The following is a 56,588-nucleotide window of genomic DNA, read 5'->3' as shown; positions in this document are numbered from 1 at the left end:
TCTTAAAATACTCCATTTCTATACGCAGTTTAGCCAAGTCGCGCAGGCTCCAGAGCCGCTCACACAGCTCAAAGCGCTGAGTCAGGGCTATGGAATTTGTTCGAAAGTTTTTAGCTTTTAATGAAGCAGAGTTTCGTTCAAGATCGCTTCATTTCTCTACATTAAGATCCACTTTCCTTTAAAAATCGGAGTACTTTTCCGAGAAGAGACTATTGGGGGATTTATTCGGACACTGGTTGTGCTGATCTTAATTCTGACCTTTCAAGCGGCTTCTGCAAAAGAGGTCGTGCGGCTCTCTACGGGAGAGTGGCGGCCCTATGTCTCAGAAACGGAACCCGACAACGGCATTATGGTACAAATCACCAAAGAGGCCTTCGCTCTGAAAGGGGTCGAAGTTGACCTCGGCTTTTTCCCGTGGGGTCGCGCCACGCAGTCTTCGAAAAACGGTGACTGGGATGGAACGATTGCTCTGGTGCGCCTGACAGAACGAGAACCTTTTTATCTTTTTAGTGAGCCACTTTATGTTGGCCGCTATGCTTTTTTCCACCTGAAAAATGTCGATTTCAAATGGAAAGACTATACGGATCTTAAAAACATGACCATTGCTTCAACCATTGGGTTTGGCGGCATGGGTGAAGACTTCATACAAGCGGAGAAAAAGGGCACCATCAAGGTTCTGCGCCTGGGCTCGGATACTCAGAGCTTCAACATGCTGATGGCTAAACGGGCGGATGCAGTTCCGAGCGACGTTGAGGTCGGCTATGTGCTTTTACGCAAGCTCTATGGTGATAAGGCCAATCAGATCACCCACGATTCTGAACACTATATTGTGAGGTCGGACTACCGGCTGGCAATTTCCAAAAAGATTAAAAACGGCCCCGCCCTGATTGCGAAGTTCAATGAGGGCCTGGCTCAGCTCCGCAAATCCGGTCGCTACGATGAGATTTTGAAAACTTGGTACGAGCGCCCGGTTTACAAAGACGCGGTTCCTATGGACTTCCTCATTCGTCCCCCGGCTCGCGGGGGCCTTAAAAATGCCAACAGATAGGGCATCGGCCCATTAGGCACCTGTTTTCGCTCATTTATGCGTCGTATATAAAAACTTCAAGTCTCGTTAACCCCTTAAAAGAGCTTGATTTTCAACACGCCACAGCCTAAAACAATCAGCTCATTATCACTGATAAAGGCACCAACAAGAGCTTAGACACCCGTTTAAGACGCCCCTATCGGAGGAAAGATAACTATGAAAATGCGTACGCATTCAGGCGCTAAAAAGCGTATGAAATTGGTAGCCGGCGGCACCAAGATCAAAAAGAAAAGCACACGTCTTCGCCACTTGAACTCTCACATGAGCTCAAAAACAAAAAGACAATTGGGTAAAACTTCTTACGTAGAAAAAGCAAACTTGCTCCAAGCAAAACGTTGCTTGGTATTCTAACGTTAACTTCTCACTGAATAGATAATCGGAGTAAAAAATGGCTCGTGTAAAAAGCGGTAAAACAAATCGTGCTCGTCATAAAAAGGTTTTAAAAAGAACAAAGGGTTACTACTCAGCTGGTTCCCGTTGCTACATCCACGCGGTTGAGAAAAACGACCATGCATTACAATATGCATACCGTGATCGTAAGGTTAAAAAACGTAACTTCCGCGCTTTGTGGAACCAACGTATCAATGCAGCAGCTCGTTTGAACGGCACTACATACTCTCGCTTGATTGGCGGCTTGATCAAAGCTGGCATCCAAGTGGACCGTAAAGTAATGGCTGATTTGGCGATCACTGACGCAGCAGCATTCGCAGCTCTTTGCAAACACGCTTTGGCGTAGTTTGCAGCAAGCTTCGAGAGTGAGCTTGTAATGTCAGAGTCTTCATCGCAATTCGAAAAAAGAAAACAAGATCATATTCGAATCGCTCTGGACCCTCGCTCCCAAGCAGAGGGTCTTTCCGGACTCGACAACGTACAACTCATTCACGAAGCGCTACCTAATCTCAATTTTAAAGAGGTCGATTCTTCGACCTCTTTTTTTTCGAAAAAGATCTCAGCTCCATTCTTCATTAGCTCCATGACCGCAGGCCACGAAAAGGGCCTCGAGATCAATTCACGTCTTGCAAAGCTCAGCGCCGAAAAACAAATTCTGATGGGAGTCGGTTCCCAGCGCCGCGAACTTGCAGACCCTGAAGCTCGTCAAGAATGGAAAGAAGTCCGCAAGCAAGCTCCGAAGGCTTTGCTTCTCGGAAACTTAGGCATTGCCCAAGTTATCCGTACGCCGGTGGATCAAGTTCAAGCCCTGGTTGAATCGCTTGAGGCAGAAGCTTTGTTCGTTCACCTAAATCCTTTGCAAGAATGCCTGCAGCCCGAAGGCACCACGGAGTTCCGTGGCGGTGAGGCAGCGATCGAGAAACTGGCTAAAACGCTTTCGATCCCGGTGATCGTGAAGGAAGTTGGTTGTGGCTTCTCGAAAGATACGCTGAAGCGCATCTATAACCTCGGTGTTTATGCTGTGGACGTCAGCGGCCTTGGCGGCACTCATTGGGGCCGTGTTGAGGGCTATCGCTCTGAAAAAACAGAGCTTTTATTCCAAGTGGCCCAGACATTTGAAAACTGGGGCCTCTCAACAGTGGAAAGTTTGCTAAGCGCCAAGGAAATCGATGAAAAAATCCCAGTTTGGGCATCTGGAGGCGTGCGCGATGGCCTCCAAGCTGCTAAGCTCCTGGCTCTGGGTGCAGATATGGTGGGCATTGCCCAGCCATGGTTGAAAGCGGCATTGGAAAGTCCAGAGGCTGTGAACGACTTGTACGAAAAATTACTGCTTGAGCTCAAGATCGCGATGTTCTGCACGGGCGTCGCAAATATCGGCGAGTTCAAGACGAAGAGGGTTTGGAAATGGCACGCACGTTAAGTGATATTTTTAAAGGCTTCTCAAAACTCACACGCCGCGAACGTTTGGCGGCTCTTGAAGAAACCGGGACGCTGGAATCCCGTGATATTGAATTCCTCGACAAGGGTGGTTTGAAAGACCACAGCTTGGGCGAAAAGTTTATTGAAAATGTGATTGGCTACTTCCAAGTTCCGTTGGGAGTGGCAACGAATTTTCGTATCGATGGCAAAGACTACGCGATCCCCATGGCGGTTGAAGAGACGTCCATCGTCGCAGCTGCCAGCAAAACGGCAAAATGGATTCGTGAGATCGGCGAAATCACAACGGAGGTTGTGGGCGCTGATATCATCGGTCAAATCCAGTGCGCTCTTGTAAAAGATTATGCTGCTTTTGAGAAGGCTCTTCTTTCTCAGAAAAATTACCTGATTGAAATTTCAAATCGTGAAGTAGCCTTCGGCCTTGTTCGTCGTGGTGGTGGCGTGACAGATATCACTGTTCGCCGCGTGCCTCGTGGTGACGGCCAAGATATGGCAGTTGTGCATGTAATGATGAATCCGTGCGATGCGATGGGTGCGAACATCATCAATCAAGTTTGTGAATTCTTGAAAGAGCCGATTGAGCAGTTCACCGGCGAAAAAGTAACGATGTGTATTCTTTCAAACCTCGTCGACACGAAAGTGACTCGTGCGGTGGTGGTATTGAATGACATCGAAGCGGACCTTGCTCAGAAAATTGAAGAGGCTTCTTTGTTTGCTCAGCAAGATCCTTACCGTGCGGCAACCAACAACAAAGGTGTCTTAAACGGGATTGATCCGATCTTGATTGCGACCGGTAATGACTGGCGCGCGGTGGAGGCGGGGATTCATGCTTATGCGGCTCGTGACGGGCAGTATCGCTCTATTACAAAATGGAAGCGCGATGGAAACAAGCTTGTGGGCGTATTTCAGGCTCCGCTGGTTGTGGGCACTGTGGGGGGCGTAACAACGCTTCATCCAACAGCCGCTTTGTGCATGAAGATGCTCGGAGTAGAGTCTGCAAATGAACTTTCTCGCGTGATGGCGGCTGTGGGGCTTGTTCAGAACTTAGGTGCTTTGAAGGCTCTTACGACGGTGGGGATCATTGAAGGTCACATGAAGTTGCACATTAAGAACCTGACATTGGGGGCTGGCGCTGAAGAGCGCGAGATTCCTATCGTTGTCAAAAAACTCGAAGAGATCCTTGCGATCCGTAAGAGAATTTCTTTGAGCAATGCGATTGAAGTTCTGCGTGAATTGCGTGCTTCCGATAAGCAGATTTCTCAGTAGGAGTCTGCTTTGTCTTCGTCCTTGGTTTTCACGGTTCCGGGAAAAAGTTTTTTAGCAGGTGAGTACCTGGCAATGAAGGGTGGACCTAGTCTGCTTTTCACTTCAAAGCCGCGCTTTGAACTGCATACAAAACCTGGAACTGGCAAAGCCGAAGGAATTCACCCGGAATCTCCGGCCGGAAAACTGATCGCGGATCACCAAGCTTTTTTCTCTAGATATGATTTAAAATTCGTCGATCCTCATGAGGGTCGTGGCGGCTGGGGAGCTTCAACGGCTCAATTCCTGGCGGCGTTTGTTTTTAATGAGTGGCGCGAGTCCTGTGAACTTGAAACGTTAAAGTCTTTGAGTATATCGCGTCTTTTAGAGTCGTACTGGAAATACGCTTGGAGCGGCGAAGGCTATCGCCCGAGTGGCGCGGATCTGGTGGCTCAGTATAAAGGGTCGCTGACGTTTTTTGAACGCAACACCGGACATGTCGGCGTCTATGGCTGGACTTTTTCAGATATTGATTTTGCTTTGATCCCGACGGGTAAGAAATTGCCAACTCATGAACATTTAAAAGCCCTCGCGGATTTTGATGCCTCTGGTATAGAGGCGGCTCTAGCAAAGATTCGAGCTTCGCTGACGAGCGGGGATTCTGGCGAATTCGTCGCGGGGATTCAGGACAATGCGAAGGCTCTTGCGGCGTTGGGCTTTGTGGCGCCTTACACTCAGGAATTCTGTAAAGAGCTTTCGCAAAAACCAGGCGTGCTTGCCGTGAAGGGCTGTGGCGCTTTGGGTGCGGATGTGGTGCTGGTGGTTTTTGATAAGAAACACGCCGATCCGTTTAAAAACTATGTGACTTCAAAAGATCTGAGCCACGGTCTTGAGATTCTGGTGAAGGATTAATTATGCAATCAGTGATGGCTTCTGCTCCTTCAAATATCGCGTTGATTAAATACATGGGGAAGACCCAAACCTCTGGAAATATTCCGACGAACGCGTCTTTGTCTTACACTTTGGATCACTTGCGTACGTCGGTGAGGCTTACTCCGCAAATCGGCAGTCAAGACACTTGGTCTGCACTTGAGGGAGATGAGTTTGAACCGATGCGCTTATCTGAAAAGGGCCAGACTCGTTTTCTTGCGCACCTGCAGTTTTTGAAAAAACAGTGGGGCATTGAGCAGAGTTTTCTCGTGGAATCTGCGAATAATTTTCCTTCAGACTGTGGCCTTGCGAGCTCCGCTTCTAGTTTCGCGGCCCTGACCTTGGCTGCTGCGAAGATGTTTCAGCAAATCAACCCCCAAGGCTTTGGCGAAGATATGCGAACGCTGTCAGGCTTTAGCCGCCAAGGTTCTGGTTCTTCTTGCAGGTCTTTGTACACGCCTTGGGCTTTGTGGGCGGCTGAGTATGCCGAGCCGATTGAATTTCCGTACAAGAAACTATTGCATCAAGTGATCATCGTTGAGGCTGGTAAGAAAGAAGTATCTTCCAGCGAGGCGCATAAGCTCGTGGCGAAAAGCTCGCTTTTCCCAGGACGTATTGAGCGCGTTGAGAAGCGTATGAAAGAACTGAACTTTGCTTTGCGATCTCAAGATTGGAAAACCAGTTTTGATGTGGTGTGGGCGGAGTTCTGGGATATGCACGCACTGTTTGCAACCTGTGCACCACCGTTTATGTATATGACCGCGGGTTCACAGAAGGTTCTTGAAGAGATTCTGCAATTCTGGAAAGAGCAGGGCGATGGCCCGCTTGTAACGATGGATGCAGGCGCGAATGTGCATTTCCTATGGCGCGAGGATCAAAAAGAAATGGCCAAAACTCAAGAAAATCATTGGCAGCAACACTTTAGAGTGATTTGTTCGTAGGCAGTGTGGAGGCCTGGAGGGCCGTAACTGGAGCAGCAATGAAAACATTTTCGACCCAAGTGCCTGGTAAGTGGATTTTAGCTGGTGAACACGCGGTTTTGCGCGGAGTTCCGGCCTTGGTATTCCCATTGCGTTCACGTGTTTTAGATTTGAGCTATGCGTGCCCGGCGGACTCAAAGGCATTGAATTTGTATTTGCATGGTGAGCACGGTGAAGAGTTGCAGCTCCTGGTGTGGGGCGTGTTGGAGCGCGCCTGTGAAATTAAAAAAATCTCGCGCACTTCGCTGGTTGGCGATTTGACGCTGAAAAGCTCGATTCCGGTGGGTGCTGGGATGGGGGCTTCAGCGGCCCTTTGTGTGGCACTTACAAAATGGCTTCATTTTTTGAATGTCGTAAAAGAAGAAGAAATGTTTGAGTTTGCTCGCACGCTGGAAAATCTTTTCCACGGCGAAAGCAGTGGTGTCGATATCGCCGTCTCTTTAAGTGGCCAAGGCTTACACTATCAACGAGGTGGCGAGCGCAAGGTGCTGAATCTGCAATGGACTCCGCACTGGTATATTTCTTATTCTGGTAAAAGAGGCGTGACTCTTGAATGCGTGAATAAAGTAAAAGAACTGATCGCTGGCAATCCAGAGCTTGGTTCGGCAATCGATGGGCAAATGCGCACAGCGGTTGCCATGTGTGAAAAAGCTCTGACAGATCCTGATGAGGCAAAATCTTTAGAGCTTTTAAAAGCAGGCATTGAAAGTGCCGGTGAAGTGTTTGAGCGCTGGGGTCTGACCGAAGGGGCTCCGCAGACCCATATGGAGATGCTGAAGAAGGCAGGTGCTGTCGCCGTGAAGCCAACGGGCTCTGGTGGCGGTGGTTATGTGCTGAGTCTTTGGACGACACAGCCTCCGGAGGAACTGCTGCCGAAACTGATTCCTTGCTAATAACAAGATTCTAAATTTTCCCCGCTATATTTTCTTACTAAAAGCGGCCGGTCAGATAAAGCTGCGGGCCCCAGTATTGATAGGTGAATTTTCCGTCCCAGGAATCTTTCGTGACATCTACATCGAATTTGAAATAGTTGACGGCGAGGCCTACACCGACGTTGTTTGAGAACCAATAGCCGCCGTCAATTGTCGCTGTTGTGACGGTGCCTTGATAATACATACCTGTGGCTTTGAGTTTATAAATGAAGGCTCCGAGGTTGCCACCGACACTCCATTGAGGAGTAAAGAAGTAATTCCCGTCAACGCCCACCACTGGCAGTGGTGCATCGGCATCGGCCTCGGCGTTCTTATTAAAGTCGGAAGGATTGGTTGTGATACTGCCGGCAACATTGAAGTTAATCTTGGACCATTGCAAACCAATGTATCCTGCGAATTCAAACTGCGCATCTTGGGTGAAAGAGTACATGTAGCTGATAGGAATTACGCGGAATTTCAGATCCGTGGTGAGTTCAGCACCAATCGGATAGACTTTATCGCCGATATGGATTTCTTCATTGATGACTCGATCGCCGTGGCGATTGAAGTCAAAGAGCCCCACTTGCACCCGGTGATTCGGAGCAAATCTCCATGTGGCACTTCCCCACAGCAGAGTTTGAGTTTTGTTAAGACCCAGCCGGTCTTCCAGATGCAAATCGGTTCCGCGTTCGATCAATCTGTTGTCGACGCGGGTGTTAGAGTCAAACTCCGGTAAGAAATAACCCATCTGAAGATAGAACTTTTCTTGAAAAGGAGTGATTTCCTGTGCGTGAGCGTGCCACGGCACTAGCCATAACCATGAGAGTATCCAAAATACATGTGATTTCATATCTTAAGTATTTTCACGATGTTGAGAGAGATAAAACGGAAGAAGTTCGCTCGTGTGAAGAAACATTTCCGAGATGAAAGAAAGCGTCTTGTGGCAGATTTAGAGATGGCGTTTCCATGCGGAAATGCAAACATTTTTAACTATAGGTATATGCCTATGATATGGTTATCTTAATTTTATTTTACCTATTTTACCAAGAGAGCTAAAAACGCTGGCAAGGGAGGTTTCATGAAAACCAAAATGCTTCTTGTTTTAGCGACAGTTCTTTTTAGTCACTCTAGCTTTGCTGCAGGTCCAGAGATCTGGTGGGCGATTCGCGTAGACTGTAACGTTTTCCAGCGAGCGATTAATATCCACCTCGATGAGAAAAATGGCAATGCCGTTACAAACTCATACGCAGGCCGTGGTATCTACAACTACGAAACTCTTACCTTTGATCAATGCACGAATGACGATGACTCTATCACTTGCGAGGGTACTAGCAACGGCCTCAGAGCTGATAAAAAGATCCATCTTTCAATCAATAGAAGAACTGATGGCACCTTCTTTGGTCAATTGGACCTCGGCAGAGGCGCTCCGTTCACAATGGGTTGTTTGCTGAGTCGTTAGTGAGCAAGGGCTTTTTACAAAGCCCTGTATTTATAAACCGTGCTGTTTCAGGAAAGGCTCGTAGGTCTTTCTCAGTACGGTTTCTGCTTTTTCAAGCGACACATCGTCGGCGGATTTAATTCCAGTCATGAGCTCCGCAAGAACTTGATCCTGTAAGCGGCCTGCTTGCTGAACTAGGTGGTAAGGAATCAGAGTATAAGTCACCATACCGTAGCGAGACTTAAAGAGTGCCGGGAAGTTCTTCTCGAGTAGGCCTTCGATCTTTTTGCGTAATTGGAATTGCGGATCCGCAACTTTTTCGCTCATCTCATACCAGTTTTCAATCGCCATATCGGCAATCGCATTGGCATTCGGACGTTGCATTTGATCATACTCTGCCAATGCTTTTGACCAGTCGTTATTTGTACGATCTAAGATGGCAAGTAAGTTCGTACAGTCTTCAAAACCGGAGTTCATGCCTTGGCCAAAGAATGGAACAATCGCATGAGCCGCATCGCCCATCAGAGCCACCGAGTTATCAAAGACCCACTTTGTGCAACGGACAGTGCCGAGCGCTCCTTGCGGATTCTTTTCAAAGTCTTCGAGATAGTGAGGCATCATCGGAATAGCATCTGGGAATTCGTTCTTGAATAAATTCTCGACGTCTTTTGTGTTTTTAATATTTTCAAAGCTGACTGGACGCTGACCCTTTGGCAGATACAGAGTCATCGTAAAACTGTCGTCGAGGTTTGCAAGCGCCATCATCATATGCGAGCCGCGTGGCCAAATATGCAGAGCTTTTTTATCAAGGGAGTTCGGAGCCGGCAAGAAGAGCTCTTTGTAATCTGCCGGCAACCACTCCGTCGTTTCACTCGTCAGATTTTGCTGGGCCATCTGTTTTCTAACGGCGCTGCCGGCGCCATCGGTTCCGAAAAGAACATCGTAAGAGTGCTTTTCGCCGCCGCCAAAAGTGACGATCTTGTTTTTGAAATCGATATTTTCTAAAGAATGCTGAAAGTAAACCTTCGCGCCTGCATGCTCGGCCTCTTCGATCAGAAACTGATTCAAGGCACTGCGGGAAATGGAAAGATTGCGTTCGCTTTCTTTGCCATAGGGCTGATAAACGAGGTCGCCGGTTTTTGGGTGAATCATACGGCCATAGACGGGGACCGCAAGCTCGAGGGCCTTTTGCAGAAGACCCGCTTTATCAAGCGCGTTGACGCCTCGGGAAGTGATTACCAAGTTGATCGAGCGGCCAGCCTCGGAGTGGCTTAAGCGAGGGTCTGCGCGCTTTTCAAAGACGGTGACGTCGATGCCTCTTTTGCGCAAAAGCACGGCCCATAAAGAGCCGACAAGTCCTGCGCCAATGATCGTGATTTTATTTGCCATGCATGACCTCTTTAAAGGTCTGAACTAGGCGGTAGATGTCTTCGTGGTTGTTGTACAAAGGAACTGGTGTCGCGCGAATGATATCTGGCTCGCGGAAATCGACGAAGGCACCACGCTCGCGCAATTTACCGGCCCAAGCGCGTGGTGATTCTTTGAAGCGCAAACACAGCATGGATCCACGTTGTGGCAATGGTGGAGTGACGATTTCTACTTGGCCTTCAAGTTCCGTGCGGATTTGGTTTTCGAAATAGCTTGTGAGCTTGTCGCCTTTTTCGCGCAGGCCTTTGATGGTGGCTTTGTCAAAAAGCTCCATGGAAGCGCGAAGGCTTGCGAGCTGGAAGATCGGCGGGTTGCTAAGCTGCCAAGCTTCGACAGTTGGAATCGCGTCGAAGTCCGGGCCCATTTTAAAGCGCGTGCTCTTATTCTGCCCCCACCAGCCTTCAAAGCGTGGCAGAGTTTTTGAGCCAAGATGTTTTTTATGAACGAAGGCTCCGGCAATACCGCCAGGTCCTGCGTTCAGGTACTTGTAAGAACACCAAACAGCAAAGTCGACATTCCAGTCATGAAGTTGCAAGAGTAAGTTCCCTGCGCCGTGAGCGAGATTAAATCCTGCGACAGCACCCACACTGTGGGCTTTCTCGGTAATCTTGCTAAATGGAAAGCATTGGCCTGAAAGATAATTACAGTTGCCAAGCATCACAAGACAAAGCGATTCGCCGAGGTCTTGCATTTTCTGCAGCAGATCTTCTTCGCGCAAATGAGCTTCACCCGCGCGTGGTTTAATCTCAACAACGGCTTCGCGCGGATCAAAACCGTGGAAGCGTGCCTGAGAATCCACAGCGTACTTATCCGACGGGAAAGTATTTGCTTCGATTAAGATTTTGAAACGGGATTTTGTCGGACGGTAGAAGCTCACCATCAAAAGGTGCAAGTTGACCGTCAGAGTATTCATCGCAACAACTTCTTCATTTTCGGCGCCCACAAGGCGGGCAAAGCTTGCTGTGATGTTTTCGTGGTACGGGAGCCAAGGATGATCGCCTTCGAAGTGGCCTTCAACGCCGTATTTACCCCAAGCTTTCAATTCTTGATTGATGTAGGTGTCAGCCTTCTTCGGCATCAAGCCTAAGGAGTGGCCGGCAAAGTACATGGGCGGCTGACCGCTAGGAGTTTCTGGGAAAATAAATTCATCACGGAAATTCTTAAGAGGGTCTTTTTGATCGAGGGCGCGAGCATCAGCTAATGACATTTTTAATTTCCCTTCACAGTCACAGAAACAGGTGGCAATTGATCTACGTTCAATGAAACTTTCATTCCAGGTTTGAGCATCTCAGCAGCTGTGGCTGCTCCGGCAAGAACAATGCTGCCGGCTTTTAGAACTTGATCGCGTTCTGCCAGCAGTGCGCAGAGCTGAATCACAGAAGCTACGGGATCGCCTGAGATGTCTTTGGAAATGCCAGTTTGCACCGGCTTTCCATCAACAAACATTTCCATTTTCAAATGGATGAGGTCGATGTTTTTAAAATCCTTCACCCAAGGACCTACGACGAAATCTGAAGATGACGAGTTGTCGGCGATCACATCTTCCATCGAGAAGTATTTAAATTCTGTGTAGCGTGAATCTAAGATTTCGAGCGCACTGGCAACACCACCACAGGCTGCAAGAACCTGTTCCCGAGTGACGTTTCCGGCGAGGTCTTTTGAGATCAAAAACGCGATTTCAGGCTCGATCTTTGGGTGAATGGAGCCCTCGAGCGGAAACACGCCGCCGTCAGCAACTTGCATCTTGTTCGTCAGAAATCCATAGAGCGGTGAATCGAGGTTCATCTGGCGGCGTTTTGCCTCCGAAGTAAGTCCCATTTTCCAGCCAACTTGAGTTTCTCCGCTTTCTAGGCAGGCCTTCATTTGCAGCTCTTGAATGGTGTAAGCTTCTGCGCGGGAAAAGGACGTGATTTCCTTGCTGATCTGCGGAATTGGTGTGTGATTGAGTCTGGCGACCTGCAGCACATCGGCCCAATAAAGGGTATTTATCTTATTATCTTTCGTCATTTTCTCTTTCACCATAGAAGCCTGCCTTGTAGAATAAGCGGCTCAAGGTTATCTCGATGTGAAGTGAGAGGCAAGATTGGAAATTATCGATATCACTCCGGCTATCAATCCTCGGTTGGCGGTATTCCCGGGGGATACGCCTTTCAGTGAAGAGTTTGTCATGAGCACCGATCAGGGGCAGCATTTGACACTCTCAAAGATCACGACGACGGTGCATTTGGGCGCACACACCGATGCCCCCAATCATTACGCACCTCGTTCTGAAGGCATTGCCACGCGCTCTTTGGATTTTTACCTTGGAAAAGCGCAGGTCATCGAAGTTTCGGTTGCTCGTGGGGCGCGCTTGCAGATTGCTGATCTTAAAGGCAAAGCGATTCAGGCACCGCGTGTTTTGTTTAAAACCAAATCGTTCCCGAACCCTTACACCTGGAATGGTGATTTTAATTCTCTCTCGGCAAGCCTCGTAAATTACTTGCATGAGAAAGGCGTGCGTCTGGTTGGGATTGATACTCCTTCGATTGATCCGGAAACAGATCAGACTTTGGAAAGCCACTTGGCGGTGCATAGCCATGATATGGCAATTTTAGAAGGTATTGTTTTGGATAAAGCGCCTGAGGGCATATACGAACTGATTGCTTTGCCACTCAAGATTGAGGGCGCGGATGCTTCACCGGTGCGAGCGATTTTAAGAACTTATGCGGAGACGCGTTCATGAAAAAGATTTTAAATTATATCAATGGCGAGCTTAAAGAGCCTAAGAATAAAAAATTCCTCGACAACATGAACCCGGCAACGGGCAAAGCTTATTCTCTGGTGCCGGATTCAAACGAAGCCGACGTGCTTGAGGCGATTGCAGCTGCTGAAACGGCATTCCCTGCGTGGTCACAGACGGCAGTGGAAGATCGTGTTCGCTTCATGCGTAAGATCGCAGCTCGTATTCAAGAGCGCAATGCGGAGCTCGTTTTGGCGGAATCCATCGATAGTGGAAAGCCTGTCGGAGTTTCCGGCACAGTGGATATTCCCCGCAGCCAGGCGAACTTTGAGTTCTTCGCCGATGCGATGACTCAGTTCCATGGCGAAACTTTCCAGACGGATACGCGTGCTTTGAATTATGTGACTTATTCTCCGCTGGGAGTTGTCGCGTGTATTTCGCCTTGGAACTTGCCGCTGTATTTATTTACTTGGAAAATTGCACCAGCTTTGGTGGCGGGTAATACGGTGGTTGCAAAACCTTCGGAGCTCACGCCAATGACAGCTTATTTATTGAGTGAAATTGCCATTGAAGTCGGTTTGCCAAAGGGTGTTTTGAATATCCTTCACGGCCGTGGCCCAGAGGTGGGTGCGCCGATGGTGAATCATCCAAGCATTAAAGCCGTGTCTTTCACCGGCAGTACTTTGACTGGCAGAAATATCGCTCAGAGTGTTGCGGGAAGTTTTAAGAAAGTTTCATTAGAAATGGGCGGTAAGAACGGCAATATCGTTTTTGCGGACTGCGATTTCGAGAAAGCGGTTGAGACGACTGTGCGCTCAAGCTTTTCGAATCAAGGACAGATTTGTCTTTGTGGCTCCCGCATCTTTATTGAAAAATCAATTTATGAGAAATTTAAAACAGCCCTTGTTGAAAAAACAAAGCAGCTGAAGCAGGGCGATCCGCTCAAAACGGACACACAGCAGGGTGCGGTGGTTTCTAAAGATCATCAGGCGAAAGTTCTTTCGTACATCGAACATGCTAAGAGTGAAAACGCAAAAATTCTCTGCGGCGGTCAAAAAGCTGAGATGGGCGGCGAGTTTACGGATGGCTACTTCATTCAGCCGACACTGATTGAAGGCTTGTCGTATCAGTCGAAGGTGAATCAAGAAGAAATCTTTGGTCCGGTGGCAACTTTGACGCCGTTTGAGACTGAAGAAGAAGTTTTGAAAATGGTGAACTCGACGAAGTACGGTCTTGCGGCGAGCGTGTGGACTCAGGATTTGAAGCGCGGTCACAGAATTGCGCAAAGAATCGAAAGCGGTATCGTGTGGGTGAATACCTGGATGCTGCGTGATTTGCGCACACCTTTTGGTGGTGTGAAAGAATCCGGCGTTGGCCGTGAGGGCGGAAAGCACGCTCTTGAATTTATGAGCGAAGTTAAAAATATCTGTATTGGGATGGAGTAAGCGATGTCTGAAGCAAAAAACTCAATGAAAGCTCCTGAGCCTGTTGGTCACTATCCACATGCCCGCGTTGTGGGGAATTTATTATTTTTGTCAGGAGTGGGGCCGCGCGAGCGTGGCACGAAAGTGATTCCAGGTGTGGAGCTCGATGCTGCCGGTAACATCGTTTCATATGATATTGAAAAACAATGCCATAGTGTGTTTAAGAACGTCCGGGCGATTCTGGAAGACGCAGGCTCGTCTTGGACAAATCTTGTGGATGTGACTGTGTACCTGACAAATATGAAGGCGGATTTTCCGACCTACAATCGTTTGTGGGCTGAGTACTTTAAAGAAAATCCTCCGTGCCGCACGACTTTAGAGATCAATGCTCTGCCAACGCCGATTGCGATTGAGCTTAAGTGTGTGGCGGTGATGGATCCGAAGAAAGGTCTTTAATCATGCAAAAGCCTTTTAACTTTAAAAAATGGATTGATGAAAATCGTCATCTTCTGAAGCCGCCAGTTGGTAATAAAGTTGTCTGGAAGGACCGCGAGTTTATGGTGATGGTGGTTGGAGGTCCCAACGAGCGTACTGATTTTCACGTCAATCAAGGGGAAGAGTTCTTCTATCAGCTCGAAGGCAACATGGTTTTGAAGGTGATTAACGAGCAGGGTAAGATCGAAGATCTGCCAATCCATGCAGGTGATATTTTCTTGTTACCACCAAATACGCCGCATTCACCGCAGCGGGAAGCAGGTTCTATCGGTCTTGTGATTGAGCGCCGCCGACGCGAAGGCGAAATGGATGGGCTTCAATGGTACTGCGAAAAGTGCGGTCACAAGCTTTACGAAGAGTTTTTTAAGCTCACCAATGTTGAGACCAATTTCCCGCCGGTGTTTGAGCGTTACTACAATAGCGAACACACAAAGTGCACGGAGTGTGGTCATGTGAACGGCCGAAAGTGGGCCCATGCTTAAGATTGATATTCATACGCACATTCTGCCGCCGGAGCTGCCAGACTTTAAAAAAATGTTTGGTTATGGTGGTTTCATTCAGTTGAAGCAATGTCCAGGTTGCACCGATGTCGACATGGTCGATGACTCCGGCAAGTTCTTCCGCCGTATTCAGCAGAACTGTATCAATCCTGAAGTGCGCCTTAAAGAATACGATCATCATCACGTGCATGTGCAAGTGCTGTCGACGATTCCGGTGATGTTCAGCTATGGCATCAAGGCCGAAGATGGTTTAGTCGTTTCAAAACTTCTCAATGATCACATCTCGGATGTGGTGAAAAGCAATCCAAAGCGCTTTGTAGGGCTTGCGACAGTTCCATTGCAAGATCCAAAGATGGCGGCGAAGGAAGCCGAACGTTGCATTCAGAAACTTGGCTTTAAGGGATTCCAAATCGGTTCCCATGTGAATGACTGGAATCTTTCGGATCCAGCACTTTATCCGTTTTATGAGGCTTGCGAAGCTCTCGATGCGCCATTGTTCGTGCATCCTTGGGATATGCGTGGGCAGGATAAGATGCAGAAGTACTGGCTTCCGTGGCTGGTGGGGATGCCGATGGAAACGTCGCTGGCGATCAGTTCGATGATCTTTGGCGGAATCTTTCATAAGTTTCCAAAGCTCCGTGTGGCGTTTGCTCATGGTGGCGGCTCGTTCCCATTCACTGTTGGCCGAATTCAGCATGGTTTTGATTCGCGCCCGGATTTGTGTGCGGTTGACAATAAAGTGCCACCGAAGGATTACCTCGGTCATTTTTACTTCGACAGCCTCGTGCATGATCCAAAGGCTTTGAAATATCTCGTAGACCTCGTCGGTGCTGAGAAAATCTGCCTGGGAACGGACTATCCCTTCCCACTCGGTGAATTGGTTCCAGGGAAGGTGATTGAAGAAGCTTTCCCGAATGATAAAGAAACTCAAGAGTGGCTCTTCTCGAAGTCAGCACTGAACTGGCTCGGTATGAAAAAAGAAGACTTCGGAAAATAAAGGACACACCATGGATTTACAATTAAAAGGAAAAAAAGCCCTTGTGATGGGCGCATCTACTGGAATCGGCCGCTCGATCGCGGAAGTGCTTGTGCAAGAAGGCGCTGAGGTCACGATTTGCTCTCGCAGCCTTGATAAACTGGAAAAGACCGCGAAAGAAATCGGTGCGAAGCATGTTCTGACATGTGACTTGACGAAAGAAGGCGAAGCGAAAGCCGTTGTTGAAAAAGCCATTCAAATCATGGGCGGAGTGGATATTTTGGTGACAAATACCGGTGGCCCGAACAAAGGCAATTTCGCTGATATCTCAGACGGGCAGTGGTATGAAGATTTCCAAAGTTTGTGGATGAGTGTTGTTGAGTCACTGAAAGTAGCTCTTCCGAAAATGAAAGCAAATAATTACGGACGCGTGCTGTTAGTGACTTCGCTGGCGGCGAAGGAGCCGTTGAATGGTTTGACGACTTCAAATGGTTTGCGTGCGGGGCTTGCGGGCTTAAGTAAATCTATCGCAAATGAATATGCCCCCTTCGGAATTACAGTAAACTTACTGCTGCCGGGCTACACAGCGACGGATCGTTTGAAAGAATTAAAACTCACTGATGAGCGCATCAAGCAGATGGTTCCTGCAGGACGTTTGGGCGATCCACACGAGCTCGCGGATCTTGCAGCCTTTCTTGCCTCCCCAAGAGCGGGTTACATCACTGGCCAAAGCATTCTCATCGATGGCGGCGTGACTCGCGGATACTAATTCAGAAAAAAAAGGCTAGCCTCAGGGGCAGGAATCTCTTTTTTCAGGGAGCACGAGACGCTCGTCTCGTTGCTCTTGTTCGATCCATAAGACGAACATCCTACGCACTTTAGAGATCGTAAAATCGTTCACAAAATTTTTATCTTTCCCCCATTGCTGCATAACTGCAGCGCTTTCCACAATCTGTCCCGAAGTTATTCTGGTGTTCTGCGTACAACAGCAGTGAGTATTGTACTCACGATGATTAGAAATCTTTATTTCAGAGTATCGCTTGGTGTAGGTGTCATCTTTGCTGTAGTCGTTGCCAATTCTCAAACAGTGCCGTTCACCTTTTGGAAAAAACCTTCTACTCCCATTGTTACGACGATTGTGAGTTCCAATGCTTCTTGGCCGGTGCCGAGCAATTGGAATAACTCCAACAACAAAGTCGAGTGCATCGGCGGAGGCGCGGGAGGGGCCGCCGGTATGACCGGTGGAACCACCAATGGCGGTGGAGGTGGTGGCGGCGGTGCTTATACTTATGTCGCCAATATGACGTTAACTCCTGGCGGAACTGCCGCGGTCGTGATTGGCGCGGGGGGTGCTTCGGGCACAAACGGCGGCGATACAACATTCAACGGCGGTGCAACCTTAACAGCAAAAGGTGGCAGCACTGGCACAAGCGCTGGAGCTGGCGGTGCTGGTGGAAGTGCGGCTTCATCGATTCCTTCGGCGAATGCATTTAGTGGCGGTAATGGCGGAGCAGGCGGTGGCTCCAGTGGGGGCTCAGGCGCCGGAGGAGGCGGTGGTGCTGCCGGACAAGATGGCGCTGGCGGCAATGGCGGTAGTGGTTCGAATGCAGCTACGAGTGGTGCTGGTGGCGGCGGCGGCGGTGGTAACTGTGCTACGTGCTCGGGTGGAAATGCTGTTGTCGGTGTAGGTGGAACGGCGGGAGCCTCTGCGAACGGTGGCGGTGCCGGTGGTGTCGGTGCTAATCAATGGAGCGGTAGTAGTAATCCCGGTGCTGCGGGATCCAACTTCTCGGCGACAGTCGGAAGCGGCGGTGGTGGTGGCGGCGCCGGCGGTGGGATGAGCGGCTTGCCCGGGGATCCTGGTGGAAACTACGGAGCAGGCGGTGGTGGCGGCTCTGGATACTCAACGCCGGGCTTGGGCGGTGCCGGTAAAAAAGGTGCGTGCCGCGTGACTTACACCCCCTAGGCGCTCCCAAAAAATCATGAAATCCGCTGCATTTTTGCAGCACGAATGTAGACATCTCATCTTACGACAGTGGCCGCAAAGTGCTGCATTCGCGCAGCACTTTTAGAGCGCAGAAATACGCTCATTTTCAGAAGGGAAAAATCCCGAAAAGCTAGACTATCAAAATGAGAAGCCCAGGAATTTTCAACCGATAAAGGAGAGCTAATTACGCTAAGCTAGTTGTTGTATATGAGGTGGGGAATGAGAACCGTCTTCGAAAGACTCGGTGTTTTTTTCGTTGTGGCAGTGCCATTGGTTATCGGCTTCCAAAACTGCGGACGATTCACGCCGTTAAAAGTAGATACAACTCAAGATCAGGCATCGGATGCATCGTCAACGGAACCACTCATGGAAGGCAAGGCTTTGTACACGCAGAACTGCGCGTCTTGCCACGGCCCTGTGGAGTCATCAGCTAAAAAGTCTAGAGACGCTTCACAAATCACTCTTGCTTTAAATTCTATTCCGCAAATGAGTGCCGTTCATTTAACTGATGCTCAGATTGCATTGATTGCACAGGCGTTGTCACCAACAGCCAGTGAACCACCTCCAGTGACGAACAGTCAGAATCGCCAGGAGTTCGCTTGTACTGCGGGTGATGTCCAAAAGACGCCGCTTTTAAAATTAACCAATCGTGAATATCAGATCGCGCTCTTTGCGTTGCTCGATGATTTCTCAACGACGCTTAAAACGGACACCTCTCTTGTGTCGCAGTTAAGCAGTATACCGACTGACATTGCCACCGAAAATCGCGACACCCTCAAAGAACAGTCCTTGTTGATGACTGAGCCGATCTCGGATGCTCTCTTTAATGCGGCCTACAGAGCCGGGGAGCTCGTTTCTGGCGCGACGGCGGGTTTACAGGCCTATCCGAATACTAATAAATGTTTGAGTGCGACAACCATCACTCAGGCTTGTCATCAGTCGTTTGTGAAAGAACTCGGTTCTCGTGCCTTCCGTCGTGCACTCAGTACCACAGAAGCAAATGCTGTCGCTGCAAAACTCTGGGATAGCACCTTGGCCAAAGCCGATCTTCTAAAATTAACTTTTACCGCGATCGCGATCATGCCTGATTTCCTTTATAAAATTTATGACCAAGGAACGCCGATTGCGACCGGTTCGACGGTGCTCAGTTTGACGGCTTACGAACTTGCATCCAAAATGGCCTTCTTCCTGACAGGAGCTCCTCCGGATGCAACCTTGAAAGCGGCGGCAGCTAACGGCACACTTTTGACCGATGCGGTTCTCAGTCAGCAAATAGATCGCTTGCTGACTTTGCCGGGTGCTAAAGACATGGTTCGCCGTTTGTTCCGTGAATCTTATGGTTATGATGTTTTTGACCGCCTTCAATACGATGCTGCTTATATCGGTAACATCAACACAACAGGCCTTGCAGATGTTATGAGCAACGAGCTTGATAACTATTTTGCGACGGTGGTTTTAACCCAGTCAGGAACATTCCTTGACGTGATGACATCAAGATACACAAGTGCCACTGACAGCCGTTTGGCAGCCATTTACGGCGTCAGCAACACGACGACATTGCCAATCGAGCGTTCTGGTTTCTTGAGTCGTGCAGCGATGCTGACGAAGCGCTCAGGCTATACAACAACGCCGATCAAACGCGGTTTGAATATTATTGAACACGTTCTGTGCCAGGATATCGGCTTGCCACCGCCAAGTGCTCCGACGGCATTACCACCAGTCTTGACTGAAGAGGTGATCACGACTCGCATGAGAACTTCGCGTGCGACCGAAGTCAATGGCACGGCTTGCGTTCTTTGCCATGGCAGATTCAATAGCTTTGGTTATGCCATGGAGAACTTCGATAGCTTTGGCCGTTATCGCACCATTGAAACGGTTTACAGCAACTCGACAGCCGTTGGTCAGCTGGCCGTGGATGCAAGTGTTACGACTTCTGAAATTACAGGCAGCCCAGTGAGCTTTAATGGTACGAAACAAATGGGTGAACAGCTCGGTGTTAGCGACCGTGCGATGATGTGCTTTGTGAAAAACTTAAAGCGCTTCGAAGCGCGCGTTCCTGTGGATACCACAGCAAATTGTCAGATGAATCAAAGTTTGAAAACAATGTACGGGGATAATGTCACTCAGGGCTCCATCGTCGCGGCGATTAAGAGCATGGTTATGTCACCAGAGTTTAGACGTTGGAACAACTAAGGGGAATTTATGTCGATCTATTATTGCAATAAATCACGCCGTCAATTTTTAATCGGAGCGGGGAAAACACTCCTCGCACTTCCTCTTTTGCCAAGCCTGATGCCCGCGGAAGCCTACGCACAATCCACAATCGCACCAAAACGTTTGATGATGTTCTGGTTTGACCACGGGAACTTAAACGCTTTGTGGCCTGCTGTTACGAGCGCAACCACGGCGATTGGCACCAGCGGAGCTAAAGAGGTTCTGCTTCGCAACCTGGGCGCGGCAAGCACCATTAGCCCCGTTTTGAACAACACTCGCTATGAGTCTTTAAAAAACGCCGATCAACTGACGATTGTTCGTGGCCTAGATTCCTCGGTGGTGTTTGGTTCTGCCCACGGGAATTTCGTTTTAGCTCAGGCTCAAGATCGAAACTCTGAAGGTAATTACCCAACGATCGACACAGTCTTGGAGGCCTCTAAGACTCTATATCCGGATTCAACTCCTGCGAATGTACGTAAGGCTATTCGCGTGGACTTGCTGGCATCGGGCTCTTTATTCTATCAGAAAGTCGGAAGCACTGTGCAAGCGGTTCCAGGATACAACTCGAACGGATTAAAGAATTTCTATAACGAGGTTTTCAGCGGTTTGACCGCGGGAACAACGACTCCTGCAGATAACACCAATCAGTTGAAGTCTAATATTTTAAATCGCGTTTACGGTGCTTACACTGATTTTAAAAACGGCCGTCGCATTTCTGCGGATGATAAAGCTCGCTTAGATCAACACATGGGTTATATCTCGGACTTGCAAAAATCCCTTTCGGCGGCGGTACCTGCTCCGGCGCTGACATGCACGAAGCCAAACGATCCGGGGGCACCTGTAGATCCAGCCGTGTACAATGCTCTTTACCTGGATTTGCTCGCAGCTGCTTTTAAATGCGGTCTTACGAAAGTCGGCACAATGGCTTTCGAGGGACAAGATCCGCAATGGATTCCGGGCCTCAGCGGCTTGGGTGACAACGTTCACAATACGATGCATGGAACTGTTGGCGCGGCTAAGCAAAGAACGGCTTTCGAAACTTGGTGGAAGTACTTTGCCAACTTGATCGCGGACCGTTTCTTGGCGCCACTAGATGTGCTCGAGGGTAACACGGGCCGTACCTATATTCAAAACATGGTGACGGGTTTGCTCTGTGCCGGTGGTATGCAAGATGTGGGTGATGATAACGCTCACATGGGTATCGATAACCAACAACTCTTGATCGGTGATATGGGCGGAGCTCTCCGCGCTGGCCGTTACGTGGTGATGCCACGTGGAGGTCAAAAGTTCGCTGCCCTTAATATGCCGTACAACTGCTTCTTGCTGACGTTGTTGCAGTTGATGGGAGTTCCTGCCTCTGAGTATGCCTTTGCGACTCCGGACGGGAAGGGTTTTGGTTACTATGGAAACTTCTCGGCGACTCACCCGCAGAAGGCTCGGTTCTATTCACCACTCACTGAGATTTTAACTTAAGTTAGTATTTCGTCTCGTTGGATCCGGGGGGATCATGAAGCGATTCAAAAAAGTAGTTATGGTGCTGGCTCTATCGCCGTTGTTCCTGCTTTATTCAAACTGTGCAGGCAATGGCTCTGGTGGATTTCCTGCGGAGGGCTCGCAGAATTTACCATCAACTGGAGATAATTCGGGCGCGGGAGTTTCTACTCCGACACCAACGCCAGCTCCGGGCTCTTCAGTCACGCCAACACCGACTCCGGTTGTATCACCAACGGTAGCGCCAACGGCGACACCGAAAGTATCACCGACGCCAACTCCGGTGATGTCTCCGACGGCGACTCCAGTGCCGACGATGACGCCAACACCGGCACCGACAATGACACCGACCCCAACTCCAAGCAACCCTGCGAATCCAAATGGTCGTTGGGTTCTTACAGGTTATGGTGGCCGCCATATGACAAGTGCTGACGGTGGTAAGACTTGGACAAACGACGTTTCTGATATTGCCAACGGTGGCGATGATAAATACCTCCAGCGTGCAGCGACCTACTTTAAAAACGCATTTATCACTCTTGGCTGGCGCATTCAAAGATCGACAGACGGGATGACGTTCCAGAGTTCTAATTTCCTATCAAATTGGTACGGCGGAGTTGCTGAGGGTGTGAATCGCATCGTCGCCGTCGGCGCTTGCGGGAATCGCGCTTATTCAAACGACGGCGTTACTTGGACAGACCTTCCAGACAACACATGCAGCACGCACTTCCGCGGCGTTGCGTATGGTAATGGAATTTACTTTGCCTACGGCGATGGCGGTTCTCGATCCACAAGTGCTGATGGTGTGACTTGGACGAAGCTTTCAAATTACACCGTGACGGGTGTCGCTTATGGTATGGGCTACTTCTGGGGTGTGAACTCAGCGACGAAAGTTGTGCGCAGTACGGATGGTGTGACTTGGTCTGATGTCACGGTGTCTGGTGCCACGGGTTTTAGCGGATTTAATTTCGTGAATAACTCTTTGATCCTGACAACGAGTACAAAAAATTATCGTAGCCTGGACGGCGAAACCTGGTCTGCGTTCGGCAGCGGTATGAATGGTAAAATCGCTTATGGCGGTGGCGTTTATATCGGGATCACGTGGCAGACAGTTTATCGCTCGACAGACGGTATGACTTGGAGTCAAGTCAGCAAGGGCGGAAACTCGTTTACGGATATGGCCTGGGCGCCGTAGTTTGGCCTGAGCCCTAGTATGAAGCTTTTATAAAGGCCGGTGCGTAACCGGCCTTTTTATTTACTCGCTGAAAAGCCCTTTGTACTATCCCGGGCATGTGGAGCTTCTTTATTCTTCTGTTCACAGCAGGCCTGGCTCAGGCGTCTTCTCTGAACGATCACTTCAAACTCGAGTACTCAGCCCAAGCCCAGGGCGTTGAGATCCGCATTTTCGCAGGCACAGAGCGCGAGGTCTATTATCAGCCGGCCATAGCGAGTCCAACGTCGCTGATCGAGTTCAGAAAAGAAGTCCGCGCTCGCATCGACACAGACCCTGTGGTTTTATTGAAAAAGCAAAAAGAGGTCTTCGCAAACGCCGGCGCGAAAGATTATCTGCCGCGCTTTGATCGGGTGCTTTCGCAAAAACTCTTCACCGTTTCTTTCTTAGAAGAAATGTTGCTGGATCTGCACTCGGAGATTTTAGGAAAACCCTTGTTTGGTAGCTATTCGGAGTTTGGCGCCAGTGTTCTTATAGGTCCTGATCGTGAGATGGTGGTGATCTTTTTGTCCAATCCTTCAGAAGCCATGGTACCGGCGAATACGGTGCGTGAAGAGTGGCTGAAGAAGTACCTCGCTCGCGGTTATCATTTTAAAATCCATATTCACAACCATCCCTTTAACTTTTCAAACCCTCAAGATATTGGTGGCACGCCGATTCCGTCCGGTTTTGAACTGTGGGGAGATGCGGGAGCCTATCGCAGCGAGAAACAACGTTTTTTGCTTGAGAACGCCTGGATTACCAATGGATTTAACACTCTGCGGATTCCTGCCGTGGACTTTGATAAATACTAAAAATTAGAAAAAGGCCGAGAGCACAGCCAGCAGCTGCGTGTTGTAAGCTGAGTAAACGGCTAAGTGAAAAGTCTGGCCCTTAAAGCCTGCGCCCATCCAGAAGAGATCCGTACCACCTTCGCCCATTTCGTAGGTCATACTGACCTCGAGCGAGCTGACTTTTCGTTTGTAACCAATCGAATTTTTAGTCGTGCTCGTGGTTTGAGTTTTTTGCTGAGTCATTTCAATATTAATTGTGTCATCATTGCCAACGTACGAATAGCCAACACCGGCTTTAAGCACGCTATTATCTTGAACCACGGGGACTTCATCTTCGACGTGAATTCCGAAGCGGTGCTTTCCAGCGGCGTTAAAGAGGACGCCTAAGCCATAGGTGGGTGTTGTATCGATCTTTTGATAACGAAGGCCGATGTTCGCGTATTTAAAAGCGCCGCCCAGAATCAGGGCGGTGGCAGCAACACAATCCGTGCAGGACTTCCAGTTGCCGACGGCCAGGCCGTAATTGGCGCTGGCATAGCTGCCTTCAAAACCCGTGTTAGAGCCGCTGGCGTCTTTCGTTGCTTCGACCGCAACACGAAAGCCTTTGGTATACATAAGACCCGAAGGATTTTCAAAACCCACAAGCCCGCGACCGATATTCACAAGCGACGTTGTGCTTGGGGAGGCAACCCCTTGGCCGACAGCAACGAGATTTTCCGGAAGGCTGGCCTGCGCAGAAATACAAAAGAAACTCAAAGAGACGATGAGAAAGAACGCTATCGATTTTGTCATTGCTAAAATGCTAGCTGTTTACAAAGTCACTGACAAGCGTTCTCGTTGATAGGGCTACTTACATTTAAAAACGACTTCGTTTTGGTAAGCGCGATCATTAGTGCTTGCGTAACCCACGCTGCCAGCGGTGCCAAGCACGGCGCCAACACCGGAGTTACGGGTGCCGTAGCCAACTCCGCCGAGCATCATGCCGACCTTTGAAGCCGTGCGCACGTTCTTGCGAGTTTGCTCGTCCATATCGCCTTTGTACTGAGTCTTTTCTGTGACAAATACCGCTGTCTGACCGCGTTTTTCACAGTATTCGTTCGCGGCTTTCACAGCAGCTTCTTCAGCGCCTTCTTGTTCGATGTCTTTAGAGACAATGCGGTTCGTACCGTCTTCGCCCGGCATTACGCGCACCGAAGCGGTGGAGCAGGCGTTGAGAAATAAAAATCCAGCAATAACACTCACCAATGAGAGGCGATGTAACATAAGAGTTCTCCTTAACGATAACTACTTACGAGTGTAATTGCGGAAACTGTAAAGGGCAATGCTGGCTGCCACAGTGGCGTTCAAAGATTCGACGGAGCCTGTGTTGATTTTTAATTTCATCAGGCCTTTCATGTCTTTGACGCCGGAACCCTCTTCGCCGACGAGGAGGCGCATGTTTTTAGGCCATTTGAAATCTTCTATATCGCTTCCGACCATGTCGAGAGCGTAAATGTCGGCGTAATTTTCACTTTGTAAATTCCCACCGCGCGCAAGAGGCATTTGCAGAACTGCTCCGGCAGACGCTTTCACCACCTTCGGAGTGAACGGGAAGGCCGCTTCTTCCGTCAGAACCACGCGACTGGCGTTGAACGCCAACGCCGAGCGGATCACCGCGCCCAGGTTGCCTGGATCACCCAATGGGCAAACCAATTCGAGACCTTGGGGTTGAGTCGCGGGATCGTAGCTCGGAATCTCGGGCAGTGTCAGCAACAGCAAATTGAAGTGCGTGCCGACGAAGTCGAGTTCTTTAAATAAACCTTTTGCTAATTTAAAAGTTGAACGATCGGAAGCCAGTTTTAGAGGACGGAGATCTTCGTTGAAGAGTTCCGCCTTCACTGGAAACTTTTGTTGCAGCTCTTTGTTTTCTGAAAACTCACGAATGAGTTTTTCGCCCATCAAGAAAAACTCGCCAGCCTTGCGAATGCCTTTTGCCGTGTCGAGGTTTTTCCAGTTTTTAAATAGCTCATTCGAAGCTGATGTAATTTCAGTCATTAGTACTTACTCCAGCGGCGTTTTTCTTCGCCTGACAACTCATCCATCAAGAGCTCTTCGCCTTCATCTTCTTCAGGCAGTGGAGCATGCTGGATCTTTTCAAAAATCACCAAACGGCGCTGGTGAGGCGTGTGTGGCAAATCGTAAGCGATGTCTTTGTGAAGTTGATAGTATTTGCCGTACTCTTTGAGCGCCATCGGGATCTCAGGATCGACGCCTGGGCCCTTCATAAAGTAAACTCTTCCGCCGAGCTGCAGAGAACTCAAAACATTACCAAGCGTGTTGCGGATATCTTCCACCGCGCGAGTGATCGCGCCGTTCACAGGATATACGAAGTGCTTGTTGATATTGCGGCCGACGATGTCGAGTTTTTGCAGATTCATTTCTTGGCGCACGTGCTTTAAGAATTCCACGCGGCGCTGAACGCCTTCACCCAAAAGAATGTGCTTATCTGGATAGCGAATTTTAAGTGGAATACCTGGGAAGCCCGGGCCCGTGCCGACATCGATGAGTGGGAATTTCAAATCTGTAAATTCCGTGATGATCATGCAATCGATGTAGTGCTTGATCGCGATGTCGCGCAATTTGAGCAAGCGGGTGAAGTTTTCTTTTTCTTGGTTTTCCATCAGCAGGCGATAGAAGTGAGCCAATTTCATGCGCTCTTCGTGGCTGACCTGGAAACCGTGATTGCGGAAAATATCAGCAAGACGGTCGTTGGCCTCGTTCAACGAGTAAATACTCTCCGGCTTTTTGTGCTTCCCCATGAGCACTTTCGGGGCGTCGGTCAGGACCTTGGCGCCCGCGTTTTTGTTGCGAGCTTCTTGTCTGGCCTTATAGGGGCTGTAATTGGATTTATTTTTGTGCGCCATGGCTTGGGAAGTTCGCTTTTTTACGGGCGAAGGTCAACTAAAATTACGCATCACATTATCGGCCTAAATCGTTGAAAATACTATAGGGTTCAGAGATAACTGAGGTCTATGTCACAAGCTAAACTCGATGCAATCAAAGAACAGGCGCTGGCTCAATTTAAAGCCGCTGCCAACAGCAAAGCTCTCTATGACCTCAAAGTGACCTTCCTCGGTAAGAACGGAAGCCTCACTGAAATCATGAAGGAGATGGCCAATCTTCCGAAGGAAGAAAAGCCCCTTTTTGGTAAAAAGGTAAATGAAGTTAAGAGCCTGCTAGAACAAGTTTATGTCGAAGCCGAAGAGGCTCTGAAGAAAACCGAGATCGAAGGTAAGATGGCGAGCGAAGAGCTCGACATGACTTTGCCATCTTACACGCGTCCTACGGGCAATCAGCACCCGGTTTACAAGGTGACTGAAGAGATCTTTAACATCATGGCTCGTATCGGTTACAGCATCCGTACCGGTCCACTCATAGAAAAAGATTATTACAACTTTGAGGCGCTGAATATCCCAGCGGACCATCCGGCGCGCGATATGCAGGATACGTTCTTTATTGATCCGACCCATGTGTTGCGTACGCACACAAGCCCGATTCAAATTCACTCGCTTGAAAGCGAGAAGCCACCTTTGCGTATCATTGGTACTGGCCCGGTTTTCCGTTGTGACAGCGATATTTCGCATTTGCCGAATTTCCATCAGATCGAAGGCATGTGTGTGGATCACAAAGTTTCTATGGCGGATTTGAAAGGCACGATCAGTTTCTTCGTGCGTGAGTTCTTCGGTTCGGGCTTGAAAACTCGTTTCCGTCCAAGCTTTTTTCCATTCACAGAACCATCGGCGGAAGTCGATTGCTCTTGCCCGATTTGTAAAGGCAAAGGCTGCAGTCTGTGCAAACAGACGGGCTGGATCGAGATCGGCGGTTGCGGCTTGATCAATCCAAAAGTGTTCCACCACGCGAAAATCAATTATCCTGAGTGGCAAGGTTTTGCCTTCGGTTTTGGTATCGAGCGTATGGGTATTATTAAATACGGCATCGATGATATTCGTTTGTTCCCTGAAAATGATGTTCGTTTCGTAAGGCAGTTTCTCCCATGAAGATTAGCTTAAAATGGTTACAAGATTTCGTAGATATTAAAGACTACTTCGCAAAACCTGCGGAGTTGGATGCTTTGCTCACACGCGCAGGCCTTGAAGTTGAAGAGACCGTGAATCGCGCCAAAGATTTCCAGCACGTTGTTGTTGGTTTGATCTTGGAAAAAGACAAACATCCAAACGCTGACAAATTGTCGGTTTGTAAAGTGACGACAGGCGAAGGCGTTGTTCATCAGATCGTCTGTGGAGCGCAAAATCACAAGGCCAATGACCGCGTGATCGTGGCGTTGCCAGGCGCAGTTCTGCCAGGCAATTTTGCTATCAAAAAAGCCAAAGTTCGTGACGTTGAATCTGGCGGGATGCTTTGCTCACTCAAAGAACTCGGTCTTGCAAAAGAAAGCGATGGCATCGCGATTCTTCCTCAGGACGCACCGATTGGTAAAACATTTGCCGAATACGGTGGCTACGATGACATCGTGTTTGAACTCAAAGTCACTCCGAACCGCGCAGACTGCTTGAGTCACTATGGACTTGCTCGTGAGATCGCGTGCCTTTTGGGTCGTGAATTAAAACCAATGACAAGCAAGCTTGCCTTGTCTGGTGAGTCGACAAAAAAGCAAATCGGCCTTGAAGTTAAAAATTCTGATTTGTGTCCTCGCTATGCGGGCCGTTTCGTTAAAGGTGTCAAAGTTCAAGCAAGTCCTGAGTGGCTTGTAAAACGTCTTGAAGCTGTCGGCATGAATTCAATCAATAACGTAGTTGATGTAACGAACTACGTGATGATGGAGCTCGGTCAACCGCTTCATGCATTTGACGCCAAAGAAATTCAAGGCAGCAAAATCGTTGTGAGCAACGCTCAGGCCGGTGAAAAATTTAAAACTCTTGATGGGACGGAAGTCACATTGAAAGGCACTGAGCTTATGATCCGCGACGCCAATCGCGCGGTCGCAATGGCCGGTGTCGTTGGTGGTCAGAATTCAGGTGTCAGTGAAAAAACAGCCGACATCTTTATTGAAGCGGCTTACTTCTTGCCGATGGCGGTTCGTAAAGCGTCGCGCTCGCACGGGATTGAAACGGATTCTGCGTATCGCTTTAGCCGTGGCGTAGATCCAGATGGCACTGTTCGTGCGATGGACCGTGCTGCGGATTTGATTGTGCAAGTGGCTGGTGGGACTGCGTTTGGCGATCATCATGACTTCTATCCAAACCCAGTGAAAAAATCCGCGGTTGAAATCACGGTGCAAACTGTGACGGACCGTTTGGGTTATCAAGCTGATGAAGCAAAGTTTGCCGATTACATGCGCCGCTTGGGTTGCCAGGTGACGGGTGGTGCGGGCAAGTATTCTATTTTGCCTCCGACCTTCCGTTTCGACCTTGAACAGGACATGGATCTTGTTGAAGAGTACGCGCGTTTGAATGGTTACGAAAATATTCCTGAAACTCTGCCGATGCTTGCTGAAAGCCCGGCAGTTCATGACAAAGGTTTCATGATGAACATGAAGCTTTCGCAAATGATGCGTGGTCAAGGCTTCTCGCAAGCTTTCAACTATGCTTTTGTTGGCGGTCAGGCTCAGAAGAAATTCTTGGGTGGCGTTGAAGTTTTGAAAGCTGCCGGTTTCACGGTTTCAGAGGCTGAAATCAAAGTTTTGAATCCTCTCAATGAAGAGATGGATACAATGAGAAGTTCACTTTCAACGGGTTTGTTCAAAAACCTCGCGAATAACTTTAATCAAGGAAATCACTTCGGCCGTCTCTATGAGATCGGTCAGTGTTTCTATAAAGACGGTGATGCTTACAAAGAGACTTCTCGTTTAGGCCTGGCTGCGTGGGGAGTGCAAACTCAGTTGTGGAATCAAACCGCAACTCATCCACTCGTGTTTGAAGTCAAAGCGGCAGTTGAAACGATTCTTAGAAACCTCAATATCAACTCTTACACGTGGTCTTCACCGCAAGATAAAAGCGAAGTGCCTGCGTTCATGCATCGTGGTCAGTTTGCTCAGTTGGTTGTTGAAGGAAAGAAAGTGGGCTTTATCGGCACACTTCATCCGGTTCTTTTGGATGATCATAAAATCCGTGTGCCTGCTGCGATGGCAGAACTGGATTTGGATCAGCTCTACAAGGGCCAGCCGCGTCCTTCGCGCTTTGAAAGTTTGTCTAAATTCCCGGCAGTGGAACGCGATTTTGCCTTTGTAATGGCCAAAAATGTGAAGGTCGGCGACGTCGTTCGCGAGATTCGCAAACAGGGCGGCGGCATTTTGACCAATGTGGATGTGTTTGACGTCTATGAAGGCGACAAAATGGAGCTCGGAAAGAAATCCGTGGCTCTGAGACTCACTTTCCAAGACAAAAATGCCACGCTGCAAGATAATCAAGTTGTAGAGGCAAGTAATAAGATTGTTGAGGCTTTGAAAAAGCAATTTGCGTTAACAATGAGATAAATTCTTGATTGTTTTCAAAGACTTGTTAGCCTTAGGAAGTATTTTGTTAATTAGTGATGAATCCAAGGAGTGGTTTTTAGTATGGCAGGCCAGAATTTAGGTAAATCGACTGTGACAAAGGCCGATATCGTAGAAAAGGTCTATCAGAAGATCGGCTTTTCGAAGAAGGAAGCTTCTGAGTTGGTAGAGTCGGTTTTCGACACTCTCAAAGATGTTCTGCAAAACGGTGAGAAAGTTAAGATCTCTGGTTTCGGTAATTTCGTCGTGCGTGGCAAGAATGAGCGCATCGGTCGCAATCCGCAAACGGGTGATCAAATCACAATCAGCGCTCGTCACGTATTGACGTTCCGCCCGAGCCAGGTGCTCAAGGCGATGCTCAATGGTGAAGAGTACGCTCATCTCAAGGATGATGACGATGACGATGATGACAACTAGTCAGGATGCTGGCTCAGAGATTGAATTACATTCTGAGTCTGGCGGGAACGATCAATTGGAACTGCAACTTGGTGACGTGGTTGCCAACGAAGAGTTCACTCCGGTTGATACTCCTGAAAATCCTCTGACTGCGAGCGAGCCGATTTCTTTACCGGCCGCTCTTTGCGACGACAAGTTGCTTGAAGAGATCAACTCGATTCCTGATAAAATGGGTTTCAAGATCGGTGACGTCGCCGATATGTTGGGAATTAAACAATACGTTCTCAGATACTGGGAAACCGAGTTTGATCTTTTGAAACCTAAAAAAGCTTCTAACAATCAGCGTATGTACACTCGCAAAGATGTGGAAAATGCATTCCTGATCCGTAAGCTTCTTCACCGTGACCGCTTCTCGATTGAGGGAGCTCGCAATGCTTTGAAAGAGCTCAAAGCGCACGTGAAGAAAGAAAAAGACTACTCACAAGTAGTGAATCGCTTAGATAGCATCCATGACCGCATTGAAGACTTGGTGATGGATATCCGTAAAGCTCGTCAGCTTTTTAAATAGGTGCCAGGTCCTGTTTCTGGTTGCACTGCGAAAATCTATGATGAAATTTTTCTTATTTATCGCGCTCCTTGCTTCGGCAGGGAGTGCGTTTGCTGTTGAAACCGATCGTTGGGAGCCTGATGCGAAAGACGTCCTGAACGTCAAAGGTGGGGTTTTGAACCCGCTCTTCCGTATCAGGACTGAGAGTACGGCCGGTGAAACGAAAAACTCGGAAGTGGATTTTGAACCGACACCTTTTACGAAGTACTTTGTCGGTATCGGTTATCGCAATTTAGGCGCGACCATTTCATGGAGTGGCGCGAACAACCCTGAAGATGCCGATAAATATGGAACGGGCACGTCTCTCGATTTCCAATTTTCTGCTTTCGGGCGAAACATCACGCAGTACTATTTTTATCAAAACTACAACGGTTATTACGTTAATAACACTTCGACGATCGATCCGAGCTTTCCGCAGAACAAATACATTCAGCGTCCGGATATCTCGACTCGTCACTATGGCGCGAACTTCGTTTATAACTTCCAACCGGAGCGCTATTCACGGGCCGTCGCGTTTGATCAAAGCGGCCGTCAGATCCGCAGTGGGGGAGCATGGCTTGCGATGCTGGGGATTCACAATCATGCCTTCTCAGCCAATCCTCAGCTGATTCCAACGCAAGTCTCAGGTAAGTATGGAGAGCTCGCAACCCTTCAGCAGGCGGATCTTCTTCAGGCGAATCTCTCAGGCGGTGGCGGCTTCACGTGGGTGTTTAACGATAAGTTTTCTGTCAGTACTGAAATTTTACTGGGTTATGGTATTGCTTACGAGAAGTATGAATCCGCAGAATATACCTACCGAAAAACGGATGGCAGTCTGAACTCAAATTTGAGTTTTAGTTTTGGATACAACGGGGTGAGCAACTACGGTATTATACAAGTCGGTATGGACGCCTACACCTATCATCTGCCAGATATGGATCTTGCAATGACTTCGCAGAGAGCTTCGTTTCACTACGGTCATCGCTTTGACGGTATCGATGTGCCGTTCTTAAACAAAGTTTCAGGCTGGCTGGACTAGTTTTTTAGATAGAGTTTTTATAAAGTATTCGTGAATACGAAAGGCCCGTCATGAAACTTTATCAGGCTTTGATTTGTCTCTCTTTCATCTTTTCCTCTCAGAGTGAAGCGGGCCCGATCCGCGATATGATTAAAGATCGTTGGCTCAAAAAGCAACAAGAAAAGCCGGCGCCTGAAGCTTCAAGCGATACGAAAGCCAAGATTGAAAAAAGTGGCGACTATACTTTCTCGATCTCCTTCGGCGGACAGCCTCGATATTATAAAATTCACGTACCGAAAATCTATAATCCCAAAAATCCGGCACCGCTGCTTTTTGTTTTACACGGTGGCGGTGGGGATATGGAGATTCAAGCCACTGACAAGTTTTATAAGCAGATTTCAAAATCTGAAGCGATCGGCTTTGTCGCCGTTTTTCCGAATGGGACAAGTGCGATGAAGTCCGGCAAGCTGGCTACTTGGAATGCCGGCAACTGTTGCGGGCAAGCACGCGATAATAATGTCGATGACGTGGGGTTTATCAAAGAGATCTATAAAACAGTATCAGCACAGTTAAACGTCGATACAAAACGAGTTTTCGCGACGGGAATGTCCAATGGTGGGATGATGGCCTATCGCTTGGCCTGCGAAGCACCAGAGATTTTCAGGGCCGTGGCTTCGGTCGCAGGGACCGACAATACTAAAGAGTGCAAACCGAAATCGCCGATTTCTATTTTACACATTCATGCAAAAGACGATGATCACGTTCTGTTTAACGGCGGCGCTGGGGAATTTTCATTCCGTGATAAATCGGCGGTTACTGAATTCGTATCAGTACCAAAAACAATTGAAAAGTGGACCCAGCTTGAGGGCTGCGAAGCCAAGTCACAGCGTGTGATCGAGATGAAAGGCGCTACTTGCGACCGTTATCAGTGCAAAAAGTCTGCGGTTCAGCTTTGCGTGACAGAGACAGGTAAACACTCGTGGCCAGGGGGAGAAAGACCCCGCGGAGGAAGTTTCGTGAGCGGGGATCCGTCGAAGGCCATTTCAGCCAACGACGTGATGTGGGATTTCTTTAATAGCTTATAAAAGGGTTTAGAGAAGTCCTGCTTGAACGACTTCAACCCAGTAGTTATCCGGATCTTTGATAAAGGCGATATTCTTCATGCCGCCTTCGCCGAGACGTTTTTGAAAGTTCACGCCAAGTGTTTCAAAGCGCGCACACGCCGCCTGAATATCAGGAACAGAAATGCAGATATGACCGAAGCCACGAGGCTCGGTATTACCATTGTGATAAGGCATGGCTTCTTGAGACTCCGTACCCCAATTGTGGGTGAGTTCTAAAACAGCCTCACGCCCGAAGGTGTATTTTGCATTGGCCTCGTTGTCGCCGGGAACAGCGGTTCCTTCAGGCACGTAAGCTAAAAAGAACAAAGAAAACTTCCACTCCGCAAAATCCAATTTACGGATGAGTTTCATGCCGAGCACGCGAGTGTAAAAATCCAAAGAATTTTTGGGATCTTTCACTCTCAGCATGGTGTGATTGAAAACATATTTCTGCGTTTCAGCGTCAGGGGCTGCGCAAACTCCGGGTACCGTATGAGACATGGTTTTGTTCTCCTAATATATAGGTGCAATATTGAGTTCAATGTTTGGAAAGTCAAAGAATTTGCCCCGAGGGGCGGCCGTCTCAAAATGAGATCAGTATGGAAGCTCCCTGTCTAAGCCATAAGAGCCTGTTTAACAATTTGCCAGTGGAAGGTTTCCACACCGTGCTGGACACAGTTTCTAAACAAATAAGGTCGATCTGACGTTCCACGGATCTTGCTTTGTAGGGAACTGAGGAGATTTTTATGGAAAAAGCGAGATCTTTCATCCGTATTCTATTGGCCCTTTCTTTAGGCGCTTCTGTGGCCCACGCTGCAAGTAGTGACTTACAGAAAGAAATCGATGCAGAAGCATCAATGGGTATGCGCGCGACGGCACCTAAACCAGTTGTTCGCAGCCTTATTCATATCGAACCTATCGCAGGGATCACCTTCGCTAAATATAAAGGTGAAACCGCTCAAGGCTATAGCTTCACAACTGGAACGGGTTATGAAGGTGGCGTCGGCGTCCTTGTCGGCCGCGGAAATTTCCAATTCGAAACAGGCATCATGTATGCTGAGCGCACTTCACGCGAAGAATATCGCATGGGTATCAGCACTTGGGACCTTTCATACCAAAATAAATATATCGAGCTCCCATTGCTGGCTCGTTATAACGTGATTAACAATAACGACCTCCGTCTTTACGTTAAAGGTGGTGCGGTAGCTTCTTTACTTCAAGACTCTACGGGCACAATGTCTAACGTGCAAAACGCGAATATGTACAACACAGGGATTTATTCTCCGTACGGAATGTATGGTGCGACTTACAATACGGATCTCATCAACAACAACGACACGAAGAGTGCGTTTTCAACAGTTGATTTCCGCTGGGCAGCTGGCATCGGCGGCCAAGTACGCATCACGAAGTCGATTGCTATGTTGCTTGAAGGTGATTACCAGACAAGTGTGAACGCGATCAGTAACTCTCAGCCAAATGGTTACATCGGTTCTACGGCGATGAAGCTTCAAATGGAAACCTACGGCATTAAAGCCGGTGTTTTGATCAGCCTTTAATATTTGATCATCCCGAATTTTTGAATAAGACCCGATTTCCTCATCGGGTCTTATTTTGTTCCCATCGTTTTATTTTCTACTTTTTCAGCATATATAAAAACGAGAGCTACCAATCGCTGAGCTATCGATAGCAGCCATAACCCCAGTTGCAGTTTCCATAGTAATAGTAGTTATAGTAGCCGGAATTGTAGTAGTAATACGGCTGATAGTTTTGTCCGTAGTAGTTGCAGTACGGATTGTAGTAGCCGTAACCACCACTATAATACCCGCCATCGTAATAGCCCCCGCCGTAACCGCCACCATAGCCACCGTTATAGCCGCCACCTCCATAACCGCCCCCGCCGTAGCCGTTGTAGAAGTACCAGCTCGAAGAACCGCCGCTGTTATCCAGCTCGTTTTTCATTTTTCCTGAAGGGACGTTTTTATAGCGGGCGTTTTTGCTAAAGCTTTTTGCTTTGTCTTTGCTGGAGAGATTGTTTTGGGTCGTGACGTACTCAGCTTTATTCGTGCGTTTGTCGATGCGTAGGACCAGAGTGCCACGCATGTTGTCTTTGTTGGTCACACCGTGCTCATTATCGAGTTCTCCGCCAAAGGCCAGGGACCCGGCGCCTAACACAATGAGAAGCGAACTTAAAATATATTTCATAGGAAGCCTCCTAAAGTGATTTTTAGTGAGTTAATGGCTTTCCTATTTTCAGTCTTACATGCAACGCTGGATTGACTTCACTAGGCGTTGCCGTGATTTAGCTTTGACGATTTGAACTTACTTGTCAGCTTGCAGCCACGGAGGAGATTGCCTGTGATGCCGGCTGGCCGATACGGGTCGCAATAGCATTGACATTAAGAATGAAGACAGTTTTTTTCTGTTTACCTTCAATAGTGACTTCAACGGCTTCTTGAACATCCGCAGACATCGCGGCCTTTGCGGATTTAAAAAGGATCTCCGGAATCGCCATTTTGTTTTCATCTGACATAGATAAAATGGCATCCACGGCATCGACGACAAGGCCGTATTTCCCGCCGGCAGATTCAAATATCAAGACCTTTTGTGCCTGACTTTTTTCTGAGTTTGAAGGAATGCCATACATTGATCGCGTGTTGACAATTGTCACGAGGTCCCCGCGCAGATTCATCACCCCTTGAAAATAGTCAGGGAGTCCAGGTGGGTGCAACAGAGTCGTTGGTAAATCAATAATTTCGCGAATCTCGCTGATACTAACCGCATAGAGAGATTCCAAATGGAAGGTAATATAAGTTTTCGCGGCACTTTTTTGAGCTTTCGTTGTACCGGTGCGCTCTTTAGCTTGGTAGATCTTGCTGTGACCGTGAGTGATTTCTTTCATTTCTTCGCCGCTAAAAATCTCGGCATGGTTTAGCAGGACAATATCGGCCTCATTGTCGCGTGATACGCAGCCGGAAAAGAGCTTTCTTTTTTGGTCACCCAGTACCGGAAACGGTAAAAGATCATCGCTAAAATAAGTCACAATGCTTTCGATCGAATCCACCATTAGGCCAAAGAGTTCTTTTTCCAAGCGAAGGACCAGGACGCGGCGGTTTTCATTGGTGAGAGTCAATTTACGGTCTGGCTCGCGATAGCCAAGCAGAGAAGCGAAGTCGATGACGGGAACCAGATTCCCGCGAATTTCAATTGTGCCGAGATAGTGACTTACCGAGAGAATAGAACTCTTCATGTTTTCAAGTTTTAAGATCTCTTGAATATTTTCAATCCCCAGAGCACAGCGAGAAGGGCCTGTAAAAAACGAAATGCATTGTTTGCGCTGGCCACGGCTGCGTTTTAGCAAAGCCTGAGCGTTGGTGCGGCTGCCGTTTTGATGGGGGATGTGCTCCAGGTTAAATAAGGCCTCAGGATCTATAATCTGGATAATGCGGCGGCCTTCATCGAGTTTGAATGCGCCATTGATGACCGAATGTTTGTTTTCGCTATAAGAGAAGTCACTCTTTTCCTCACCATGGGCGCGAAAGACCTCGCCGGTGCTATCAAAAACAAGACCGATCAAAACCTGATTGCACTCTACAATAGCGATTTTCTTAAGATCTTTAGACGAAGACTGACTTTCGATTTTTAGAATGGCGTGGAGATCCACCACAGGCACGATCGTGCCGCGCAGGTTAAACATACCGATGAGGTAGTCGGGTGATAGGGGGACACGGGTATAGGTCTCAGGGGGATTGACAACTTCCTGGACGTTCTTGACGGCGAGGGCGAACTCATTACCACTGAGAAGAAAAGAGCAATAAATATCTTGAGCCGTCTTCATAGGTCACCTTCTTAAATCGCAATAATACGTGGAATGATTTCCACTCTAAATTCGCCAGTGGCGGAGTTGACAATCAGTTTCCGGCCTTCTTCCCCGCCGGTGTCTTCATGAATAATCTTAATGCCAAGCTTGCCGAGCATCTTCTTCGCCAAATTGGCGTTGGCAGTGCCTACTAGCGTATTCCGATTGCAAACGCGCGGATTGGTCATATTACCGCCGCCGGCAACGATGGCTTCGATTTCGTGATATTTGCTTGGAGGAACTTCCATCTGATGCAAAAGACCCGGAATCGCCGTTTCGACAAAGCGTCCGATGGTATGGGGCTGAGACGCAGGGATAATATCGGGTAACAAGCAATGGGCAAGCCCGCTGATTTTTTTGTCTCGCCAAACAAGTGCAATGCCCACGCAGGAGCCTAAAATAGTTTTCAGGACTTCGCCGTCTTTACCAATTTTAACTTCTCCGATGTGAACATTGACTTCTTGAATCATGCGGCCTTCTTTATTTTGGCCCGGTAAATTAACGGCGCGATCGACTCAAACTCGGTTTGAATATGCGTGAGGGATTCGGATTCACCGATAATCAACAAGCCGTCCGATCGAAGGGCTGGGACCAGATTCGACAGAACCTTTTCTTGATCGGGACCTTTAAAGTAAATGAGGACGTTTCTTAATAGAATCAAATCAAATGGTTCCAGAGTCAGCCGCTGAAACAGGTTGTGTGAGCGGAACTCGATGCGGCTTTTGATTTCAGTAATGACGCGAAACTGATCTCCGTCGGCCTTCATGTATTTTTCAAAGCGGGGAGTTGTGCGAAAGCTTTCGATCGAACGACCGGAGTAGCGACCTTCGGTGGCCTTAGCGACCATTCGCGTGGAAATGTCTGTGCCGACAATCTGATAGTTGAACGCGGGGTGAGTTTCTTTGAACTCTTGGCAGATAATTCCTAAGGAATGGGCCTCTTCACCGGATGAGGCCGCTCCTGAAAGGACGCGAAAGGTTTTGCCGGGATGATGGGCGAACCAGTGTGGAATAAAGGTTTTCTCGAGATGGTCCCAAACGCGTGGAGTGCGGAAGAAGTAGGTTTCGTTCGTCGTCACAAGGTCGATAAACGGCTGTTTTTCTTCCGGCTCTTTTTTAACGTAGTCCAAGTAAGCTTCGAAAGTATTCTGACCGACGGCCTTCATTCTTTTCTTAAGACGACCGTAAAGCATCGCTTTTCGGTTTTGCCCTATGGTGATGCCTGTCCACCGGTGGATTATTTCCACCATTTCGGCGAGACAGGCTTCGCTGATTTCTGTTTCCGGTCCTTGATCTTCTTGCATGAGGTTCCTACACCGCAAACTTTTCTACGGCGTCTTTGAGTTGTTCGGCACCAGCTGCGAGATCTTTTGTTGAGATGGCAATAGAGTCAGAAGCGCTTGCTGATTTTTCAGTGGCATCGGATACATGTTGGATAGCGCTGGCAACTTCTTTTGCCGCTGTTTGCTGTTCTTGAGCGGCAACTGAAATTTCTGAGATTGCCTGGGTTGTTCGTAAAACTCCGTCCATGATTTTCTTGAACGTGTCACCGGCAACCTTTGAAACTTCACCGCCTTGATTGACGCGTTTCACAGATTCATTGATGAGTTTCGAAATCTCTTTGGTTGCTTGAGAGGATCTCTCTGCCAATTTGCGGACTTCGTCGGCAACAACCGAGAATCCGAGGCCATGTTCACCGGCGCGGGCTGCTTCGATCGCAGCATTGAACGCGAGCAGGTTCGTTTGGCTCGCAATTTCGCTGATGACTTTCACGATCTCAGAGATTTCTTCTGAAGATTTGTTAATCAACTCCATGGCTTCGATGGATTTATCGATGGCTTTGCTGCCTTCTTCGGCCTGTTGCTGAGCGGATTTGGCGATGCCGTCGGCATTTCTGCAGTTCTGAGCGATAGAATCAATAGAAGCACTGAGCTCTTCGACAGAGGCGTTCATCTCTTCGGCTGTCGCGCCCAAGGACTGAGCGCCTGAAGCCACGTGACTTGCTTGTTCAGCAACTTGCTGAACTTTAGCAACGAACTCGATGGAAGTGCCGCGAACAAGAACATCGAATTCCTGTTTGCGCTTCTTGGCTTCTGTAATATCCGTTGCAAATTTGACAACCTTAAATGGCTTGCCGTTCATGTCGAGGATGGGGTTGTAAGAAGCAGCGATCCAGATTTCTTTGCCGCCTTTACCGTAGCGTTTGTATTCGTTGGCATCGTACTCCCCACGAGCCAGCTTTTGCCAGAAGGCTTGATATGCATGCGATGATGTATAGGTGGCATCACAGAACATTTTGTGGTGCTGGCCTTTAACTTCATCCAGAGAGTAACCAAGGGTTTTTAAGAAATTTTCATTGGCTGTAATGATCGTACCGTCCAAGTTAAATTCAATCACGGCTTGGGCTTTACTGATGGCGTTGATCTTTCCTTCAAACTCGGCGTTACGCAGCTTTGTTGCCGTGACGTCGGTTGCGAACTTGACCACTTTAAATGGTTTGCCATTCATATCAAAGATCGGATTGTAAGAAGCGTTGATCCAGATCTCTTTGCCACCTTTACCAATGCGGCGATACTCACCCGAATCATATTCACCACGAGCAAGCTTCTGCCAGAACGCCTGATACTCAGGAGTTGCGGCGTAAGCAGGGTCGCAGAACATTCTATGATGCTTTCCTTTGATTTCATCTAAAGAGTAACCAAGGCCGTTCAGGAAGTTATCGTTGGCATTTATAATAGTGCCATCTAAGTTAAACTCGATGACTGCCTGAACTCGGTTCAAAGCACTGATGAATCCTTCGATATCTTGTGATTGATTATGCTCGAAATTTTCAAGTTTCTTGGCCGCTTGCATTTGGAACCTTCCCCTGACGAATCTTTCGAAATCACCAATCAGGAAATCTAATCGTGAAAAGACTCGTATAGACTTGCTTTCCATAGTGTCGGAGTCTTTTGAAGAAACATTGAGTGACTTTTTGTTTGATTTTTGTTTAGTCAAAAAAAGATGGAGCCAAACTTTGACAGATTTTCGGGAACACCTGCCCATAGCAGTAGTGGCCACATAAATTAAAAATTGATTACGAACTTCTTTTTATATAATTGCATATTCATTTTATGTACTTACAAACTCTGCGGAGAATGGCAATTTGTGTTCGACAAGGGCATTCGAAATATCATTTCGTAAGAGCATAGTGTTCAACTCAATGAAATTTGTTTGCCTTACGGTGGAAGAACACCGTCTAGAAAACTAGAGAAGTATAACTAAATGAATGATCCATCGTCACATGAGAGCACCTTGGGACTGTTCAATGTTCGCGGCCACTAGTGCGGAGAACAGAGAGACTATCTAGTATTTTAGAATTCCTATGGGATCGTCAGCAAAGTGTCCAGCCACCTCGAGACGAAGAGCGGCTTCTGCTGGAGTTGCAGAATGTTTGATAACGAAATTTTGCACCGACCAGTTCCGGTGGAAGCTGCCACGGGATTTCTTTATAGCATAAATTCCGTCAGATCCCATCCACACGAGGAGGCGAGCTGTAATCTTTCCCTGTCGAAAATCCTGACATCTAGTGCTTTGACTGAAACAGGCGTATTCTCCGAGAGCTTTAATATTAATAACTGGGGAGAATATCATGAAAACAATCTTGGCAGCTTTGACAGTTCTATTGTCAGTAAATGCGTTTGCGAAGGATGCTCACCTTATCTGTATGACGGGCGATATCGCCGATATGGATATCAAAATTGAATCGGGCGCGAACAATAAAGAAAAACTCAGTGTGATTCTCACGGGTATGGACGGTGTGACAGTTCGTACCTATGTGAATTCAAACTTTGAGAACAACTCTGCGTCTGACGGTTTGAAGAGCGGTAAAATTCAAGCCATCGTTTCTAAGAGCGATTTGCAGGCTGAGTTCGGCGGCGCTTTCCTTGATGCCGGCGTGCTTGAGCTGAACTATAATGCTCAAACAAAGAAGAACGACGTGATCTTCGCAGCGGAAGGCAACGTCTATACAGCGGCTTGTTCTGAACAGTAATCGGCTGCCGTAGCAACTCGGGGCTCGGGACAGGTCTTTCCGCGAACTGGACCTTTGGCAAGTTTAAACTTTGCGCATGCTAGTTTAGACTGTGTACAGAGGAGATTCGATGAAGACAGTTCTGAGCCTTGCGAGTGTTTTAGTTTTGTTAGTCTCTTGTGCCCATAAGAGTGCTGTCAGTGAACGAACTCCTGCGCAAACTCAGCAAGTGGCACTTCCTTTAAAACCAGAAGAAATCACAGTTTGGAGTTTGCAAACTCTCGCGCAAAGCGGGCGTTTGGATATTCTCAATGACCTTTTCAATAACTACGGCTTGCCTATCACGCAATTGCCAACCGGCTATGCAGCAGGGACGGGGGCGCGAGTTTTTGATCTGGGGACGCCTTTGTTTGCGAAGCTCTTGGATGATTTAACGGGTGCAAACTGGCGCGGGAAGATCTTTTACCCTTCTGAAAATCCAGTCAAGAGCATGGGACTGAACCGAATTAAGCAGACGCTGGTGTTAAAAACCGCGATTACACCGATGGCGAGCTTCGTGACTGAGATTCACCCGAAGCATCCGCTGGTGCCGGACGCAAAATCTGCGGTTGTCACATTGAACTACGCAAAGCCGGTGACAAAGAATTACTGGCAAGAGCTTGCGCTGACACAAATCGAAGTTTACGACGTGATGGTACCGGTGCAGGGGAAGTACGGTCCGATCTTTATTGGTAAAACGTGGCTTGGCTCGTATGCCAAAGACCGTAGTTTCAGAACGAAAGATCCGAATCAGCTGATCGCGTGGTTCTTTCTCGACTTCAACGCTGAAGCCTTGGCTGTTCAACAGCGAGAGCACTGGGATGGAGCGAAGGAGAACGTGGTTCAAGTCCTCCCGCGGATGACTGAGAAATCAATGCCGGTCATGCCTCCTGTCCAATAAAGTTATCAAAAACTTTACATTGGAGTTTAAAGCCTTTACGCTTGACTCATATGAAAAGAAAACCTTGGCCGATCATTGTTTTGTCTTTGCTGCATATTTTAGCACCTGTAGGCAATATCATCTTCAATTCGTATCGCGCGGGCCGAAGCTTTTCTCAAACTTGGGAATTCTGGCTCTATAGTTTTCCAAAGCCACTTTTCATTGCCTATATTGTGTTGCCGCCGATTGCCGGTATTTTTATTTTCATCTGTAAGCGCTGGAGCTACTGGTGTTATGTCGGATGTTTGTTTCTGATTTTTCTGGCGAACGCCTATGGTTTTTGGACAAGCATGAACTGGATGAACTTCCTCACACTGTTCGCCGTTCTTGTGGTGGATATCCTTGCGGTGGCGTACTTCGTGGTGCCGTCGGTTCGCAAAGTTTATTTCGACCCGCGCCTGCGTTGGTGGGAAACGGCTCCGAGATATTTATTTAATCAGCAGGGCGTGATGTACAGCATGCCTGGATTGATTCGCAACGTCTCTGAGGGCGGCGCGATGTTTGAAACCAGCACGGCCTATGCTGAGGGCCAAGAAGTTGAGCTGAAGTGGAACTACGAAGGCGAAGAGTACTCTGTGCCTGGCAAAGTGGTTTACAAAAAGCCAATGGGCAGCGGTTTCTGTTGTGGCGTCCGCTTCGATCACACACCGATGACTCTGAAGTCGATGAAGAGTCTTGTGGCAAAGTTGCACAAGCAGGGCAAAATGATCCGCGATCGCTTACCAGGGCCCGAAGACAGCTTCGGCGCTTGGCTCAAGAAACTCGTTTCGACTCGCCAAGGACTTTTTCCGAAGTAGCTCTTCTTCTTCGATCTTCTTTATTACTGAGAACAAGGATTTAAAGACAAGAGGGGGAAGTAGGCTTCCCTTATTCGGGGGACGGGCATCCGGCCGCTCACAGAGCTTTCGGCAAATCCCGCGTTCCAAGCAAGAACCTACTTCTGGCAAACGCCTTTATAGTACTTAAGAAGCGTCTGCTCGATGTAGCCGCGCTCTTCCTCGTCGACAACGTACACGCCCAGCGGGTGAGTGTAATCAGTGCCTGAGTAGTCACCAACGAAGCTTCCCATGATTTGGGGAGAGTAGAATTGGCCGTTGTTAGCCGCATAATAGATCAGCTGATCTTTTTCCGGCTGATTAGAATCATAGGCCTTGATCCACACATTGCCTTTATCATCCTTTGTGAAAGTCTTTGGAATCACGATGTGCTGAGTTGTCGTGTTGAGGCGAAGATTGATCAAAGGCAAACGATTCGACGACATATTGAACATCATAAGCTTCAGTGAGTCCGCATTTTCTTTCGCAGAACGTGGGCCAGAGCCAGTGCCCATGCCGATGTTGCGCGGACGGTAGAAGTGAAGCTCTTGGCTTCTTTCGACTTCAGTGCGGAGACCGCGGTAAACCTGTTGGTTGCCGATTTGATAAGTTTTGCCCTTGAGCATTCTATCCAGGAAGCTCAAGCCTGTATTGCGACCCCACTCAGTAACGATGTTATTCTCACGTAATGGAATCACACTGTATTCCTTGAGCTTTGTTTCATTCAGGCGTTGAGTATCGTTGTCATTAGGATACGCAGAATCAGCTCGCATCATCATCATGCCCACAGATGTGCCGCGAACGATGTCGAGAGCGCGAGTCAGATCAAAGTCCGCCGCTTTGCTTTCATTCAAGCGCAAAAGATAAAAGAGCTTTCTCTGAGTACTAGACATGCCCCAGCAGGCTGCAAGGCCAATACCGCCACTGCTGAAAGCCCAGTTTTTGATCGGCATGTGGTTCGCCGAGCTAAAAGCTGTGGGGCGAACCTTTAAGAGAATGCTACTGACGCTGAGGTTGTCGCAGCTAAGGTTTGCAACCAGTGAATCGGTTACGGTCTTTGCAGAAGCAGAATGAGTGGTAAGGCATAGACCGAGGAATGTGCTAACGAAAATCTTTTTCATGAGGCCCCCCTCGAAGTCCCGTTAAGGACTTGTCACACTCTCGCATGGAGGCAAAGTGTAATTCACTTTGTACATGTACCGCTTCAAATCACCAGTCCCACGAGGTACATCAATAACATCCATACTGAAGTTTGTTTGTACCATTTGTAGTTCGGTTTTTACAGCGGTGCAAGTTTTTCCCTCTGCCGCTACGCATGTCTTCACTTCTTCAAAACGCGGAGTTGTAAGACTCTTTTCCTCTGAAGACGAAGCAGTTTCAATTCGCACCGGAGTGATTGTGTGGATATTGTTAAAGCCAACGCACAAGTTCGTCACACTGACCTTTACATCTTGCACTGGCATCTCTGCCATGTTCACATTGTAGAAGCGATTTAATCTTAGCAACTCATTGCGATCGACCACCATCTCGCGACCGCGGAAACCTCCGGTGCCACCAGCGTTGCCTCCGATGCCTCCCGCAAATGCAAAAGAGAAACTAAGAAGGACAAAAAAGAAACTGAAGAGCTTATTCATGAGAAGACCCTTTCAGGGTATCAACAACGTGAAAAGTAAATGCAGGGATTGAACCTTTAGAACCCTCTTGCTTCAAAACAGCAATTTTATCGTTGAAAGCTTTTTCGTCGATGGCGATCCACTGACGGTAAGCTTTCTCGCTCAGGCTTGTTGCAAAGAGGCCCATGTGATTTGCGAAGTTTTCATCACTACGTTCGGGTTTCAAATAATTTTGAGTCAGCTGCAGGCCAACTTTTTTAATCGCCTCCGCCGAAAACGAAGCGCGGCGATCGCCCGACATAAATTTGCCATCGCTTTGCAGACGCAGCACCTGCAGATCCAACATCTTGTCCAAAACCGACAGGCCGTATTCGCCAAAACGGTTTTTTACAAACGCCCGGTCAAAGGGGCTCACGTCGGCTAAGACATAAAGCTCGGCAAAGCAGCGGTCGTTCAGGAGTTCGTCCTCAATATCTCGGGAAAATTGAGCTTGCGGATGGGCTTCCATCTGTACATCACGAGCCCGGAGCTTTTCCTGCACAATAGCCGGTGCCGCTGTGAGAGTTTCGTTGAGGCTTCGGGTGTTCGTCAGGTGCGAGTAAATTTTATATAGAGTTTGGTAACTAGGGTTGTGAGCCTGCTGAAGGAGGCGTCTAAGGGTCTTAATATGGATCTGAGTCTTTTTACTGAGAATCTGGAGCCCTTTTTTAGGGTCGTCAAAACCGGCCTGGAACGCCTCAAGGTCTGCGGCTACTTGCATACGCAAGCACGCTTCGGGAGAGGTTTGCAAAAAGTTGGTTTCGATATTCTCAGACATGTGGCCCTTATACGGACGTTTTGGGGTGTTTTTCAATTCTAAAAAACACTCGCCGGAAAATATTCAAAAGGAACGATCGCGAACATGAAATAAAGAAACAAGCCGGGCCTCAAAAGGAACTGGGGTGAGACCCGACTTGTATTGCGCTCGAAACTAGTAAGGAGCTGGAGCTACTGTGTTGCAAGAAGGCAAAGTGAAAGACTTCTTGAACAAGAATTTTACCAAAGAAGTTTTAGAAGGGTTTACGTACTGATTTACAGTCACGTTCACAGTTGTAGGGTATGAACCAGTGATCACTTCATTGTGGCAAACATCGTGGTCGCCGCGAGCTACGCAAACAGACTCAACGCTTGTGTAGTTGATTGGAGTTGAACGGTATTTTTGACCAACAACTTTCCAGCCAGTTTGTTCTTTGTTGATTTCGTACTGCTCAGTAACATCTACTGGCTTGATAGTGCGGAGGTTGTTACCGTCAACGCAGATCATGTCATAAGATACAGAAGAGCCCATGAAAACTGTTGGCATTTGGATATCAAGGTCATAAGCCTTGTTCAATTGATCCCAAGACATATCAGCAGAGTATTTAGCAGCCATTGCAGAAGAAGCAGCAAGCATAGCGAAAGCAAGAACGATCTTTTTCATTTGAAACCCCTTTGTGTGGTTTAGTTATTAATTTGTGAAAGGGGTTGTCGCTGAAAGTTCTCGTGAACTCAAAAAAATATTCTTTTCTGGGAAAATCAAAGGGACATGTCCCGAAGAATCGGAAAATGGCGGGACAAACAGGGAGTTTGTCCACGTAAAGAGTTCGGCGATGAAAGTGGAACAGGTATTTATTCTACAACTTTGAGGCCGTCGGCCCAGAAATTCGCCGATTCAACCAAGCCCGACAAGACCGAATGGAAGTGCGATTGCGTCTGCAGGCGCTCTTTGCCGAAGCGTTTTTCCAGTTCTTGCTGGATAAAGCCCACTTTTGCTGTACCGCCAGTAAGGCACACCAAATCGACTTGATCACTCGTAAGTCCTGCGCTCGCGAGACAGCGATCAAGGCCTTCAAAGATCTTGCCGCGAGTCTCTTCAGACCACTCGATGAATTGCTTTTGCGAAAAGCCTTCGTAGACTTCAAGAGTTGGGTAGACAAACTTAAAGTTGCTATTTTCTTGCGACGAGAGTTCTCGTTTGGTTTTTTCAATCGTTTCAAAGAAAGGGAAGATCTGCTGGTCTTCAATTAGCACGAATAATCTTTCGACCGCCGCTTTGTCTTTTTCTGTGAGAGAGCACTTCTTTACTTCGCGAATGAATTCGTAAGTGTCTTTTTCTTTGAGATGCACGATATGCGCCGGGTGATTCAAACGCTGAGTCACTCCATGCGGCATCGTCAGCACGTTCTCCGACATCGGCAGGCGATAGCGAGATTTAGCGCCAAAGTATTCATTCAGGCGATGGCTCATGAACACGCTATCAAGCGCGTCCCCGGCAAGGGGACAGCCGTCGATCGCAAGAACGTCTTCGCGGCGGAACTTTTCAGGTCCCATACGAATCAGAGTGAAGTCCGAAGTTCCGCCCCCGAAGTCACCGATCATCACGATCTTTTCTTTTTGCAGGCCTCGGCGGTAATCAAAAGCTGCCGCCAGAGGTTCTGGGACGAACTGCACGTTCTTAAAGCCCGCAAACTGCGCGGCCTTCTGCATGCGGTGAAGGGCAAAGCCATCCGCCACCGGGTCCATCGAATAGCGTGCTGGACGGCCGATCACGGCGTTTTCCACCGGCACGCCGAGTGCTTTCTCCGCACGCTTCTTGAGCTCTAGCAGAAAGATCCCGACGAGGTTTTCTAAAGTTAGAATGCGATTGTCTAACACCGTCCCGAGGTAAGCTTTGTTCGGTAAGTGGGATTTAAACGAACGGAAGAGGCGTCCTTCCATATCTTGCTCAATGTATTGTTCAATGGCCTCCGCTCCGTAGTAACAGAGATCGGCGTGGGGAAAGTAAAGCAGGGTGCGCATCAAGGTCTGATCGGCCGCTTTGGGATCAAGAGGCAGTGCTTCGACGCGTTTTCCGTTATGGAAGGCTCCCACCAGGGAATTGCTGGTACCAAAGTCAATGGCAAGGAAAGTGTCAGACATAGGTTCCTAGTATAGGGAAACCTTTTAAAAAGTGCCAGGTCCTGTTTCTGTAAGCGCCGCGTCCGGAAAGAGGACCTGGCACTTACGTTTAGTCGGCGATCTCGCACTGAACCGTGCAAGTCGAGCTGCAACGGACACTCACGTTTTGATCGCGGGGTGTGATGATATTCGGGAAGCAGCTAGAGTTGCAGCTGGCTGTGTAAGAGCGAGACTGACCATGCTTCATTTGGCAATTCCAGTCGGCTTGGCGTTTGGCTTCCATTTCAGCGCGGGCCTGGATTCCGGAGATGCAGAAGCTACCTTGGCTTCCGCTGCAATAGCCGAACTCTTGGCCGCGGCCTGTTTCATAGGTTGTGCGCGCCCATGAAAGACTTGCGAATCCAGTCATCAAAACTAAAGTCATTAAGATTTTCATGGGGCCTCCTCGTTGTTTAGCTGTGCTTCTTCGTGTGCTCAATCATCATATCCTCAGCGCGCTGAAGATCCGATGGTGTAATTTGCCAGATTTGCTTATCTTTGAATTCCTTCAACAATTGGTTGAAGAGATCAAATTTCAAGAACGGAGTCACTTCGCCGCGCTTGTATTCGTTCTCTTTCTCGCCATAGAGGCCAAGGAACGTTTTATCGCGGAACCAAGATTCACGGTTCATACTCTGAGCGATTTTGACATGCTCTTCACTTGGGTTGCGTTGCAAGAATTCGAAGAACATACCGCTTGGGCGCAAGCCTGGAAGATACCACTCACCAGAGAATACCTGGATGAGGTCTTCTTCTTCGTCTTTCAAGATTGGCGTAATGAACTGAACGCCACGCTCAACCGCGTGTTTGTGGAAGGCAAGAAGGTCTGTTGTACGGAGAGCAACATGTTGCCAGTGTGCGGACTGTTGGTGGCCATCGAGCATCTCGCGAACGTGAGAAGATTGCTCTTTAGGCTCTGTCGGCTGAACGACAGCAACAATCGTATTATTGAGCTCTGGATCAGGGTTTGCGCCACGGCCCAGGCAAACCGCGTAAGTCATGGACTTTTCGCCTTCGCCCTTCACCCATTCTTTGCGTTTATCGTAAAGAAGATCGTCGGGTCCCACGCCAAAAATGGTGTTGAACGCCAAGTAAGAGATTTTATATAGATCCGGCTGTAAAAGCAGGGTCATGTGATCGACTTGGAAATTGAGAAACGGCTTCTTCGCAGTTTTCATTGTTGCTCCTCGTTATAGGCTCAAAAGATGCAGGAATCATCCTATGCGCTCCTACGAATTTCAAGGGAAATGAGCCTTGAAACGACTCGTTAGATGCCTAATTAAGAGACAAAAAGTCTCTTTGCAGAGTCGCTCGTTTCCGGTGCTGGCAAATAGAATGAATCGTTCTTAAGGCGTGGTGCTCCCGATAGATCTACGAGTAAACATAAATAATTTATAGGCACAAACAATAGAAGTTTACATCTCCGAGAGTGGATGAGAGGTTGCGTCGCTTGAATTTGATCGGGCACGATGCCCAAGGAATCTCACGAGATGCTTTATTCCTCACTCTATACACATTACTTTTGGATCGCTGCGATCTATGCCCTGGGACTTTTTGTTTTCATGCTGGGCTATGCACGCAGGCAGTTTCGTCAGTACTGGAAGCGCATCCTGTTTTTTCACGTCTTGTACTGTTTTATCGCGTTTGCCGTGACGGATGGATTGCTAATCAAGCAGGAAGACGCCACTCAGAACCGCATCTTTGGCTATGCTTCAGCCTATGCCATGGTGCTGTCAAAGCTCGGCCACGATAAGATCAACGACAAAACAGATCCCAAGGACCCGGCATATTTGCAGATGATTCAATGGCAAAAAGACTGGGAAGCCGCGAATCCCTATATCGCTGACATCTACACGATGAAGAAGAACAGCGAGGGAAAAATCTATCTCGCGGTGGATTCTGAAACCGACTACAATCGCGACGGTATTTATGAAGAAGGCCGCGAGCAGCGCACACAAATCGGCGAGCTCTATGACAACGGCCTGGAGTCCTTGCATGAGGCCTTCTTAGGCAAAGCGGCTTTTACGACGGAAACCTATGTCGATCGCTGGGGTGAATGGGTGAGTGCCTTTATCCCGATGAAGACTCCCGAAGGAAAACTCGATGGAATTCTTGGCATCGACTTTTTTGCGGAAACTTACTTTCACGATTTGAATCAAATTCTGTTCTTGAGCTTTTTGGGCTTTGGCTTACTTTATATCGGGGGTGTCGTCTGGATGGTGAAGCATCACCGTTTGCGAATTGCTCTTCGTGATGCGGATAAGGCGCGGAGGGTGAAGTCTGAGTTCCTTGCAAATATGAGTCACGAGATCCGGACGCCGTTAAACGGCATTATTGGGATTTCTGAATTGATGGATCCTTCCAATATGAACGGGGAGGAACTTGAAAAGTTACATATTTTAAAAACCTCGTCGCAGTCTCTCTTGGCTCTTGTAAATGATATTTTGGATTTCTCGGCGCTTGAGGCGGATAAAATTCGTCTTGAAAAAGTGCCATTTGATTTGCACGACAATATCGCCAGCGTCCTCAGCATGTTCACTTTTACGGCCCAGGAAAAAGGCATCTTCTTGCAGTTTGAAAAGCCGGAGGATTCTTGCTGTGCTGTGACCGGCGACCCGACGCGGGTTCGCCAGATTCTGATGAACCTCATTGGCAATGCGGTGAAATTTACGTCTCGCGGGGGCGTGACCATCAGAGTAGAACGCATGGTTTTGGACGGACCGGCCATTCGTCATATTGTCTCTGTCGAAGATACCGGCATCGGAATTCATCTCGAGGATCAGAAGCGCTTGTTTAAATCTTTCTCGCAAGCCGACGCGTCCACCACACGCAAGTATGGCGGTAGTGGGTTGGGCCTTGCGATTTGTAAATCACTCGTGGAGCTTATGGACGGCGAGATCGGAGTTCGTTCGACTTTAAATCACGGCTCCACGTTTTATTTCTCGTTTATTTCACGCTCCATATAATGCGGTCTTTCCCGGGCTGGACAAATGTAACTAAAACTGTTACATTTAAAAAAGGTTCCAGCCGAGGGAGGTCCCGATGTCCTCATTGCAAAACACCAAGCTTTCTGTTTTAGATTTGGCGCCGATTGCCGAAGGGCAGAGCATTGCTGAGTCTTTCAAGAACACGTTGGATCTCGCTCAGCATGCAGAAAAGTGGGGCTACGAACGCTTCTGGCTTGCGGAGCACCACAATCTTGAAGGAATTTCCAGTGCTGCGACCTCGGTGCTGATTGGCTATGTCGCCGGAGGAACAAAAACGATTCGTGTCGGTTCTGGCGGTGTGATGCTGCCGAATCATGCACCGCTCGTGATTGCTGAACAGTTCGGAACCCTTGAGACTTTGTATCCAGGGCGTATTGATCTTGGCCTGGGACGCGCTCCGGGGACCGATGGCTGGACGATGCGAGCTCTTCGCCGCGAGATGACCGGTAAAGAAGCGGACTTCGCGGATCTTGTGCAAGAACTGCAATTTTACTTTGCTCCGGCTCAGCCAGGGCAAAGAGTTCGTGCGATTCCCGGAGCCGGAATCAAAGTTCCGCTTTGGCTCTTGGGCTCAAGCCTTTATAGTGCGCAGCTTGCGGCGATGCTGGGACTTCCTTACGCCTTTGCGGGGCACTTTGCTCCCGAGATGATGGAACAAGCTTTGGAAATTTATCAACGTGGTTTTCAGCCCTCGGCAGTTCTCGATAAACCTTATGCGATGCTTGGAGTGCAAGTCATTGCGGCTGAGACGGATGCGGCGGCCGAAAGACTCGCGACGACAAATTATCAGCGCTTTTTAGGAATCATTCGTAATCAGCGCGTGAACTTGCGTCCTCCGGTCGATAATATGGATGAGGTGTGGAGTCCTGCTGAAAAAGAAGCCGTGATGTCGCGTTTGCGTTTAGCGGTGATCGGCGGGCCTGAAAAAGTGCGTGCGGGCCTTGAGAAGATAGTTTCCTCCACGGGCGTGCAGGAGTTGATGATCGTATCAGATGCTTACAGTCACACGGATCGTTTGCGCTCGTTTGAGCTGATCTCACAGCTGAAAAAAGAATAATTGCGAAAGTCAGCCCGGTTTAGTCCCGGGCTTTTTGCTTTTGCGCGGCTAATTGCATTTCGCAGGCTTTTACTTTGGTTTCGTATTCTTCCTGGCGGCTCTCAAGAGTTGCTTTGTACTCTTTAAAACGTTTGATGCGATCTAAGAGATACTCCTCCGTCACGCCGACGAGTTTTTTGTTTTCAAGGCCGATCTGGCTAAAGTCATCGTCCGGAGTCACGTACTCGCGCTTTTCCGTCCACTGCGGTTTTCCTTCGCCGTTATTGGCAACGTCGCCAAGTTCCGTGCGGCAGTCTTTCAAAACCCCATACAATCCGCGATTGTCTAAGTAGCGAGGACCGCCATAGACGCGGGCTTCGGTGTTGTAGACGGCCAGCTCCAGAGTTCGCAGCTCTTCATTCATCTGCACTTTGCGCTGATAAACCATGTCGCCACTCTTGACCCCGATCACCGAATCGGAAGTGACTTGGGTGGTGTTGTCGATTTTCGTATCGACTTTTTTGGCTTTATTCTTTGAAGCGCAAGAAGACAGGGACAGCGCCGATAGCGCCAGCACGCCCCCTGCGATTGTAAGAAGGAGGGATTTCATAAAGGCTCCTTTTTGCATTCTATCTTAGTGAGACTGCCGAGCTTCGTCCCGTGACTTTGAGGTAACTTGCCTTCTAACAATAAATCAAGGCATATAGGACTGGCGGACCTTGCATGGCTTGCTATTCTTGTGGCGGAAGCAGTAAGGGCTGACGAGGTTTGCCTCTTTCCACATGCCGAGGTGCTGCGCCTTTGCGGTTTCGACGTCTGGCGCGTACATACCTTTAGAGTACTTCGTGGAATCATACGCCCAGCCGTTCAATACGATCTCGCGGTTGATGTTTCTGCCCTCTAAGAAGATGGTGCAGGTGAGACGATCGTAAGATGTGCCTTCACACTCAAGGTCGACTTGCTTGTTCTTAATTTTTGACTCTGTAAACGCTTGCGCCTCTTTGCCGTATTTCTGTTTAAGCTCCGGAGTGTCGATACCGAAGAAACGGATCTTGAGACTTTTGTCATTCACAAGCACACGGCAAGTGTCCCCATCATGACACTTTTGAACGATGCCGCTCAGTTTTTGGACTTGGTGTTTTTTCTTTTTGCGGGCTTCAGCGGGACCCACTAAAAAAGTCAGAATCAAGAGGAGGCTTAAGCATGTTGAAATTTTCCGCATGTCTTAGCTTTTCTTAATTTACTTAGCCATGCAACGAAAAAAAAGAGCCCCGTCGTGGGGCTCTTTAAAGTAACTAATCTAAGAGAGCTTTTTTCAGAGTCTTTTGTGTCGACTCGCCAGGCAACTCGTTGCCAAAAATTTGTTGAAGCTCTGCTTCGCTGACCGGGCGGCCGTTCAAGTAGAACTCTTTCGTGCCTTGTTCGCCGGCACCTTTTGCATAACCGACAAGTGTTGCTGTGAATGTCGGGTAAGTCAGTTTTGCCGTGAAAGTGATTTCGCCAGACGAATCACCTTTGTCATTGCTGCGAGCAAGAACCTTTACATCGACAGTGTACGGAATGTCCGCTTTCAAAGAAAGATAGCTACCAGACAGAGTATATGTCAAAAGACCGCTGTCCTCTTTGCCGTTGACTTCTTTATGAACAGCAACGCCGGAAATATTGGTATCAACGATGATGCCGCGAGTGCCAAGAAGGTTTGCATATTGCGGGTTCTTCATGACGAACTTCAATTTGCCACCGATGCCGGCAGAGGCACGGCCAGAGCGTTCTGCGGAGTTCACCTCGTGAACTTCTGCACCGACACCTGCAGCGGCGCCAAGATCCACCGGGCAGTTGGATTTGTTTGTAAGTCCGCCCGAAGTATTAAAGCTCAAGTGATCGCCTTTTTGCAGAATATCAAAAGCGTTGTCGTTATCGAGAGTCTCTGTCGGGAAGGTCGTATCTAACTTGATGTTTGGATGGACCAGGCCACAGCTCTTGCGGGTCTCAATCATCAGCTTGTAAGCGTTTGGATCTTGTTGAGCAAGATCTTGTTCTTTCTGAGTGCGCTCTTCCACAGACATATTCTTGTCTGGAAAAACCAGGTCTCCCGGAGGCAGAATCATTTTCGATTCGCTCTTCAGGGTTGATTTCATCTCTGCAATTTGACTTTCGCTGAGGGCAGGGCCGACGGCGGGTTTTTGAAAGCCAAGGCTTTGTGGAACGAGAGGTCCTTGCTTTTCACCATCTGAAGAAGAGCTTGTACATGCGGCAAGAGCCAGTAAGAGAGGCATTGTTACTAGAATTGTTTTTTTCATAAGTCATACATCCTTTTTTGTTGTTTGAACTGGAAGCTTTATAAAACAGGTCAAGGGTGAAATTCCAGTTCTGTGAAAACGGTGTGCAAACTAAACAAGTCCGTCAACAAAGTCGACAGAGATTTTGCGCTGATTTTTTACTTAGTAAATGACAGTGTAAAAAGCCTTTTTCAGAGGGGAATGTTCGATGGGGGCTTTGTTGAAAATCACAATGTTAAGAATCGTGTTTTTAAAAATTGGATGAGTTTTTTAGTCGCTATAGCCTGAAGCTAAAGGAGTTGAGCATGAGAGCACAGCAAACGAGAGAGAAAAATCCATACAACGAACCGCAAGTGGACCGTCGTGAAGGCGCCCCGTGGGGAGACCGCGAGGGTGACGAACTTGGTTATCAGAGAACATACGGAGAATATGGCTCTAATGCCAGAGGCTGGGTCGATAAACCCCACGCTCGGAACTGGGTGCATCGAGATAACTATTCCGAGTCCTATCCTGATTACTCGGGGGTTGGTCCTAAAAACTATCGACGCTCTGACGAGAGTATCCTGGAGCACGTGGCGGACGTTTTAACTTGGAGTCCTGACGTGGATGCTTCGGAGCTTACGATTGCGGTGAAGGACGGTAACGTCATTGTTGCAGGCACGGTTCCGGAGCGCTCCATGATCTATCTTGTCGATGATTTGATGGAAGAAGTGCATGGAGTGAAGAACTTCGACAACCATATCAAGCTCGCTAGAGCCACCGAGTAGATTATTTTTTCTTGTCCCCTTGGTTGTCTTTTCCAGGGGGGACATCTTTAATTGAAATACTGCGATCGAAGGCCTCTTTAAGGGGACGCACAAACGCGTTTTTCAGGGAAATCCACAGGGCGCGCCAGCGATAGACGCCGGGGTCTTCCATATCACCTTCAAAGTCAATACGTGTGGCCGCCGTCTTCTCACGATTTCTAAAGATGAGATTTCCCATTCCAAGCAAAAATTCATTCACACCTTGCTTGAACGAGGCATATTTCTCATTGGGCGAGGTGAGCTTGGCATCTTCTAAAAACGGCTTGATGTAACCTTTGATTTTTTTATCATTCGCGGCGACCTCTGAGTAAAGAGAGAAGTCGCCTCTTTCAAAGTTAAACGGACCGTACACCATAAAGAGAGGATTCATTTTCTTTATTGGGAATTTTTTGAGATCGGCTTGGATATCAAAAACAGGGATGGGGTTTAGAATGTTCACCCGGCCGCCGACTGAAACAGGAGTTGCTGAAAGCAGCCTGCCCTCGAAATGGAAAGGGCTTGGCAGTAGCTCTTTGCTGTCATTGGTATTGCGTAGGTTGTTGGCTTTGCCGTTAATCTGGTCGATGAAAATATCAACGATGAGGTTGGTGTCCTTATTAATAAAATGCACTGAGCTGTCATGGATGACGAGGGATTCGATATTGATGGGCACCAGTTTTTTGGCGACAGCTCCCCAGTTATTCTCCTCGGTGCCGAGCTGTTTGTTCTTGTCGGATTCACTGTCCCGGAAGGCGAGCTCCATGCCGTCAATTTTAAGGTCGCCGAGGATTTCCTTATGAAAGAGCGCACGCCAGGCTAGTGAAAGATCGATATTGGCGATTTTCAAGAGCGGTGCTGACGGATCTGTTTCACGTTTCCAGATGCGGAGACCCTGAATTTGATAGGCTCCGCGCCAAAGAGCGAGATCAAAATCTTCGATTTGCCCCTGGTAACTCTCGATCTTGTTTTCAAGATAATAATTGATGCTGTATTTTATGATTGAAGGCAGGCAGATTCTTAAGACGACCAATAAAATGACAAGGGCCCAAACCCACCTGCTAACTCGTTTGAGATAATTAAAAATTCTTTTCATTATTTTGCACCACTTCTATTTGATGAGAGACTTCCGCACTTATAAAAATAATGATTGATGAGTAGTAAACCCACATTAGCAGTACGACCATCGAACCCGCGGCGCCATAGGCGGAGGCCACTGCGCTTTCGCCCAAATAAAGACCGATGAGAGTTTTACCAAACGAGAAAAGCAGGGCTGTGATGAGGCCTGAGGTCATCGCCAAGCGGAGGCGGATTTTCTTTTGTGGAAGAAAGTAATAGATGGCGCCAAAAAGGGTTGTAAAGATCAGAGTCGAGAAAGCAAAGTTGATGATTTGACCGACGATGAGCTCAGTGCCGGTCAGCCAAAGTGAGATCACAGACGAAATCACAAGTGAGATAATAAGTATGAAAACGAAGGTGAGTACCATCCCCATGTTAAATATTTTCTGCTTGAGAAATTCAATCGAAGTCGTCCAGAAGACATTTTGTTCTTTGCTCGGGGCCTCAGAGATCTTTGTCTCGAATATTTTATTCAGCGAGGTGCGGAGCTCCTGAAATATTCCCCCCGCAGAAATAAGCAGCGTCAAAAAGCCGAAAAGGCTTGAAACCCCTTTGGCCCGTTCACCTTTGTCTGCATTTTGAATGACGATACTGAGAGCTTCCGCGGCTTGGCCTCCGACGAGGCCGTGGATTTCATTGATGAGCTCTGTTTTAAAACTTGGTCCCATGCTGGATAAGAAAGTAATTAGCAAAATAAGCAGCGGAGAGAGTGAAAGGGCTGTGTAATAGGCTAGCGATGCCGCCATCTGAAAAATGCCGTCATCGCCGACTTTGCTGAAGAACTTATGTGTGAATATCTCAGTGGCCTTCATAGTTGCTCATTCAAGAGAGGGGACTTGTTAATCATCAAATACGAACCATGCTAGTGTAGAGTGCGCAGTTCGACATATTTTCTGATTTATTTGGCAATGAA

General features: G+C 48.2%; 60 protein-coding genes (1 of these 60 running past the window's edge). 34 read left to right on the top strand and 26 right to left on the bottom strand.

The window, feature by feature from the left end:
• From JSU04_15905 to JSU04_15865, 9 genes are all read left to right on the top strand, one after another.
• A protein-coding gene (locus JSU04_15905) for a hypothetical protein (GenBank protein ID MBS1971797.1) crosses the window boundary here: on the top strand, positions 1-121 show its end. Its footprint begins 635 nt before the window's first position; 121 of the gene's 756 nt are visible here — the last part of the coding sequence; its start codon lies beyond the left edge, outside the window; the stop codon is at positions 119-121.
• 117 nt (positions 122-238) lie between these two features.
• A complete protein-coding gene (locus JSU04_15900) occupies positions 239-1,048 on the top strand; it encodes a transporter substrate-binding domain-containing protein (protein MBS1971796.1) in 810 nt (269 codons plus the stop codon).
• A gap of 195 nt (positions 1,049-1,243) precedes the next feature.
• Complete coding sequence (locus JSU04_15895) at positions 1,244-1,438, top strand: 50S ribosomal protein L35 (GenBank protein MBS1971795.1); 195 nt, start codon at positions 1,244-1,246, stop codon at positions 1,436-1,438.
• A gap of 37 nt (positions 1,439-1,475) precedes the next feature.
• Positions 1,476-1,823, top strand: coding sequence for a 50S ribosomal protein L20 (rplT, locus tag JSU04_15890; GenBank protein MBS1971794.1), 348 nt, complete (start codon positions 1,476-1,478; stop codon positions 1,821-1,823).
• A 30-nt stretch (positions 1,824-1,853) separates the two neighbouring features.
• Entirely contained in the window at positions 1,854-2,897 is a 1,044-nt protein-coding gene (locus tag JSU04_15885) for a type 2 isopentenyl-diphosphate Delta-isomerase (GenBank protein ID MBS1971793.1), read from the top strand.
• Positions 2,882-4,180, top strand: coding sequence for a hydroxymethylglutaryl-CoA reductase, degradative (locus tag JSU04_15880; GenBank protein ID MBS1971792.1), 1,299 nt, complete (start codon positions 2,882-2,884; stop codon positions 4,178-4,180). The genes JSU04_15885 and JSU04_15880 overlap by 16 nt, the downstream gene beginning before the upstream one ends.
• 9 nt (positions 4,181-4,189) lie before the next feature.
• Positions 4,190-5,068: a hypothetical protein gene (locus JSU04_15875; GenBank protein MBS1971791.1), complete on the top strand. Its 879-nt coding sequence runs from the start codon at positions 4,190-4,192 to the stop codon at positions 5,066-5,068.
• 2 nt (positions 5,069-5,070) lie between these two features.
• Positions 5,071-6,027 (top strand): diphosphomevalonate decarboxylase, encoded by a 957-nt coding sequence (mvaD, locus tag JSU04_15870; GenBank protein ID MBS1971790.1) that lies wholly within the window; start codon positions 5,071-5,073, stop codon positions 6,025-6,027.
• A gap of 38 nt (positions 6,028-6,065) precedes the next feature.
• Positions 6,066-6,959 (top strand): hypothetical protein, encoded by an 894-nt coding sequence (locus tag JSU04_15865; protein MBS1971789.1) that lies wholly within the window; start codon positions 6,066-6,068, stop codon positions 6,957-6,959.
• A gap of 37 nt (positions 6,960-6,996) precedes the next feature.
• Here the strand turns inward: JSU04_15865 and JSU04_15860 are convergent, their stop codons facing one another.
• Positions 6,997-7,827, bottom strand: coding sequence for a hypothetical protein (locus tag JSU04_15860; GenBank protein ID MBS1971788.1), 831 nt, complete (start codon positions 7,825-7,827; stop codon positions 6,997-6,999).
• A 228-nt stretch (positions 7,828-8,055) separates the two neighbouring features.
• Between JSU04_15860 and JSU04_15855 the strand changes: the two genes are divergently transcribed.
• The gene (locus tag JSU04_15855) at positions 8,056-8,436 is read left to right on the top strand and encodes a hypothetical protein (GenBank protein ID MBS1971787.1); all 381 of its coding nucleotides are present in this window, start codon (positions 8,056-8,058) and stop codon (positions 8,434-8,436) included.
• Between the two features lie 30 nt (positions 8,437-8,466).
• On the opposite strand, the gene JSU04_15850 is transcribed toward JSU04_15855, so the two are convergent.
• The 3 genes from JSU04_15850 to JSU04_15840 are packed head-to-tail and all read right to left on the bottom strand — an operon-like array spanning position 8,467 to position 11,865.
• Positions 8,467-9,804, bottom strand: a complete 1,338-nt coding sequence (locus JSU04_15850; protein MBS1971786.1) for an FAD-dependent monooxygenase — start codon at positions 9,802-9,804, stop codon at positions 8,467-8,469.
• A complete protein-coding gene (gene kynU / locus JSU04_15845) occupies positions 9,794-11,050 on the bottom strand; it encodes a kynureninase (GenBank protein MBS1971785.1) in 1,257 nt (418 codons plus the stop codon). The genes JSU04_15850 and kynU overlap by 11 nt, the downstream gene beginning before the upstream one ends.
• 2 nt (positions 11,051-11,052) lie before the next feature.
• Complete coding sequence (locus JSU04_15840; GenBank protein ID MBS1971784.1) at positions 11,053-11,865, bottom strand: fumarylacetoacetate hydrolase family protein; 813 nt, start codon at positions 11,863-11,865, stop codon at positions 11,053-11,055.
• A 61-nt stretch (positions 11,866-11,926) separates the two neighbouring features.
• Here JSU04_15840 and JSU04_15835 point away from each other — a divergent pair, with 61 nt between their 5' ends.
• From JSU04_15835 to JSU04_15785, 11 genes are all read left to right on the top strand, one after another.
• A complete protein-coding gene (locus JSU04_15835; protein ID MBS1971783.1) occupies positions 11,927-12,565 on the top strand; it encodes a cyclase family protein in 639 nt (212 codons plus the stop codon).
• Complete coding sequence (locus JSU04_15830) at positions 12,562-14,007, top strand: aldehyde dehydrogenase (protein ID MBS1971782.1); 1,446 nt, start codon at positions 12,562-12,564, stop codon at positions 14,005-14,007. The genes JSU04_15835 and JSU04_15830 overlap by 4 nt, the downstream gene beginning before the upstream one ends.
• Before the next feature lie 3 nt (positions 14,008-14,010).
• Entirely contained in the window at positions 14,011-14,442 is a 432-nt protein-coding gene (locus JSU04_15825; GenBank protein MBS1971781.1) for a RidA family protein, read from the top strand.
• A gap of 2 nt (positions 14,443-14,444) precedes the next feature.
• Positions 14,445-14,963: a 3-hydroxyanthranilate 3,4-dioxygenase gene (locus JSU04_15820; GenBank protein ID MBS1971780.1), complete on the top strand. Its 519-nt coding sequence runs from the start codon at positions 14,445-14,447 to the stop codon at positions 14,961-14,963.
• Positions 14,956-15,978 (top strand): amidohydrolase, encoded by a 1,023-nt coding sequence (locus tag JSU04_15815; GenBank protein MBS1971779.1) that lies wholly within the window; start codon positions 14,956-14,958, stop codon positions 15,976-15,978. Before JSU04_15820 ends, JSU04_15815 begins: the two co-directional genes overlap by 8 nt.
• A 10-nt stretch (positions 15,979-15,988) precedes the next feature.
• Positions 15,989-16,726 carry an SDR family oxidoreductase gene (locus JSU04_15810; GenBank protein ID MBS1971778.1) on the top strand — a complete coding sequence of 246 codons (738 nt, stop codon included), beginning with the start codon at positions 15,989-15,991 and terminating at the stop codon, positions 16,724-16,726.
• Between the two features lie 240 nt (positions 16,727-16,966).
• Positions 16,967-17,923 carry a hypothetical protein gene (locus JSU04_15805; protein ID MBS1971777.1) on the top strand — a complete coding sequence of 319 codons (957 nt, stop codon included), beginning with the start codon at positions 16,967-16,969 and terminating at the stop codon, positions 17,921-17,923.
• A gap of 240 nt (positions 17,924-18,163) precedes the next feature.
• Entirely contained in the window at positions 18,164-20,137 is a 1,974-nt protein-coding gene (locus tag JSU04_15800) for a DUF1592 domain-containing protein (protein MBS1971776.1), read from the top strand.
• A gap of 9 nt (positions 20,138-20,146) precedes the next feature.
• A complete protein-coding gene (locus tag JSU04_15795; protein ID MBS1971775.1) occupies positions 20,147-21,631 on the top strand; it encodes a DUF1552 domain-containing protein in 1,485 nt (494 codons plus the stop codon).
• A gap of 34 nt (positions 21,632-21,665) precedes the next feature.
• Positions 21,666-22,841: a hypothetical protein gene (locus JSU04_15790; GenBank protein MBS1971774.1), complete on the top strand. Its 1,176-nt coding sequence runs from the start codon at positions 21,666-21,668 to the stop codon at positions 22,839-22,841.
• A 95-nt stretch (positions 22,842-22,936) separates the two neighbouring features.
• Entirely contained in the window at positions 22,937-23,671 is a 735-nt protein-coding gene (locus tag JSU04_15785; protein MBS1971773.1) for a hypothetical protein, read from the top strand.
• A gap of 3 nt (positions 23,672-23,674) precedes the next feature.
• Here the strand turns inward: JSU04_15785 and JSU04_15780 are convergent, their stop codons facing one another.
• The 4 genes from JSU04_15780 to JSU04_15765 are packed head-to-tail and all read right to left on the bottom strand — an operon-like array spanning position 23,675 to position 26,553.
• Positions 23,675-24,442 carry a hypothetical protein gene (locus JSU04_15780; protein MBS1971772.1) on the bottom strand — a complete coding sequence of 256 codons (768 nt, stop codon included), beginning with the start codon at positions 24,440-24,442 and terminating at the stop codon, positions 23,675-23,677.
• Between the two features lie 54 nt (positions 24,443-24,496).
• Entirely contained in the window at positions 24,497-24,913 is a 417-nt protein-coding gene (locus JSU04_15775) for a hypothetical protein (GenBank protein MBS1971771.1), read from the bottom strand.
• A gap of 21 nt (positions 24,914-24,934) precedes the next feature.
• Complete coding sequence (locus JSU04_15770; protein MBS1971770.1) at positions 24,935-25,684, bottom strand: RNA methyltransferase; 750 nt, start codon at positions 25,682-25,684, stop codon at positions 24,935-24,937.
• Complete coding sequence (locus JSU04_15765; GenBank protein MBS1971769.1) at positions 25,684-26,553, bottom strand: class I SAM-dependent methyltransferase; 870 nt, start codon at positions 26,551-26,553, stop codon at positions 25,684-25,686. Before JSU04_15765 ends, JSU04_15770 begins: the two co-directional genes overlap by 1 nt.
• A 108-nt stretch (positions 26,554-26,661) precedes the next feature.
• Between JSU04_15765 and pheS the strand changes: the two genes are divergently transcribed.
• From pheS to JSU04_15735, 6 genes are all read left to right on the top strand, one after another.
• The gene (gene pheS / locus JSU04_15760) at positions 26,662-27,687 is read left to right on the top strand and encodes a phenylalanine--tRNA ligase subunit alpha (protein MBS1971768.1); all 1,026 of its coding nucleotides are present in this window, start codon (positions 26,662-26,664) and stop codon (positions 27,685-27,687) included.
• Positions 27,684-30,122 carry a phenylalanine--tRNA ligase subunit beta gene (locus JSU04_15755; protein MBS1971767.1) on the top strand — a complete coding sequence of 813 codons (2,439 nt, stop codon included), beginning with the start codon at positions 27,684-27,686 and terminating at the stop codon, positions 30,120-30,122. The genes pheS and JSU04_15755 overlap by 4 nt, the downstream gene beginning before the upstream one ends.
• 81 nt (positions 30,123-30,203) lie before the next feature.
• Positions 30,204-30,557, top strand: a complete 354-nt coding sequence (locus tag JSU04_15750) for an integration host factor subunit alpha (GenBank protein ID MBS1971766.1) — start codon at positions 30,204-30,206, stop codon at positions 30,555-30,557.
• Positions 30,547-31,104, top strand: coding sequence for a MerR family transcriptional regulator (locus JSU04_15745; GenBank protein MBS1971765.1), 558 nt, complete (start codon positions 30,547-30,549; stop codon positions 31,102-31,104). The genes JSU04_15750 and JSU04_15745 overlap by 11 nt, the downstream gene beginning before the upstream one ends.
• Before the next feature lie 37 nt (positions 31,105-31,141).
• Positions 31,142-32,161, top strand: coding sequence for a DUF4421 family protein (locus JSU04_15740; GenBank protein ID MBS1971764.1), 1,020 nt, complete (start codon positions 31,142-31,144; stop codon positions 32,159-32,161).
• Between the two features lie 50 nt (positions 32,162-32,211).
• On the top strand, positions 32,212-33,225 hold the full coding sequence (locus JSU04_15735) for a prolyl oligopeptidase family serine peptidase (GenBank protein ID MBS1971763.1): 1,014 nt from the start codon (positions 32,212-32,214) through the stop codon (positions 33,223-33,225).
• Positions 33,226-33,231: 6 nt separating this feature from the next.
• Here JSU04_15735 and gloA read toward each other — a convergent pair whose 3' ends face one another.
• Positions 33,232-33,744: a lactoylglutathione lyase gene (gene gloA / locus JSU04_15730; protein MBS1971762.1), complete on the bottom strand. Its 513-nt coding sequence runs from the start codon at positions 33,742-33,744 to the stop codon at positions 33,232-33,234.
• Between the two features lie 245 nt (positions 33,745-33,989).
• On the opposite strand from gloA, the gene JSU04_15725 reads away from it, so the two are divergent.
• Positions 33,990-34,799 carry an outer membrane beta-barrel protein gene (locus JSU04_15725; GenBank protein MBS1971761.1) on the top strand — a complete coding sequence of 270 codons (810 nt, stop codon included), beginning with the start codon at positions 33,990-33,992 and terminating at the stop codon, positions 34,797-34,799.
• A gap of 121 nt (positions 34,800-34,920) precedes the next feature.
• Here the strand turns inward: JSU04_15725 and JSU04_15720 are convergent, their stop codons facing one another.
• From JSU04_15720 to JSU04_15700, 5 genes are all read right to left on the bottom strand, one after another.
• The gene (locus JSU04_15720; GenBank protein ID MBS1971760.1) at positions 34,921-35,445 is read right to left on the bottom strand and encodes a hypothetical protein; all 525 of its coding nucleotides are present in this window, start codon (positions 35,443-35,445) and stop codon (positions 34,921-34,923) included.
• Positions 35,446-35,569: 124 nt separating this feature from the next.
• Positions 35,570-37,078 (bottom strand): chemotaxis protein CheW, encoded by a 1,509-nt coding sequence (locus JSU04_15715; GenBank protein MBS1971759.1) that lies wholly within the window; start codon positions 37,076-37,078, stop codon positions 35,570-35,572.
• Positions 37,079-37,089: 11 nt separating this feature from the next.
• The gene (locus JSU04_15710; protein ID MBS1971758.1) at positions 37,090-37,569 is read right to left on the bottom strand and encodes a chemotaxis protein CheD; all 480 of its coding nucleotides are present in this window, start codon (positions 37,567-37,569) and stop codon (positions 37,090-37,092) included.
• Positions 37,566-38,402: a protein-glutamate O-methyltransferase CheR gene (locus tag JSU04_15705; protein MBS1971757.1), complete on the bottom strand. Its 837-nt coding sequence runs from the start codon at positions 38,400-38,402 to the stop codon at positions 37,566-37,568. Before JSU04_15705 ends, JSU04_15710 begins: the two co-directional genes overlap by 4 nt.
• A gap of 7 nt (positions 38,403-38,409) precedes the next feature.
• A complete protein-coding gene (locus JSU04_15700; protein MBS1971756.1) occupies positions 38,410-40,143 on the bottom strand; it encodes a PAS domain-containing methyl-accepting chemotaxis protein in 1,734 nt (577 codons plus the stop codon).
• A 586-nt stretch (positions 40,144-40,729) separates the two neighbouring features.
• Here JSU04_15700 and JSU04_15695 point away from each other — a divergent pair.
• From JSU04_15695 to JSU04_15685, 3 genes are all read left to right on the top strand, one after another.
• Positions 40,730-41,131: a hypothetical protein gene (locus tag JSU04_15695; protein ID MBS1971755.1), complete on the top strand. Its 402-nt coding sequence runs from the start codon at positions 40,730-40,732 to the stop codon at positions 41,129-41,131.
• A 109-nt stretch (positions 41,132-41,240) separates the two neighbouring features.
• Positions 41,241-42,050, top strand: a complete 810-nt coding sequence (locus tag JSU04_15690; GenBank protein ID MBS1971754.1) for a hypothetical protein — start codon at positions 41,241-41,243, stop codon at positions 42,048-42,050.
• A 50-nt stretch (positions 42,051-42,100) separates the two neighbouring features.
• Complete coding sequence (locus JSU04_15685; protein MBS1971753.1) at positions 42,101-42,886, top strand: PilZ domain-containing protein; 786 nt, start codon at positions 42,101-42,103, stop codon at positions 42,884-42,886.
• A gap of 137 nt (positions 42,887-43,023) precedes the next feature.
• Here the strand turns inward: JSU04_15685 and JSU04_15680 are convergent, their stop codons facing one another.
• The 7 genes from JSU04_15680 to JSU04_15650 all read right to left on the bottom strand — a co-directional run bounded on the left by JSU04_15680 (position 43,024) and on the right by JSU04_15650 (position 48,650).
• Positions 43,024-44,025 (bottom strand): hypothetical protein, encoded by a 1,002-nt coding sequence (locus JSU04_15680; GenBank protein MBS1971752.1) that lies wholly within the window; start codon positions 44,023-44,025, stop codon positions 43,024-43,026.
• A 21-nt stretch (positions 44,026-44,046) separates the two neighbouring features.
• Entirely contained in the window at positions 44,047-44,538 is a 492-nt protein-coding gene (locus tag JSU04_15675) for a hypothetical protein (protein MBS1971751.1), read from the bottom strand.
• The gene (locus tag JSU04_15670) at positions 44,531-45,307 is read right to left on the bottom strand and encodes a hypothetical protein (protein MBS1971750.1); all 777 of its coding nucleotides are present in this window, start codon (positions 45,305-45,307) and stop codon (positions 44,531-44,533) included. The genes JSU04_15675 and JSU04_15670 overlap by 8 nt, the downstream gene beginning before the upstream one ends.
• A 180-nt stretch (positions 45,308-45,487) precedes the next feature.
• On the bottom strand, positions 45,488-45,976 hold the full coding sequence (locus tag JSU04_15665) for a hypothetical protein (GenBank protein MBS1971749.1): 489 nt from the start codon (positions 45,974-45,976) through the stop codon (positions 45,488-45,490).
• Between the two features lie 188 nt (positions 45,977-46,164).
• Positions 46,165-47,454 carry an Hsp70 family protein gene (locus JSU04_15660; protein ID MBS1971748.1) on the bottom strand — a complete coding sequence of 430 codons (1,290 nt, stop codon included), beginning with the start codon at positions 47,452-47,454 and terminating at the stop codon, positions 46,165-46,167.
• An 88-nt stretch (positions 47,455-47,542) separates the two neighbouring features.
• On the bottom strand, positions 47,543-47,869 hold the full coding sequence (locus JSU04_15655; protein ID MBS1971747.1) for a hypothetical protein: 327 nt from the start codon (positions 47,867-47,869) through the stop codon (positions 47,543-47,545).
• 16 nt (positions 47,870-47,885) lie between these two features.
• The gene (locus JSU04_15650) at positions 47,886-48,650 is read right to left on the bottom strand and encodes a hypothetical protein (GenBank protein ID MBS1971746.1); all 765 of its coding nucleotides are present in this window, start codon (positions 48,648-48,650) and stop codon (positions 47,886-47,888) included.
• A 312-nt stretch (positions 48,651-48,962) separates the two neighbouring features.
• On the opposite strand from JSU04_15650, the gene JSU04_15645 reads away from it, so the two are divergent.
• Together JSU04_15645 and JSU04_15640 are read left to right on the top strand one after the other, a co-directional pair.
• Positions 48,963-50,438: a hypothetical protein gene (locus JSU04_15645; GenBank protein ID MBS1971745.1), complete on the top strand. Its 1,476-nt coding sequence runs from the start codon at positions 48,963-48,965 to the stop codon at positions 50,436-50,438.
• A 76-nt stretch (positions 50,439-50,514) separates the two neighbouring features.
• On the top strand, positions 50,515-51,516 hold the full coding sequence (locus tag JSU04_15640; protein ID MBS1971744.1) for an LLM class flavin-dependent oxidoreductase: 1,002 nt from the start codon (positions 50,515-50,517) through the stop codon (positions 51,514-51,516).
• A 19-nt stretch (positions 51,517-51,535) separates the two neighbouring features.
• Here the strand turns inward: JSU04_15640 and JSU04_15635 are convergent, their stop codons facing one another.
• The 3 genes from JSU04_15635 to JSU04_15625 form a co-directional block, all read right to left on the bottom strand.
• Positions 51,536-52,105, bottom strand: a complete 570-nt coding sequence (locus JSU04_15635) for a hypothetical protein (protein ID MBS1971743.1) — start codon at positions 52,103-52,105, stop codon at positions 51,536-51,538.
• 84 nt (positions 52,106-52,189) lie between these two features.
• Positions 52,190-52,717 carry a thermonuclease family protein gene (locus JSU04_15630; protein MBS1971742.1) on the bottom strand — a complete coding sequence of 176 codons (528 nt, stop codon included), beginning with the start codon at positions 52,715-52,717 and terminating at the stop codon, positions 52,190-52,192.
• 73 nt (positions 52,718-52,790) lie between these two features.
• A complete protein-coding gene (locus JSU04_15625) occupies positions 52,791-53,795 on the bottom strand; it encodes a hypothetical protein (GenBank protein MBS1971741.1) in 1,005 nt (334 codons plus the stop codon).
• Positions 53,796-54,079: 284 nt separating this feature from the next.
• Here JSU04_15625 and JSU04_15620 point away from each other — a divergent pair, with 284 nt between their 5' ends.
• Complete coding sequence (locus JSU04_15620; protein ID MBS1971740.1) at positions 54,080-54,541, top strand: BON domain-containing protein; 462 nt, start codon at positions 54,080-54,082, stop codon at positions 54,539-54,541.
• 1 nt (position 54,542) lies between these two features.
• Here JSU04_15620 and JSU04_15615 read toward each other — a convergent pair whose 3' ends face one another.
• Both JSU04_15615 and JSU04_15610 read right to left on the bottom strand, forming a co-directional pair.
• The gene (locus JSU04_15615; GenBank protein MBS1971739.1) at positions 54,543-55,652 is read right to left on the bottom strand and encodes a DUF748 domain-containing protein; all 1,110 of its coding nucleotides are present in this window, start codon (positions 55,650-55,652) and stop codon (positions 54,543-54,545) included.
• Positions 55,636-56,487, bottom strand: coding sequence for a YihY/virulence factor BrkB family protein (locus JSU04_15610; GenBank protein ID MBS1971738.1), 852 nt, complete (start codon positions 56,485-56,487; stop codon positions 55,636-55,638). The genes JSU04_15615 and JSU04_15610 overlap by 17 nt, the downstream gene beginning before the upstream one ends.
• Positions 56,488-56,588: the final 101 nt, after the last annotated feature.

The organism is Bdellovibrionales bacterium, assembly GCA_018266295.1.
In the GTDB taxonomy this organism is placed as follows: Bacteria; Bdellovibrionota; Bdellovibrionia; order Bdellovibrionales; family Bdellovibrionaceae; genus JACMRP01.
Note: the sequence above shows the minus strand (reverse complement) of the source record. Positions and strands in the feature narration are given on the sequence as shown.

Coding starts and splice junctions, on each gene's coding strand:
- JSU04_15640 (MBS1971744.1), top strand. CDS start 50,515: ATGTCCTCATTGCAAAACACCAAGCTTTCTGTTTTAGATTTGGCGCCG.
- JSU04_15700 (MBS1971756.1), bottom strand. CDS start 40,143: ATGGGCAGGTGTTCCCGAAAATCTGTCAAAGTTTGGCTCCATCTTTTT.
- rplT (MBS1971794.1), top strand. CDS start 1,476: ATGGCTCGTGTAAAAAGCGGTAAAACAAATCGTGCTCGTCATAAAAAG.
- JSU04_15825 (MBS1971781.1), top strand. CDS start 14,011: ATGTCTGAAGCAAAAAACTCAATGAAAGCTCCTGAGCCTGTTGGTCAC.
- JSU04_15800 (MBS1971776.1), top strand. CDS start 18,164: ATGAGAACCGTCTTCGAAAGACTCGGTGTTTTTTTCGTTGTGGCAGTG.
- JSU04_15665 (MBS1971749.1), bottom strand. CDS start 45,976: ATGAAAAAGATCGTTCTTGCTTTCGCTATGCTTGCTGCTTCTTCTGCA.
- JSU04_15695 (MBS1971755.1), top strand. CDS start 40,730: ATGAAAACAATCTTGGCAGCTTTGACAGTTCTATTGTCAGTAAATGCG.
- JSU04_15880 (MBS1971792.1), top strand. CDS start 2,882: ATGGCACGCACGTTAAGTGATATTTTTAAAGGCTTCTCAAAACTCACA.
- JSU04_15765 (MBS1971769.1), bottom strand. CDS start 26,553: ATGGCGCACAAAAATAAATCCAATTACAGCCCCTATAAGGCCAGACAA.
- JSU04_15725 (MBS1971761.1), top strand. CDS start 33,990: ATGGAAAAAGCGAGATCTTTCATCCGTATTCTATTGGCCCTTTCTTTA.
- JSU04_15865 (MBS1971789.1), top strand. CDS start 6,066: ATGAAAACATTTTCGACCCAAGTGCCTGGTAAGTGGATTTTAGCTGGT.
- JSU04_15815 (MBS1971779.1), top strand. CDS start 14,956: ATGCTTAAGATTGATATTCATACGCACATTCTGCCGCCGGAGCTGCCA.
- JSU04_15625 (MBS1971741.1), bottom strand. CDS start 53,795: ATGAAAAAAACAATTCTAGTAACAATGCCTCTCTTACTGGCTCTTGCC.
- JSU04_15745 (MBS1971765.1), top strand. CDS start 30,547: ATGACAACTAGTCAGGATGCTGGCTCAGAGATTGAATTACATTCTGAG.
- JSU04_15830 (MBS1971782.1), top strand. CDS start 12,562: ATGAAAAAGATTTTAAATTATATCAATGGCGAGCTTAAAGAGCCTAAG.
- JSU04_15860 (MBS1971788.1), bottom strand. CDS start 7,827: ATGAAATCACATGTATTTTGGATACTCTCATGGTTATGGCTAGTGCCG.
- JSU04_15755 (MBS1971767.1), top strand. CDS start 27,684: ATGAAGATTAGCTTAAAATGGTTACAAGATTTCGTAGATATTAAAGAC.
- JSU04_15855 (MBS1971787.1), top strand. CDS start 8,056: ATGAAAACCAAAATGCTTCTTGTTTTAGCGACAGTTCTTTTTAGTCAC.
- gloA (MBS1971762.1), bottom strand. CDS start 33,744: ATGTCTCATACGGTACCCGGAGTTTGCGCAGCCCCTGACGCTGAAACG.
- JSU04_15885 (MBS1971793.1), top strand. CDS start 1,854: ATGTCAGAGTCTTCATCGCAATTCGAAAAAAGAAAACAAGATCATATT.
- JSU04_15840 (MBS1971784.1), bottom strand. CDS start 11,865: ATGGTGAAAGAGAAAATGACGAAAGATAATAAGATAAATACCCTTTAT.
- JSU04_15720 (MBS1971760.1), bottom strand. CDS start 35,445: ATGAAATATATTTTAAGTTCGCTTCTCATTGTGTTAGGCGCCGGGTCC.
- JSU04_15655 (MBS1971747.1), bottom strand. CDS start 47,869: ATGAAAATCTTAATGACTTTAGTTTTGATGACTGGATTCGCAAGTCTT.
- JSU04_15650 (MBS1971746.1), bottom strand. CDS start 48,650: ATGAAAACTGCGAAGAAGCCGTTTCTCAATTTCCAAGTCGATCACATG.
- JSU04_15770 (MBS1971770.1), bottom strand. CDS start 25,684: ATGACTGAAATTACATCAGCTTCGAATGAGCTATTTAAAAACTGGAAA.
- JSU04_15795 (MBS1971775.1), top strand. CDS start 20,147: ATGTCGATCTATTATTGCAATAAATCACGCCGTCAATTTTTAATCGGA.
- JSU04_15715 (MBS1971759.1), bottom strand. CDS start 37,078: ATGAAGACGGCTCAAGATATTTATTGCTCTTTTCTTCTCAGTGGTAAT.
- JSU04_15775 (MBS1971771.1), bottom strand. CDS start 24,913: ATGTTACATCGCCTCTCATTGGTGAGTGTTATTGCTGGATTTTTATTT.
- JSU04_15805 (MBS1971777.1), top strand. CDS start 16,967: ATGATTAGAAATCTTTATTTCAGAGTATCGCTTGGTGTAGGTGTCATC.
- JSU04_15785 (MBS1971773.1), top strand. CDS start 22,937: ATGTGGAGCTTCTTTATTCTTCTGTTCACAGCAGGCCTGGCTCAGGCG.
- JSU04_15630 (MBS1971742.1), bottom strand. CDS start 52,717: ATGCGGAAAATTTCAACATGCTTAAGCCTCCTCTTGATTCTGACTTTT.
- JSU04_15675 (MBS1971751.1), bottom strand. CDS start 44,538: ATGAATAAGCTCTTCAGTTTCTTTTTTGTCCTTCTTAGTTTCTCTTTT.
- JSU04_15820 (MBS1971780.1), top strand. CDS start 14,445: ATGCAAAAGCCTTTTAACTTTAAAAAATGGATTGATGAAAATCGTCAT.
- JSU04_15750 (MBS1971766.1), top strand. CDS start 30,204: ATGGCAGGCCAGAATTTAGGTAAATCGACTGTGACAAAGGCCGATATC.
- JSU04_15645 (MBS1971745.1), top strand. CDS start 48,963: ATGCTTTATTCCTCACTCTATACACATTACTTTTGGATCGCTGCGATC.
- JSU04_15620 (MBS1971740.1), top strand. CDS start 54,080: ATGAGAGCACAGCAAACGAGAGAGAAAAATCCATACAACGAACCGCAA.
- JSU04_15780 (MBS1971772.1), bottom strand. CDS start 24,442: ATGACAAAATCGATAGCGTTCTTTCTCATCGTCTCTTTGAGTTTCTTT.
- mvaD (MBS1971790.1), top strand. CDS start 5,071: ATGCAATCAGTGATGGCTTCTGCTCCTTCAAATATCGCGTTGATTAAA.
- JSU04_15705 (MBS1971757.1), bottom strand. CDS start 38,402: ATGCAAGAAGATCAAGGACCGGAAACAGAAATCAGCGAAGCCTGTCTC.
- JSU04_15615 (MBS1971739.1), bottom strand. CDS start 55,652: ATGAAAAGAATTTTTAATTATCTCAAACGAGTTAGCAGGTGGGTTTGG.
- JSU04_15610 (MBS1971738.1), bottom strand. CDS start 56,487: ATGAAGGCCACTGAGATATTCACACATAAGTTCTTCAGCAAAGTCGGC.
- JSU04_15790 (MBS1971774.1), top strand. CDS start 21,666: ATGAAGCGATTCAAAAAAGTAGTTATGGTGCTGGCTCTATCGCCGTTG.
- JSU04_15685 (MBS1971753.1), top strand. CDS start 42,101: ATGAAAAGAAAACCTTGGCCGATCATTGTTTTGTCTTTGCTGCATATT.
- JSU04_15660 (MBS1971748.1), bottom strand. CDS start 47,454: ATGTCTGACACTTTCCTTGCCATTGACTTTGGTACCAGCAATTCCCTG.
- JSU04_15810 (MBS1971778.1), top strand. CDS start 15,989: ATGGATTTACAATTAAAAGGAAAAAAAGCCCTTGTGATGGGCGCATCT.
- JSU04_15635 (MBS1971743.1), bottom strand. CDS start 52,105: ATGAAATCCCTCCTTCTTACAATCGCAGGGGGCGTGCTGGCGCTATCG.
- pheS (MBS1971768.1), top strand. CDS start 26,662: ATGTCACAAGCTAAACTCGATGCAATCAAAGAACAGGCGCTGGCTCAA.
- JSU04_15895 (MBS1971795.1), top strand. CDS start 1,244: ATGAAAATGCGTACGCATTCAGGCGCTAAAAAGCGTATGAAATTGGTA.
- JSU04_15740 (MBS1971764.1), top strand. CDS start 31,142: ATGATGAAATTTTTCTTATTTATCGCGCTCCTTGCTTCGGCAGGGAGT.
- JSU04_15710 (MBS1971758.1), bottom strand. CDS start 37,569: ATGATTCAAGAAGTCAATGTTCACATCGGAGAAGTTAAAATTGGTAAA.
- kynU (MBS1971785.1), bottom strand. CDS start 11,050: ATGTCATTAGCTGATGCTCGCGCCCTCGATCAAAAAGACCCTCTTAAG.
- JSU04_15690 (MBS1971754.1), top strand. CDS start 41,241: ATGAAGACAGTTCTGAGCCTTGCGAGTGTTTTAGTTTTGTTAGTCTCT.
- JSU04_15850 (MBS1971786.1), bottom strand. CDS start 9,804: ATGGCAAATAAAATCACGATCATTGGCGCAGGACTTGTCGGCTCTTTA.
- JSU04_15680 (MBS1971752.1), bottom strand. CDS start 44,025: ATGAAAAAGATTTTCGTTAGCACATTCCTCGGTCTATGCCTTACCACT.
- JSU04_15735 (MBS1971763.1), top strand. CDS start 32,212: ATGAAACTTTATCAGGCTTTGATTTGTCTCTCTTTCATCTTTTCCTCT.